The organism is Paenibacillus sp. J22P165 (assembly GCF_059692015.1).
Map to the genome: position 1 here is coordinate 115,343 of NZ_JCAUAP010000011.1, position 57,007 is coordinate 172,349.

The window sequence follows — 57,007 nt, forward strand, 5'->3', positions numbered from 1 at the left end:
TTGTCCCCACGTAAAGTCAGCCGCTTGATGTACCTCACGAAAGCCTACCTCGATCAGCATCTGTTCCAGCCATTCTAAGGGATACGCTCTTTGTTCATGTGTTTCATCAATACGCCGGAAGTTATCATTTGAACCACTGTCTCTGACGAAAATAGTTAAATCATGTTCAATCTGAACACGATCCTCATCTAACTCGCTTGTCCAAATGTAAGCAACATCGTCCTCATTCAGAAAGAAAGGCTGAGACTCCGCATAGGCAAACAATTGCTGGGGTGTATGTACATCGAAGAGAAACAAACCGCCTGGCTTAAGTCCCGCCCATGTCTGACGGAAAGCATCCACGATGTCCTCTTCCTCTAATAAATAATTAACACTATCACAAAATGAAATGGCTACATCGACTTCCTCGCCAAGCTCCCATTCCCGTATATCCTGCTGAATCCAACGAATGCCACCGCCGCGAAGCTGACTGGGCTGTTCACTGTACTTCTGCTCGGCAACAGCTAACATATCCTCGGAAAGATCGATTCCCGTCACCAGCAATCCTTCAGCAGCTAACGGAATCGATATATTGCCTGTCCCGCAACCTAGATCAACAAGCGTTGTTGGTTTAACTTCAAAGCGTTCAAAGCTTTCCTTCACAAACCGCAGCCAGTCTTCATACGGCATGCTGTTCATCAAGCGATCGTACGTATAGGCAAATTTCTCGTAACTCATCTCAGACTTGCGTCTCCTCTTGTTTCAGATAAGTCCAATCCGCTTCCTGATAGATAAGCCCATCTTTCATAAGCTTGCCTAGAGCACGTTTAAATGCCGCTTTACTCAGGCCGAATTTATCTTTAATAATATCTGCCTGCGTTTTATCTGAAAATGGCATGGCATTCCCAGGACGTTCACGAAGCACTTCTAGAATGCGCTCCGCATCCTCATCGCGTCCTTTTTCCTTAGGAAGTCTCATCGATAGGTTAACTCGTCCATCTTCTTCGCGAACGAAAGCAATCCTAACATCGACTTGCTCACCAACGCGAAGTAAGCGGGTCCGTTCTTGCGGAATGATGAGCCCGATCACACCATAGCCTAAGACACCTGCTTCACAAATGACGAAAGTACCCATCTGCAAAGGCCGATAGACGCGTGCTTTCACCCATTGGTTCGTCCAACTCGACGGTGCTCTTACGCATAGCGGAGCTAAGTCTTCTTCAAGTGCTAGCTTCGCAATCAATCGCCCTTGACGATCGTGTGCAAGCGTTGCAAACACTTTGTCACCTACTTGGGGACGAAGTTCTTCAAGTTCCGGAACATGTCGATATGGAAGAAGTAGATGACGTCCTAATCCCATTTCTAAGAAATAGCCAAATCGCGGGTGGATATCTACGACTTCCAAGAGTCCAACCTCACCCATGATAAGCAAAGGACGTTTCATAGTCGCCATAATTCGATCCTGGGTATCGTGGAACAAGAATACTTCCACTTTATCTCCTGGGCTGATTCGATTGCCTACGATTTCTGCGTAAGGCAAAAGGAAATCCTGGTAGCCATCCGTGAGGAAAAAGCCATTAGGCGGAACTTCCCTTGCTACCTCGAGGGTAACAAGGGATCCTGCTTCCATTCTCATACGCGCTCCACAACTTTAGCATCGGACCAAAGTCTTTCGATATTATAGTATTCGCGGTCATCACGATGGAAAACGTGGAGTACAACGTCTCCTAAATCAAGCAGTACCCATCTTGCTGTATCTATCCCTTCAAAGCCTCTGATATGAACACCATGTTCGTGTGCTTTTTTACGAGCCTCACCTGCGATAGCTTGGACTTGTGTTTCCGAATTCCCGTGACAAATCACGAAATAATCAGCAATTAAGGAAACACCTTTCAAATTTAGACTAACGATATCTGCTGCTTTTTTGTCCTCCGCTGCCTCAACAACGAATGCTAATATCTCTTCTGGGTTTTTACTCATGCAATCATCCTCCATGTCATTAGGTGTGTGTTTGAATTTGTTCCAATAAATCGTTCCGAGTTAGAATTGTTAGTGGATAAATGCGTTTTCCTTTGGCTATCAAGAAGCTGATCGTGGAATCAAATCCAGCAATCAAAGCGCGTTCGAGACTTGTCTTCGCCAGCTCACGAATCGAATCCACACCAGGGAAATCACGACCTGGCTCCATATAATCCGCCAAGCAAACAATTTTATCGAGCTGTGTCATCTGTTCGCGGCCCGAGGTATGATACCTAATCGCATCCAAAATCTCCTCGTCAGCGATGCCAAATTGCGTCTTCGCGATAAAAGCACCTGCATGCGAATGCCACAACTCTTTATCGAAAGCTAATAAATCTTGTGGTACATCGTTCTCACGAATAATCTTAGCTTGCTCCCCGATCGGCCAATACTTGCAATAGTCATGCAAAATTGCTGCAGTATCCGCTTTGACCGCATCACCGCCAAAACGTTCTGCCAGCATGACACTCGTTTCCATCACACCAAGCGTGTGCTGCCAACGTCTCTCCGGCATCTGCTCTTTCACTGCTGCCATTAGGTCTTCACGTTTCATATAAGTGATTCACCTCCATGAATTGCCCAACCTTATCTGGCACAAGATACCTGACAGGATCCTGTTTCTGTCTCAACGCCCGAATAGCTGTCGATGAAATTTCAACGAGGGGCATCGGAACTAGCTTAACTCGGGGTCGAATATGCTCGGGCAGCTGTGACAAGTCCAGCTCATAACCAGGTCTAGCTAATCCAATAAAATGAATATGCCGCACGATGTCATCGATACGATGCCACTGCGGCAAATACTGAACCATATCCGCGCCAATAATATAAGTGAACGCGATGTCCGGATATTGCGATTTCAACAGCTCGATTGTATCGATACTATAAGATACGCCGCCTTTGTTAATTTCGATATCGATAGGACGAAAAAAAGGATTGCCTTCTGCAGCAAGGCAAACCATCTCCCAACGCTGCTGGCTTGTTCCCTTCGGGGCATTCGGTTTATGCGGCGGGACGTTGGCTGGCATCAGCCACACCTCGTCCAAGCCCCCTTCCACCCTCGCACGTTCAGCTGCGATTAAATGACCGGTATGAATGGGATCGAACGTGCCTCCCATAATTCCGACAAGCATACGTCCACCTCATTAGCGCGGCAGTTCAATCTTCTTATTGTCACGTGATTCTTTGTAAAGAACGACAATCTTCCCAATAACTTGAACTAGCTCTGCACCGGATTTTTCAGATAATTCTGCTCCGACTTCTTGACGATCTTCACCACTGTTGTTGAGTACCGTAATTTTGATCAACTCGCGAACTTCAATGGCTTCTTGGATGTGACGAATCAAATGCTCATTCACGCCACCTTTACCTACTTGAAAAATTGGATCTACATGGTGCGCTAAAGAACGCAAAAATCTTTTCTGTTTGCCTGATAACATGGATGTCCCTCTATTCATTCTTATTCAGTTAATGACTGTTCTACCACCTGTCTCATTGCCGCAACCGGCGCAGGGGTTCCCGTCCAATACTCGAAGGCGTATGCGCCTTGATAAATAAACATGCCTAACCCGCCATGAATGCGCGCGCCAATAGCTTCCGCTTCACGAAGAAATCTCGTGATACGTGGATTATAAATGAGATCACTTACAAGATGATGCGGTCGAAGCAGATGAAGCGGTAAAGGGAGATCATCTACATGAGGATGCATACCAGCCGACGTCGTATTCAACACGAATTCAACTTGGTCCACAACGTTCTCCAGCTCATCCAACCCTAATCCCACGGTTTCAGTAAATACACCAATCGTAGCTGCAAGTTCGACAGCTCGCTCTTTGGTCCGATTCGCAATATATATACAGCTCGCGCCTTCCTTAGCCAGAGCATAGGCAACACCTCTCGCCGCCCCGCCTGCACCAAGTAGAAGAACACGTTTACCTGTGAGCTCAATTCCTGTCTCTTCCTTCAAGGATCGAACATAGCCAATCCCATCCGTATTAAAACCTTTGAGTTTGCCATTCTCATTCACAATGGTATTAACAGCACCAACGATCATAGCACCCTCATCGATCTCATCGAGGTAATTCATCACATCCACTTTATGTGGAATGGTTACATTCACTCCACGATAGCCTAGAGCTTTAATTCCCCGAACTGCGTCTCCAAGACCATCTGGCTTAACGTGAAAAGCTGCATAAACGCCATTGATCCCCGCTTCCTGAAAAGCGCGATTCAACATGATCGGAGAACGGGAATGCCGAATCGGATCCCCGAATACCCCATATAATACCGTATGACTATCGATCCCCGTCACAAGTTTCTCCATGATCTCCCCTATGCCCCCTAAATCAACGACTCCCGCGTAATGACTTTAATCCCCTTCGGTGCATGAACCGCAAGCCCCGCACCTGCTAAGCTATTCACTTTAATCCAACCTAAACCAGAGATCAACACATCCATTTGTTTCCCCTTCGGAATGTGCAGCGGATGCTTAACCAACTTCGGAAGCTCTTCAAGATCAGCCTGCGCCGGAGGCGTTAGCATGACACCTTTATGTTCTTCATACAAGCTATCCGCTCGATCAAGCTTCGTGCGATGAATCTGAATCGCATTCGACGTGTAACAAGTGAAAGATTGATGCTCACCTTGAATAAAATCAAACCGAACTAACGCACCAAAAAATAAGGTCTGCGCCTCGTTTAGTTGAAATACCATCGGTTTAAGCGGTTTATCTGGCATTAGCGGCGTTAAATCACGCTTCTTCACAACCTCAGTCAATCGATGCTTGTACACAATTCCAGGTGTATCAATAATGAACTTGCCATCATCAAGTGGAATTTTGACCAAATCAAGCGTAGTTCCCGGATATTGCGACGTCGTCAATTCAGCTTCCAAATCACTATAATCACTGATCAAGCGATTGATTAACGTCGACTTCCCTACGTTTGTAGCACCAACCACGTATACGTCCATATTACCGCGGTATTCTTGCACAGCTGAGATAACGCGGTCGAAACCAATGTTTTTCTTCGCGCTGCAAAGCACGATATCAACAACCTTCAGGTTTTCTTCCTTTACTCTGCGCTGAACCCAGTTGATGATCTTGTTCGCATTCGTCACTTTAGGTAATAAATCGATCTTGTTAACAACGAGCAAAACCGGGTTATTCCCAATAAATCGTGCAAGCGAGCTAATCATGCTGCCTTCAAAATCAAAAATATCCACGATTTTCACGACTAACGCCTTCGTTTGACCAACATGTCCTAATAATTTCAAGAAGTCGTCCTGTTGAAGGGTAATACTTGAAGATTCATTATAATGCTTAATCCGGTAGCAACGCTGGCAAATCAAAGGCTCCTTCTCCAAGGCAGCCTCTGGAATATAGCCCAGTTTCGTTTTGTCTTCTGTTTGCAGCGCAATGCCGCAACCCGCGCAATGTTGTAATGTTTCTGTACTCATGAAACCTCCTAATTCTTCATCCTTGCTAGAGCCCACTTCTCAATCTGGCGGTTCACTTTCGTGAAGAAGCCTTCATCTTTTCTTGAGATGGGTTGAACGAGGATCGTATATAGCCCCATTCGGTTACCGCCAAGCACGTCTGTCAGCATTTGATCCCCGATAACAGTCGTCTGCCGCGCATTCGTCCCAAGCAGCTTCATCGCTTTATGGAAGGAAGCATTCGTCGGCTTTTTGGCACGGTGAATAAACGGAATGTCCAATGGCTTTGCAAAGGTCGACACCCGGTTATGATGATTATTCGACACAATGACGACTTTGAAGCCGATCTGCTGCAAATGATTCAGCCATTCTATTAACTCAGGCGTCGCATGTGGATCACGTGCACCAACAAGTGTATTATCAAGATCCGTTATAATTCCGCGAATCCCGAAATCCCACAGGTGTTTCGCATCAATATCGTAAATCGTATGAACAGACTGTCTGGGTACAAGCTTTTTCAGCAAACAAATTCCCTCCAACTGCTTCCTTGACATATACGTGAAACTATACCATAGTGCCTCGTTTGTTGCAAAAAGAAAAGAACATATTTTCCCTCCGCTCGATCATCCTCGAGAGACTTCACTCGAAAGACTTCAATAGAAGTTTTTCTCACTAGGACCTTGTTGGCAACGGCAACCAGTCTAAAACGCTTTGAATTTTGCGGTCCCAGTAGCCCCAGTCATGAGTGGCAGACTCTTCTTCGTAGGTGATTTGTAAGCCCTGAGCACGGCAATAATCTCTAAACCGAATATTATCCGCATACAGAAAGTCTTCTGTACCACAGCATTGGTAGAGTTGCGGTCTATCCTGTTTACTAGCAACGAGTTGGTCTGCTAGATAAAACAAATCATTGGGACTATTTTTAATCGTCGATAGCTCGCCAAAAATTAATTGAGAGTCGGCTGGAAATGCAGCCGCTCGCTCTACGATATCAACGGCACCCGACAAGCTTGCCGCTGCTGCATATCGATTCGGATGCGAGAGAGCCAGCTTCATAGCACCGTATCCGCCCATAGATAGACCTGCCACGTAGTTCAACTCTCGTTCTTCTGCTAATGGGAAGAATGATCTTGCAAGTACGGGTAATTCCTCACTAATAAACTCCCAATACTTTGGTCCTGATACCATATCCGCATAAAAGCTGCGATTCACAGCCGGCATAATGACGGCAATTCCGAGCTGAGACGCATACCGCTCAATGGAGGTTCTTCGCATCCAAATCGTATGGTCATCGGACAAGCCATGCAACAAAAGTAATGTCGGATGCTTCCCACCGTAAGCACGTGAGGTCAATCCGATTTGACTTTTGGCGACTTGAGGTAATATAACATGCATGGAAGCTGCAACACCAAGGGATTCTGAATGAAAATGACAATCGATAAAAGCCATTTGAATAAATCTCCTCTCATAGGAAGCCACCCTCCATGGATGGAGAGTGGCTTCATTTAACTATTTCATTTGTTCTTTTACACGTAAAATTAATTGATTTGCTTGTTGATACTCGCCTTCCGTTACAGCTAATTGACTGTATTTCGCACGTTCAAATAGTTCAATCAACGCGTCAAGCTCTTTCTTTAACCATTTACTCTGCGAGGACCACCTGGTTGTTGCTTCACGCACCGTTTCATACTCATATCGCATATAGCCTTTGCGACGAGAAGAACGAAGCATTCTTTCAAACTCAACAACAATTTTCTGATTGAAGTTTACGACTTGCAGTTGTTTCCTACGCGCGCGCCAGTTATGCCATGCTTCACTTCGAAGTAAGAAGAATACAGCAACAGCTAGAAGTCCTGCAACCACTACACTGCTTAGTGTTAACCAAAGCCATGTGAAGCTAGGTGTTGTCGTCGTTTCTTCTGGCGTTGTCGTCGTTTCTGTGTCCGTTGTTACGTCTTCCGGTACTGGTGTCGCTTCTGGAAATACATTCGGCAAAGCAAAGCCAGAGGTCGGCTCGAAAGATATCCAACCAAATCCTTCAAAGTACACTTCGACCCAGGAGTGCGCATCCGAGTTGCGAATCGTATAGGTGCCCGCACCATCTGTATCAATCGTTGTACCAAGTAGACTCAAGATTCCCTGCTCACGAATCTCATCCGTAATGGATGAAGCTCCGGAGGAATAACCTTTCACCCAACGCGTAGGCAAACCAATCGAACGTGTGAGTACGGCCATAGCCGTGGAGTAATAATCACAATACCCTTGCTTCACCTCGAAAAGGAAACGATCCACAAAGTCCTTGCTTTTCCCCTTCGTTTCGTCCGGTGTATTCGTATAAGGGAAATTCTCCGACAAATACTTCTCAATCGATTTCGCTTTATCGTAAGGATTCGTTGCATTTTTCGTAATATCAAGCGCTAACTGCTTCACTCGTTCAGGCAAATCAGCAGGAACTTGCAAGTACTCTGCCCATTCCGGCTTGTTAACGAAGTCTTGCTCTGTTTTGCGTAATAGATCTTCCTCTAGAATCGGCTCTTGGGTAACAATCGAATAATCTTTGGGATAATTGGTTCTTCCCGTGAAACGAAGCTCTGATTGACGAGGTGACCAAATAATTCGTTGGAATTGGTTCTCACCTTGGTTAATTCCTACAATTTTCTGAATGGCATAGCCACCGAATAAGACTGGAAATACCTCTTCTCGATCCATCACAACGCTTTGAGTCACTTCGGTTGTTTTCAATTGCGATACGTTAAAGCGTGCATCTAGGGGTAACGGATTTAAATTCACCCGAAACATGGGCAATCTCTTCTCAGTTGCTCCAAGCTCCCAACCTTTCCCGTTATACATCGAGCGTGTTTCACCACGGAAATAAGTTCTTTTGCTGGATTCAACGGTCATCACAGGTGTGTAATCAAACCGAAAGCCGCCACCGAGCCGGCTATCATCTCGGCTGTAGCCTGATGAAGCATCCGCCGTTGAGGATGCAATGCTAACCCCTTTGCCAAGCAATGGCACCGGTTCACCACGACTCACTTTCCAGGCTGTATAAGGATCCGTAAGAATTGGATTTACCGTTGGAGCAAATATGCCTGCTAAAGCAATGATAACAATCAAAACAAAGATAGGAACAGCGAATGATGACGGGTAGTCAGAAATGGTTTCCCACACATCTGGCGCTTTCTTCTTCAACTGTGAGAAATGTCTCACGATAAGAAGCAAAAAGCCACAAAGCAGAATCATAGCCACTTGAGGCCATAGGAAAATCATACTGAACGAATCACGAACGGCAAAAAACAAAATACTTACAAAAATAAGGACGACAATGCGAAATCTCGATTGCACAGACCACATCGCGAATAAATAAATAATCCAAGCACTTAAACTAAACCAAATGTACGGTTCAAGCTGCCCTGCGTTGAGCCCAATCCAACGCAGGGCTTCTTTCCAGGTCGTAATATGAACAGATACCCAATGATAACCCATGCCCAATCCATGGAACCAAATCATGAGCACGAATTGTAGAAATGCGCGCCAGCCATCCTTCATTTTGGGAATAAAGTAGGTTGCCGTGGTTAGGACTAGGGTCCATGTTACGAAAGAAACCGTCTCTGGAAGCCACAAGCCATCTTCTTTCATAATCCAAATCAGAAATTGATAAAGGAAGACACCGACGAAGATTGCCGAGACGCGCATCGCCCAATCCTTGAGAAGAATTCTGCTCCACCATGTGTTAGGCATACCGTTTCGCCCCTCCCAATAGGTTAGGCAAGTCCGTTAATTGACTTACCTCATACCCCATATAGCCTTGTGAGCGAATCGCCTTAATGTAATCCTCATGCGTGGAAATGTGCTCTACACCCAGAGGTCCGAAGCCATGGTCATCCTGCGCATGAATCCAAATATGACAAGGTTTCATTTGGAGAAGTGCCATTTGCTGAAACATGTGCAGCATCGCGCTACCTTTTTGTGGTGAAATAAGCACGATTAAACTGCCTGCTGGCCACTCCTGCGAGCGTTCCTTCAAAATCTGGCTCAACGATTGATAACCATCCGCATCGACACCAACGAGGTGTTTCACAATTTCTTTGTAATGATGCTGACTGTGCTTCGGTTCAAAATAAGTAAATTCTTTGCCAATTGACAGTAAGCCCAGTGACATTTCACGTCCAGTACCGTACCGGAATAAGGAAGCTGCAACCGACACAGCCAATTCAAATTCAGCGCTATCCCGGTACGCACGTGCAGTCCGATCTAGTAGAATAATGGTTTTCGGCAATGATTCCCGCTCGAACTCCTTCGACTTCCAAGTTCCTGTCTTCGCCGTCGCATTCCAATGAATGCGTGAAAGTCGATCGCCATAAATGTATTCACGAACACCATTGATTTGCGTCGTTTCCCGATGCGCGCTAGTCGCCGTGGAGTGGTGCTGCATACCTTTGAGCATCTGATGAAACTGCGCCCATTCACGAATGGCAACCGTTTGCGGATAAACAGTAATCGGCTGTTGCAGATCTAAGCGGCCTTTGTGCTGAAAAAAACCAAAAATATCTTCGGTTAAACACTCTGTCTCCCCGAAACGATAGTAGCCTCTCCGCAGTGGCGGCGTGCTATAGGTGAAGTCACCTCGACGTTTCCAGTCGGGAACGATCGACCCTTCAAATAGAGCTTCATCACCATTCTGGCGGATGAGCTGATCTTTAATCATCACATAGGGTACAGGCCAGTAACCTGGCAATTGCATGCCAATCTGAATCTGTAAGGATTGTCCTGCCTCTAGTTTGGCTTCTAAACCTGTGTTCGTGAGCTTACGAGTTCCTTGCACTCGCTTGATCCCACTCCAATTCCCAGAGAGTAAATATACGGTTAAAAATGACATCGTAATGAATAACATGGAGGCTAGCTTTCCACCTTGATACAACATGAATAACAAGCTAGCCGCCAAGCAAGTTATAAGTAGCCAAAAAGCTGCCGGAAGCCGGGGAAGATCCCCGAATCGTTTGAATACCGGTCGTTTCATAGGCTCACTTCTCCAATCTGACCGGGACCCGTACTTGCTCAAAAATCGTAGCAAGTACAGAGGCAATGCTAATACCATCCATACGTGCTTCCATTTGAAGGATCATACGGTGACCTAGTACAAACGGAGCTAAATATTTAATATCATCCGGGATGACATAATCACGACCATGTATGAAGGCGTAAGCTTTGGAAGCTAACACCAGTGAAAGTGTGGCCCTAGGACTCGCACCAAGGAAGACAGCGTGATGCTCACGTGTTTTTCTCGAAATCGTAACTAAGTAATCAGCTACAGCTTCATCCAAATGTACCAGACGAACCTGCTCTTGCATGTCGAGGACTTGCTTGGTATCCACAATGGCATGCAGTGCCTCCATCGGGTGGGCCTTGCTTTGGGAAGCAATCATCATTTTCTCTGCTGCTTCACTCGGGTAACCTAAGCTCAACTTAATCATAAAACGGTCTAATTGCGCTTCTGGCAATGTGTAAGTGCCCTCAAAGTCGATTGGATTCTGAGTAGCTAACATCAGGAACGGAGACGGCAGTTCATGTAAATCACCATCTACCGTAATATGCTGCTCTTCCATCGCTTCCAGCAGAGCTGATTGCGTCTTGGTCGTGGCACGGTTGATCTCATCCACGAGCAAAATATTGGTCATGATCGGCCCCGAACGGAAAAGGAATTTCTCTTCTTTGGGGTGATATATAGATACGCCAGTTATATCTGTTGGCAATAAGTCCGGGTTACATTGAATACGGCGGAATTGCCCGCTAATTGATTTCGCCAATGCTTTAATCAGCACTGTTTTACCTGTACCTGGGACATCTTCAAGCAGAACATGACCACCTGCCAACATCGCAGTAAGCAACAATTCAATTTCAGCGCTTTTGCCAAGAATACATGATTCTAAATTTGCTTTCAGATTAGCTAGTACTTCTACATGATGCTGGGTGGCAGTTTCCATGTGTTGATCCTCCTTAGAGTTTTGCTTGTCAAGTTAACTTCGTTTGCGAACTAGCTAATTACAGGGTATTCATCTAAAAAATTGTATGCGTAAACATGGTTTTTTTGTACGAACCTGCCTCATCTTCTGTATGGCTCAGAAAATAAACAAAATGTACGTAAATCTAGTTTACAGGAAAGTTTTTCTTCCGTATACTTGTAAATCCTCTAAACTTATTTGTTAAAATTACCCACGTATTTGATGGCAAGATGATTTGGAGCTGAAGGTAGTCACATAATGGATTTAAAGACTGCGTAAAAAGAAAAAAGACGCCTCCCGGCGCCATTTCTAAAACTATTTCCCGAAAGTCTTACCCTTTGGGTTTCACAAACAACGCCGCTAAAAAAGCGAAAATGATCGCAGCCGATATCCCTGCACTGGTCACCTTAAAAATCCCTGTAATGATGCCAATGTAACCTTCCTTATGAAGCTCCTCTAACGCCCCATGCACAAGGGCATTCCCGAAGCTCGTGATCGGCACCGTAGCACCTGCGCCAGCAAAGGCAATCAGCGGTTCATATAAGTTACAGCCATCTGCAATGGCACCAAGGACGACTAATGTGCTCATGGTATGCGCTGGCGTTAATTTGCCAACGTCCATCATGAGTTGACCGAGCACACAGATGGCACCTCCAACAACAAATGCCCAAAAAAAGCTCATACGTATAGACCTCCAGACTCTATGGAAACAGCATGTGCAATGCACGGAATGCTCTCACCTTGTTGAAATGAAAGCGGTGAAAGTAAGGCTCCTGTCGCGACAACGAGGATTCTTTTCAATTCCCCCTTCGCTATCCGCTTCAACAAGTGCCCATAAGTAACCGTAGCCGAGCAACCGCAGCCGCTGCCTCCCGCCTGAACCGTTTGCGTTTCGCGATCGAAGATCATTAAGCCGCAATCATCATAGGTTGTTTGCTCGATTGGAAACTGATGCTTGCGAAAGAGCTCACGCGCAATGCTTATCCCTACCGCGGCTAGATCTCCCGTCACGATGAGATCGTAATAGGAAGGGTCGCGATTCAACTCGCGACAATGGGTTTGGATCGTATCCACAGCGGCTGGCGCCATCGCTGCGCCCATATTGAACGGATCCGTGATTCCCATATCCACGATCCTTCCAATCGTGGCAGAGGTGACGACAGGGCCGTCTCCGCTCTTCCCAAGCACGGCGACCCCTGCGCCGGTGACCGTGTACTGCGCCGTCGGCGGCTTCTGCGAACCGTATTCCGTTGGATAACGGAATTGCTTCTCCGCCGTGCAGTTATGGCTGCAGGTGCCAGCCATCACATAGTTGGCGGCGCCTGAATCCACCAGCTGCGCGGCTAGCGCCAGCCCTTCCATGGAGGTGGAGCAAGCGCCGAATATCCCTAGATAAGGGATATTCAACGTCCGCGCAGCAAAAGTGTTGGAGATGATTTGATTCATCAAATCGCCACCGACATAGAATTGAATCTGGCCGTCGGTTAAGCCGGCTTTGGCCAGCGCACGATGCGCGGCTTCCTCCAGCAACGCTTTTTCTGCTTTTTCCCATGTTTTTTGACCAAGTGTCAAATCACCATGCACAACATCGAAATCCTCATTGAGCGGACCTTTTCCTTCATCCGGACCTACAACCGTACCTGTTGAAAGTATCACGGGTCGATTTTCAAAAACCCAGCTTTGGTGTCCCTTCAACATATCGTCAGCCCCCCGTGAAGATCATATGTGCAATTCCAACAAAGAAGGCCGCAACAGTTCCAAAAACGATAACGGAACCCGCTAATTTGAACATATTACCACCAACGCCCAGCACTAAACCTTCAGCCCGATGCTCAATCGCAGCGGAACAAAGTGAGTTCGCAAAGCCTGTGACAGGGACTGAACTCCCCCCACCAGCCCACTGGGCTATTTTGTCATAAATACCGAAGCTCGTTAGAATAACCGAGATGATAATCATGACGGCAACCGTCGGATTGCCCGCTGTTTTCTCTGTGAAACCAAAATAATTAATGAACATATGCATAAAGCATTCACCAATTAGACAGATTGTCCCACCAACTAGAAAGGCTCTGCCGCAGTTTTTGAGAACAGGTCGTTTTGGCTCTTGCTGCTTGGCTAATTTTTGGTACTCCTGCTGTGTCATGGTTAAGTTTTTCTTCTTGTTGTTAGGCATGACTTCCTCCTATTCTCTCAAAACCTAAGCTCTGAGAATCGTATGTACCTGCTGTATAACTTGGGTTAACTGAATAGAACAAGCTTCATACATGTGTTTGGCTTCCTTATTGTTCGTTGTTAAGGAGTATAGCTCCAAGTCTGCTTCACATTTTTTTAAGCATGCAAGCAAAGCAGGTCGTTCTGTCGGCGCAGGGACTTGTAATTTGTCATCAAAAAGATCAACCGTTAATTCCCCATCTGTGTTGACCTGTCCGAGAAAAACATTTTCCTTCGCAATCCCCAGCTTATCCAGCTCAGTTTGCAGCCATCCTCTACTTTTACCTGCCGCGGCCAAAGGCTCATCTTGAATGACACCATCCATCATGACAGCTTGAGTTGGCTTTTCTATAGCCAGCTTCATACCTATATGTTTAGGCGTTAGAGGTTGACTCTCGCTCTTCAAGAGGATACTTAAATCGCCGCTGGACTCCAGCATCGCGAATTCCACATCCGCAACTCGAAATACTCCTTTGGTGCGTAACTGCTCAAGTAACTCATCACCTGTATAGCGTTCTTTTCGCAAATTATCTTCTAAAATTTTGCCGTCCTTGATAAGGACTCGACCATTTCCCTCAAACCAGCCACGCAAGGTTTTGCTTTTCAACGTCAATAATTCTAATACTAAGGGCACAAGCACCCATACTAATATCGCTATTACACCATGAAAATAATTCGCCTCAACATCTGTGGAAATATTTCCCGCCAGATCTCCAAGCGTTATTCCGATGACATATTCAAAAAAAGTAAGCTGAGAAATTTGCTTCTTACCCAGAATCCGTGTTAATACAAACAAAAACATCAAGGTACCTAATGCTCTAATAGCAATAAGTATCCACTCAGGCACATCATTCCTCCCCCTTCTCGAGCTTTCAATACCTACATTATGTGCCAATCAGGCACTAACTATTATTGCTCTAAATTGGATTTATTTGTTAACATGAGCCGATCGCTCCGCGGGCATATTAACAATCGCACATGGAGTTCCTTTGTTTACCCATGATTACAATTGAGGAGTGTTTACGACAATGACAGTTGCAGCACAAGTTAAAACGACCTTAGCATCCTTAAAAAGCGCCCAAGCCAGTCTTGAAACCTTCGCCCTTAGCACACAAAACCAAGAGGCCAAGCAATTATATGAGACAGCAGCCCAATCAACCCAGCAGATCGTGGATCAGGTCTCCTCTCGGGTTCAACAATTAGAGAATGAAGAGCCGCAATACAAAGGGTTCTGAACATCAAACAGCCGCTGCGACGAACCGCAGCGGCTTCTCCATTTCCTTTTCAAAAGAATAAACTAAGAAACAAGATGAGCAATACAAATAAAATGAGAATGAGCAAAATCAACTGGTCTTTTGGCATGAATGCCGCCCCTCGTTTCGTTGAGATTCCTTCTCGTATACTCATTGTAACGGCTGACCTGAAGCCTTCCTCACTTCATTCGCTAAGCGATTGAATTCCTTCCTTGCTTCCGCATCTGTGGTTGCAAAATAGGCTGCTGATAAGAAGGCAATAATCTTATTCGCATCTTCTACACTTATCATCGCTCTAGGCCTCCTTTATTTTTCTATTTATTTACCAGTCCAGTAATCAAAGGTTAACTTTTTATTTTTGAAAAAAGAGTACGGCAGGTAGCAATATCCTCCGTCCCCCCATGCGGTTCCCCATGAATTACGAGCAATAATGACACCCTGTCCCGCTTTCTTATCATCCTTATAGCCCACCGCTAGCAATGCATGACCACCTAGAAGTTGTTCCTTTTTCCGATCTGGATAAGGAATTTTACCAGTCAGGGATGCCTTTTTACTCTCGAATGATGCATACAGCCATATCCCAAATACAACTGGAGAACCGTCAGCCAAAGCAGCCTTCAAGCTGGCTAGATCATGGAGACGATGATAGCCGTCAATTCGATAATACCTAGCCAGGGATTCCGCTTCATGATTAGGCGTATTGCGAAAATTCGCAATTTTGTAAGGCCACGCTGCCTCTGGACATACGCCAGTTTTATGCAGGACTTTAAACCCATCACGGATCGTAGCCCCTGCATCTTGATTAATCGTATTTTCTAACTCGCGTTCATGCCAATAGTGAAAAAGCCGAGATAACCGCGTCGAATTATCTTCTTCGTTTCGCAGCCAAAACTCACGAAGTCCACTTACGATTGCATTAGATGTACACGAACCTAGTGAACCTTGGTTGACTATAGGAGAGAGTTTGCTGCGTAAATCGATTTGGCGCGGTAATTGAGATTCCCGGATATAATTGACACTCCTGTATGTGAAATCACGGAAATCTCGCGGATCTCTTTTGACTGTATATTTCCGCATGTGTGCCTCCCTAAGAAAACCTAATCGATGAGTAATCCAGTGTATTCACCCATAGGCAGGAGCGTGCAAAAAAAAGAGCTCGACTTCTGAATGAAGTCCGAGCTCTTACGGTCATGTATTATTTACTCTGTTATTGTAACTGTGACTGGGGACCATTCGCCAATAATTGTTTGTCCGTGAAGTGAGACACTTCCTTGCGGCGTCAAATCCTTCTCCGTCATCATACCAAGTGCGACTGTAAAGCGATTGAATTTGATAGGTACGTTTTTCTCACGACGCACTTCTTCACCATTTACATAGAAAATGACTTCATCGTTACCGCGGTGATACGTAATTTTGTACGTATTGAATTCTCGGGCTTGGAAATTCGTTTCTTCTTTGAAGATACAGAAGAAGCGCGTTTTATCAGTTTCAGGCACTTGCACACCAGGGAAAGGAAGTACCGCATACACACTTGCATATTTATCGTTACCCGCAAAGAAATCCAGAGCTGCACCTGTAGTGAAATCAAGCAAATTCAATGAAACAAAACCATCATATAGGTCGTTAGGTTCTGTGTTTTGGGTGCGCGCACGAATTTGCAGCTCGAACGAAATCTCGCCTTCTTCAGGGACTTCAACGTCTTGAGCCGAATAGTACATATGCTTGGCATTATCTAAAAATTGTACATAATCATTCTTGCGACTAAGCGGCGCTCGCGCATAGAGAATACCATTTCGAACGATAATCGTCGCATTCGGTTCTCTAAATTCCCAGAAAGAACCGTCTGGCATCGGGAAACCGCCTATTTTCCAAACTTCGCCTTCGGACAAAATCGTGTGAAAATCACCAATCGTAAATTGTTTGCTCATCATTATGACCTCGCTTTGTTGTGAAGTTTCGTTCGTTATCGTTCGTTATTGCAAGATAGCTTGTACGAGTAAGGCTAACATCATAATCATTCCGCCTCTTATCGTCGCTTTTAACGAAGCACCCATGAGTGGCAAATAGGCAGGAGAAGGATTCTCTGACTTCAAATTCTTATAAACGCGATAGAAAGGTAAGGCTGTTAGTAAGGCAAGTAGGGCATAGTATGGGAATACGCCACTAATGACACAAGCAATTAAGGAAACGTAAGATAATACGAATAAGTATTTGGAGAATACCAATGCACGCTTCTCTCCCCATACAACAACTAAAGTACGCTTACCGGCGCTTTGATCGGCTTGCCAGTGAAGAAAATGATGGTTAAATAAAATTAAAGTCGTCAATAAACCGATGGGTAATGACAACAGGATCGGTCGATAATCGACTTGCATCGTTTGAACATAGTAGCTGCCTAACGTAGGCAACACACCAAAGGAGAGCAATATAGCAATCTCGCTGTACCCTTTGCCGCGGTAACCAAATTTAATAGGCGGAGCCACATAGAAGTACGCAATTAAGGCACCTAAGCCTCCGAATACAAGAACAAGCCAACCGCTGCTAATACTTAGTATAAGTCCACAGATAAGGGCAACTGCAAATAAAGACCAAGTGATTAAGCTAAATGTCCGTTCTGCTATGATACCATTTGCTAGGAAACCTGAATTCGTTGAAATCGTAGAAGCCGTTTCTTTGGCTGCCGTATCAATACCATTTCGGAAATCCCATAAGTCATTAATCATATTTGAGAATAAATGTGCTGCAATGGACCCAATGAAGGTTAGCACAAATAGCAATGGATGAAAGGTATCGTTCCAAACAATTGCGCCCAATCCACCTAATAGGACTGGAATGATCATAACTGGAATAACCCTAAATCGCGAAGCTTTCATCAATAGAGTTAAGTTTAGGTTATTCATACTCACGTTCCTTTCAAAAAATACTCTGAAACTCATACTATCCCAAACCTACTAGTAGTTCAAGTAGGTTTCTATTCCCCTAGACCCACGCCCTGCCTGCTCTGGTAAATCGTTGAAAAAATAAAAAAGGATGCTAGATTTACTCTAGTCATCCTTATAATCTATCATTTTTTACTTCAAATAAAAAACTTCGCGCATTGGCGTGATTGGGACAGCTTCACGGAAGTCGAAGGAACCTACTACCATTTTGGAGGTAATGGCATTCCAACGGTTACATGCGTCGCTCTCCGCAAGGTAAGCGAAAGCTGCATCTAAATCATCGCATAAAAAGACATAGAAAAATTGTGTACCATTTTGAAAAATGGAATAATCTCTGATTCCTGCTTTACTGTGTTCTTCCATAATCTCTGGCCAAGGAGCCAAGTGCATTTGAACATACTCCTCAAGATCTTCCTCACGTATCGTCCATGTCCAAGCAAATTTACCGCTATTTTGCATAAGGCTCTACCTTCCTTTTTCACAAATGTTAGATTCATAACTTCACTTTACTTTGCCGCTTATTGCCAGTCAATCCTAATCCTTATCTTCTTGCCTGAGCGTTTGTTAACCAACGCACACTATTCAGAACTAGTCTTCGGTATGCCAAGGATTGAAAAGATGGCGCGTGATGGCCAGGTTGTAAATAAACAATTCTGCCTAGACCATAGGGATGCTCCCATGCCGCTGGATACTGTGCTCCTTCAAACTCGTACACTAAGAACACATTTTTAGGCGTAAATGAGTCAAATTCAAACATATAGGGCTCTTCATCCATCTGAAAGTTTTCAACCCCTTGTAGAAGAGGGTGATCCTCGATCGTCCGAACATAATGGAGCGGTTGATAAGGGGGATGATTTGTAAATTTAGCCCCCATCATTTGCTTGAGTTCATAGCTGCACTGCAGAGAGATACCATTATGGATGACTAATAAGCTTCCACCGCCTGATACAAATCTTAGCAAACCTGCTGTTTGCTCAGGGGTTACACTTCGGTTCCAGCAATCCGTATAAGAAATGCAAAGCGGATAACCTTCTTGCTCCAACGTTGCAAACGCATCGTAATTCTCGGTCGCCTCAAGTTGAAACTCTCCGTGAAGGATTGCCTCCAGCTCTTGTCTCGCAGGTTCTAAGGGATGCCACGGGGCATCTGTAAGATCGCCAATTAATCGTACCTTTGTTATCTCATTCATACGTTTATTTCCTCCTTTATCGGATTACCACGGCAATCGTGTGCCAGTATCCGCTTCCATATAAATCGGTAAATCTTCGGATTCATCCTTCCACTGCTCCATCCGTTGCATGATATGAACAGCCGCTTCTTCCGATGTATACCTACCCGCGTCGTTCCAGGTACCGCTCATCCATGTTTTAACCCAACCCGGATGAAGAATGAGCACCCGACCGCCCTCAGGACGGATCTTGGTATGAATGATTGAGGAGCCCATGTTCAACGCGGCTTTGGCCATGCAGTATCCAAACCATGCTTCGCGGTGGCTATTCCCAATGCTTCCCGCTTCTGATGAAATCATGACGATTAGCTTCCCTCCACGCATAATTGGCTCGATGAGCTTATTCGACATGCGAATTGCACCAAGCGCAGATACATTATATACACGTTGGATCTCGTCAAAATCGAGCGCATCTTCGATGGTTTTTCCGGTGTCGCCAAGGATCGCCGCATTATTAATCAACAGATCCAACTTATCGGTTTTGCTCAGGATGAAGGCCGTTCCTTGCTGCACACTTTCATCGGAGCCAACATCCAAATGGAATGGAAATAACTGATCTGGGAATTGTCCTTCAAGGCGGGATATCTCCACATTATCTTGTTGGATGCCTCCTGCAAAAACGATATAGCCTTCGCGTAACAAGGCATGTGTCAATGCCAGACCAATTCCTCGATCTGTCCCTGTCACACAAGCTGTTTTCTTTGACTGATTAGAATCACTTTGCGTCATGTCGTCCACCCTCTCCGAAATTAGCAATTCTAAAAAAACTACAAAAAAAACTAAAAACTATGGCGTACCTGCCAATCAAATCGACCGCTATACTAAAGACATCGCAAATTGAAAGCACTTACAAATAGAGAAAGGAGGTCCGTTTCATTATGCGATTGTTACGAAAAATAGCACTTGGTATCGATACATTCATCGAGTCGGCGTCTCTAATTGGTTTACTGAGTATGATCCTCATTGTCACCACACAAGTCATGACGCGTAAGCTATTCAATTTCGTTTTCTTCTGGTCGGAAGAAGTCACCATGCTGTTGCTCATTTGGTTCTCATTCATGGGTATCGCGATCGGTTTTCGAGAAAAGCTTCATCTTGGCATTGATTCTTTCACTCATAAACTTCCAGCCCCAATTAACAAAGTGCTTGATAAGGTTATAGAACTCACTATTCTCGCATTTGGTCTCTATCTCCTGCTATATGGATGGGATTTCACCGTCCTCATGCATGAATCCGAACTACCAGCAACGGGTCTGCCTAACAGTACTTTGTATGTCATTATGCCAATTACTGGCATCATGACTATCGCTTATGCCCTTTTACAATTATTCGGCATTGAAACAAAACGGCATGACAATATGCAGGAAGGAGGCATTCACTAATGGACACGACCATTGCCATTCTCATCTTATGTGTCACCTTCGTTGGTCTGATCGTCCTACGATTCCCGATTTCATTAGCGTTGGCAGGCTCATCACTACTTACCCTTGTTTATTTAAAGGTCCCACTTGCCACTGTCGGCCAAACCATGATTCAAGGCATGAACTCCTACTCACTGCTCACGATCCCCTTCTTCATTCTCGCCGGTCAGATTATGAGTGAAGGCCAAATGGCCCTTCGGCTCATCAATCTCGCACAGGTTCTCGTCGGGGGCATCCGCGGAGGCCTTGCGATGGTAAACTGCGTCGCATGTATGTTCTTTGGTAATATTTCTGGCTCTGCGATAGCCGATGTTTCTTCCATAGGTTCCGTCATGATCCCCATGATGAAAAAGAAAGGATATGATACGGACTATGCTGTAGGTGTGACCGTATCGGCTGCTATTCAAGGTGTTGTTGTACCACCGAGTCATAACCTTGTCCTGTACTCCTTAGCCGCAGGCGGCGGTATCTCCATCGCTTCACTGTTTCTCGCAGGAATCGTCCCTGGCCTCATTCTCTGTGTGTCACTTATGGTAACAAGCTATATCATCGCAATCAAACGCGGCTATACCAAAAGTGAATCCGTACCGTTACGCGATATTCCAAAAATCGTCCGTGATGGTCTACTATCGCTTTTGACTGCAGTCATCATCTTAGGCGGTATATTTACAGGATGGTTTACAGCAACTGAAAGCGGCGCACTTGCTTGCTTGTATGCTTTCATCCTTACCTTCCTGGTCTATCGTGACATTCCAATTAGCCGTATGTGGATTATTCTAAAGCGTACCTTTCGAACGGTTTCCATGGTACTTTTTTTGATTGCTGCTTCGGCTACATTCAGTTGGGTACTTGCTTTTCTGAAGGTTCCTGGCATGTTAACGGATTTACTGCTTGGCATCACCGATAATCCCATCATCATCTTGTTAATTATCAATATTCTTTTGTTAGTACTAGGTGCTCCGATGGATATGGCACCGCTGATCTTAATTATGACGCCAATTTTACTTCCAGTCGTTACGGCACTTGGCATGGATCCGGTTCACTTCGGCATCATTATGATGTTAAACTTAGGCATTGGACTACTGACCCCGCCTGTCGGCACCGTCCTATTTGTTGGATCGGCCATAGGCAACATTTCGATTTCTGAAGGTACGAAGGCCATGATGCCTTTCTTCTACGTCATGTGCGTCGTACTTATGATCCTGACCTATATCCCTGGGCTCGTCATGTGGCTGCCTAATCTTCTCAAATAGCTTGAATGGACTAACCAAACTTTCCGACAAAGGGTGATTATCGACATGCATATGAAAAGAAAAGTTCTTACTATCCTCAGTACAGTAATTGGTACAAGTCTACTTCTAACCGCTTGCGGCAGCACACCTACCAGTAGTACAACTTCAGCACCGAACAAAAGCGATGGACCTAAATTAAATTTCCGTTTAGCTGAAACGCATCCAGCCGATTACCCCACAACCATAGGCGATAAGAAATTCGCCGAGCTAGTTAATCAAGCATCAAATGGCCGCATCAAAATCGATGTATTCCCAGCTTCCCAACTCGGTGAAGAGAAGGCGGTTATCGAGCAAGTCCAACTGGGAGCCATCGAGTTTACACGCGTCAGCACAGGAGCGCTAGGCGGTTTTAACAAGCAATATGAAGTGTTCAGCTTACCCTATATTTTCGACAATGACGCTCATCAATGGAAATTCCTAGAGAGCGAGCAAGGAACGAAGCTGTTGGATAGCTTGGAGACATCCCGGATGAAAGGGCTCGCTTACTATAGCTCTGGGGCGCGTCACTTCTACTCCAAGAAGCCGATTAAGACATTGGCAGATCTCAAAGGACTCAAAATACGTGTTATTCAAAATAAAGTAAATATCGATTTGATGGCTGCTCTTGGCGCTAATGCAACTCCAATGCCATATGGAGATGTATTCAACGCTCTGCAGACAGGAGTTATTGATGCCGCTGAGAACAATTATCCAAGTTATTTCTCTTCCAATCACTTTCAACAAGCGAAAAATCTCATTCTGGATCAGCATCAACGTGTGCCTGAAGTATTGCTCATTTCCAAAGTAGCTTGGGATAAGCTCTCGAATGGAGACAAAGATTTGATTAAGAAAGCCGCACAGGAATCCGTCAAAACGCAAAAAGCAGAATGGGATAAATTCGAGAAAGATTCGGAAGCCAAAGTTAAAGCCGCCGGCGTTACCATTACGGATGTTTCCGATCTTAAACCTTGGCAGGATGCCGTTAAACCAGTAATTGAGAAGTATCGCAGCGAATATAAAGAAACGCTGGAAGCGATCGAGAAAGCGAAAAAATAAGCCCTATATTAACAAAAGGATACATGAAGGTGAAATCCCTCACATGTGTCCTTTTTCTTTTGATATTCCGCTGCTTTTGCGATATTCTAAGGGCGAGCATGCGGTTAGCTTCTTAAACGTGGTACTGAAGTATGAAATATCGGAGTACCCTAGTCTTTCGGCAATTTCAGAAACACGCAAGGATGTTTTGATTAACAGCCGTTTTGCCTCCTCCATCCTCATTTCAATGACATAATCAACGAATTTCCCACCTGTTTGCTGTTTGAAAAGTTGACTTAAATAACTTGGGTTGAGATGAACCAATGTTGCCGCATCCGTCAAAGAAATCTCTTTGTGCACATTCGCAGCGACGAATTGCTGTACACGTGCTATGGCAGATAGTTCTTCTGGATCTAAAATGGGGTTATCCGCCAGTAAGGCTTCTTCTCTCGTCTCACGCACTTGAATCCATCTTCGCAAGCACTCCTCCATGGCCTCCGTCTCCACAGGCTTCAACAAGAAATCTTTTACCCCATACCGAATTGCTTTCTGAGCTAGCTGAAAATCATCATACCCACTCACTAATATTAAGTTCACAGATTTCTGCGCTAATTGCTCTGCCAAACCAATCCCGTCCATAATGGGCATTTTAATATCAGAAATCACGAGATCTGCTTGATGGAGCTGAAGCGCGTCAAGCGCCTCCAACCCATTCCCACATTCCTGCATAATAGCTACGGGCAACTTGGTCTGTTCAACAGCTTTGCGCAACACAACACGGACCCATTTCTCATCATCAACTAGAATGACTTTGTACATCACTTGCCACTCCCTCTTCCTGTAGCTTCAATGGCAGCTTAATCCTAACTATAGTTCCAGCACCAACGCTACTTTCCAATTCAAGGCCAGCATCCTCGCCAAATAAGTACGAAATACGACGATGAACATTCACTATGCCGATCTGTGAGACTGCTGTGACCATATCTTTTTGAGGCAAATCGAGCTGTAGGGACCTCAGCCTATCGCTAGGAATGCCGGTTCCCGTATCTTTTATTTCTATTATGAAATGCTTCTCATCATAACGTTTAGCAGAAATCTCAATATGCACAGGACTTGCGCTTGTCTCTAAGCCATGAATAACACAATTCTCCACCAGCGGCTGAAGTGCGAACTTAGCAATCATCTGTGTTTCCGCCCATCCAGGAATCTGAAACGCATATGTGAGTCTCTCTTGAAAGCGATACTGCTGGATCCGCAAGTACATATCGCAAATATGTATTTCTTGCTGCACTGAAATCGCTGCGCCAGCATGATTCAAATTGTAGCGAAGAAGTCGCGCCAAAGAGGCAACCAACACGGAAATATCCGTCATATCCCGCTCCAAGGCCATCCCTCTAACCGTTTCTAACGCATTCATCAAAAAGTGGGGGTTCACCTGGGATTGCAGTACTTTCAGCTCTGTCTCTTTCTGACGAAGCTGAAGATCTTTTTCCCGAATCTCCGAATAGTAAATTTCATCCATGAGCACTTGCAACTTTTCGACCATTTTATTAAAATCATTCGTTAACTGACCAATTTCGTCCTTGGACTCAATATCTACACGGGACTGGAAATCCCCTTCTTTCACTCTTTTCATGAAAAATTGAAGTGACCTGATTGGTCGAACAATACTTGTCGCAAATCCAATGCCGATGATATAGGCAATGAGCAGCGTAAAAACAACCGTCCACCAAATGGTTTGCCTGATATACTGCGTACCATGAGTTAATTCAGACTCTGGAATCATCGTCACAAGGCGCCAATTCAAATAAGACGACTTGCTCCACGTATAGAACGGTTTATCGCCTGTCGACGCTTGGTAGGAGCCACTTTCTTGTGTGAGAATGATTGGCAATTGTTCAAGCTGCGCCAAATGACCGATTTCCTCATTCTCTGGCGAATACATGTAATGACCCGATGGATCGATAATCGAAAGATAACCTGTACGACCAATCGTCACACGATCAGCAATTTCTTGAATGCGTTTGAAATTCACTTCCATGATCAAAGTTGCGACAGGTTCCAACGTATTTGGACTCACGAGCCTCTTCACGATGGAGAGCACAGGCACGTATTCGAGCTCATAGCGAGGTGAAGGCGGACGAATGATAAGTCGAATATCACTATTAGATGGAACGCTAGAAAACCATGGTTCTTGGATTAACTCCACTGCAGGTGTGACGTTTTTGTTGGAACTTGTATCCAGGACGGCCTTATCTTCCATGACGAGCATAATACGAGAGATATCTGAGCGAGAGTACGCGGTATCGTGAAATAGTTGCATTAATGGTTCACGGATACCCGATTCCTTCACTTCTTGTTCACTCGTCATCCGCAGAAACTGCTGCATCGCGGGATGGTTCTGCATGCGAATGGAGTCAATTTCAAAATCACGAATGTAATACTCGATATGAAGCTTTACTTGTTCGATAATTTGTTCATTACTCAAATTCGCTTCTTCCCGCAGCACCTCAGACGATTTCTGATACGAGATGAATCCAACTACGCAGAGCGGAATCACAACTAACATGGCTGAATATACGAGTAATTTTACTGTCAGTGGACGATCACGTAAAAATAAGCTGCGATGAAACCAGATCCACGCTCTTCGGCCCCTTTTTTGCATAATCAGCCCCCATCCACCATCCACTACATGTAAACACATTCAAATCGTATGGGAAGAGCGATCCCTCTCGCTCCATTTAGTAGAAGTATCGATTAACTGTAAAAACTCCATCTAATTCCCTCAATTAACTCACTATTTGGAAATTAGATAAAAAAAATACATCAATTTCTTACGTATAAGTAAAGTAAAACCAGTTGCAGGAGCAACTGGTTATCTTTTCACCAAGTCTTCACGAATCGGTGTAAATACATCTAATAGTGCAGAGTCTTCCAATGCAGTAACCCCATGTTTAGCTCCACTAGGTATATAAACCGTTTGGCCCTGTTCAATAACGGTAACAACGCCATCGATTGTAAATTCGATTTTACCTTTCAAGCAATAGGACATTTGCTCATGCACATGACTGTGCTGATACCCGATAGCTCCAGGTTCAAAATGGACCTCCATCATCATTAACCCAACTTCAGCTTTCAAAATACAACGAGTCACACCTGGTTCTGCTGCTTCCCAAACGCCAATATTAGACATCGGACTTTCCCCTTTCGTTATAAAACGCTTTCAGTCTGAATAAAAAAAGAAGGACCGCAAGCGGCCCTTCACTTACTCACTAATTATACTCGAAAAGAACCCAAATGAACATACTTGAAAATAAACGAACCTTATGCCGTTGTTGCTGCACGATCTTTCCCTTTATCGGCTTCTCCTGCATTCTTGTTCGCTGCGTCCCGATCCTGCTGCATATCAGCAACCGTCTTCACTTTCAGACGAGCAGCCCCTTCATACTCCTTTGTTGGAATGAGGTTACCAGCCGCAAGTCGTTGTTTGGCCTCGGCAATCGCGGCACCATACTGTGGTAACCACGCCTCCTGGGCAACCAACATCTCATCAACCATTTGCCAAATTTCCTTCGGATTGCAGACAGCTCCAACAAGTGGGTCCATCATGAAGGCTTGACGCAGCAGCTTATCATCGCCGCGAACAGCTGCTTCTACTGCCAAGCGCTGAACTGAGATACTGACATTGCATACCGCCGCTGGCCCCAACGGCAGCTCACCGACAAGCGGCATCGAGATACCATTGCGATCCACATAACCCGGCGCTTCGATAATCGCATCATCGGGTAAATTAGAAATAACCCCTCTATTGACCAGGTTAAAATGTCCCCGATACACGCGGCCTGTCTCTAGGCCTTCGATAATGTAGGAGCCATGCTCTTCACTGCGCTTCTCACTCGCATAAACGATTGCCGGATCCTTCATCCAATTCGGGAAATCCGTTTCAAACCAACGACGTCCCTCCGTACAGACACGTAAGTATCCACCCGTTTCACCATTGATCCAGGATCCCATGTCAATCCAATCTTGAATTTCACTAGCTCGTTTACGATACCAAGGAACGTATTCACTCAAGTGTCCATTTGACTCCGTGCTATAGTAGCCAAACCGGCGCAGCATATCGATCCGTACCTTCTCCGTGCGGGCATACTCGGGATGGTTCTCAAAAGCTTCTAATAACCCTGCAGTCAAATCCTTGCCCTCATGGGTCGCTTGAATATACCAAGTTTGATGATTAATGCCTGCACAAATAATATCCACGTCTTTCTTCTTCAACCCGTAAACATCGGCAATTTGATGATGACCATGTTGTACACCATGACAGAGGCCGATCGTGCGAACACCGCCGTACTTATTGCAAGCCCACGTTAGCATCGCCATCGGATTCGCATAATTCAATAGCGTGACATCTGGTGCTGCCACCTCACGAATATCTTGGCAAATACGAAGCATTTCTGAAATACCTCGTTGTCCGTACATGATTCCACCTGCACACAAGGTATCTCCTACACATTGATCCACCCCATATTTCAAAGGAATATCGACATCCGTGGCAAAAGCCTCCAGCCCTCCCACACGAATCGTGCATAGTACATATTTCGCACCTTCTAATGCTTCCTTACGATCCGTTGTCGCTTGAATCTGAATGGATAAGCCATTCTCATGGATGTCTCGTTGACAGAGCTCTGTCACCATCTCCAAATTGTGCGGATTTATGTCTGTAAAAGCTACTTGAATATCATGAAATTCAGGTACGGATAGTAAATCCCTTAGAAGTCCACGTGTGAATCCAATACTGCCTGCGCCTATGAATGCTACCTTAAATGCCATATTAATCGCCCTCTCTATCATTTCGTCTATGCTTCACATTGTACCAAGCAGATGAGAGAAAACGTTATCAAATTTCTAACTTCCTCGCTTCCCATTTGTCAAAAATTCTAACTTCCTTCAGGATAGGCGATTTGATGTTTATTCATCGATTTTCGAAATTCCGTCGGTGTCATCTTCGTATGTGCTTTAAATAACAAATGAAAATACTGCCTGCTGCCCACTCCGATATAGTCCGAGATATCTGCAATTGGGATGTCGGTTTCAAGCAGCAGCATTTGTGCTTTTTCCATACGAATCTCCGTTAAATAGGCCATTAGCGTTTGGTCAGTCACTGCTTTGAATATTCGCTGTAAATAGCCTGGGTGCAGATTCACAGCACCTGCAATATCTTTCACTTGAATCTCGCGATCGTAATTCTGGTGCATATAATCCATGCTTTGCTTTACATACCACTCGCTTTGAACCAAAGAGCTATTCACCGTTTCGCGGCTTAACCGAGCAATGCGGATCAGGAGCTGCGCTATTAATAATTGAATCATCGTCTCACTTTTGCCAGCTGGCTTATCTAACTCTAGTACCAAACTCTTCATCACATGATAGACTTCATCCGGATCACGAAGCACTAAATAAGCCGTCTGAACCTCCAATAAAGAGGATAATTGCTTTTCTTCGGCGGCAAGCTGTTGAAGTGAAGGCATCACACCTTGATGTCTGGTAAAACGAAACTCCACATTCAGCATGCGACACGGCTCTTCATCCTCCACGATAAGTCGGTGAGCGACATTGGCGTCCAGTAAAATGAATTCACCCTTTTTCAATCTCACCCTGTCAGTCCGCGTAGCTGAGAGCTGAATCTCGACATCACAAAAGCCATGTATCGTATACATAATCTCCGTCGCATCATGTCGATGAAAGGGCATATGAAAGCCTTGCCATTGTTTAAAATAGTAGGCTAGCACCTGCGGATGGCAGGGAAAATCCGTCAATAAAGCTGGAAACAGACGGGTCGATTGCATCATCAGAGCTCCTTTCCAACCTTTCTTAAGGTCATTCTACTCCCCTCTCAACAAAAAGAAAATCCCTTCATCCAGAAGGGATTCCACTACTGCTATTCCTATAGTCGTTGATCATGTTTGACTTAGTCTCGATCCGTGTACTCATCATTTGAAAATGGGTGACTTATATTATCCATTATTTCTTCTACTGCTTCACTTAACATGTCTGTCGGAGTTGTATCTTCTTCCTCAGGTAGGGTTGGAATTGTATCATTACATACACGATCAAAATAATGACTTTTGTCCATACACATGCGCCTCCTTATTTCCTATTCTCATAATTAACATCGCTCGTTTGCTTGTTTTGTACACATTCCGCTTACTTTATTCACATCTTTCCAAATTTCCGAAAATGCGCAGAAGATCTCCTTGCCTAAATCGTCGATATGAAGTAAATTAAACCTATATGAACGTATATCAACACAAATAAACCAACTCTAAGGAGAGATTAAACCATGGATATTCGCTATGCCTCCCACCCGAATGAAGTTAAACAATTTGATACTGAACGCCTGCAAGCTGAGTTTCAAATTCAATCCCTATTTAAAGAAAACCAAGTAACGTTAGTTTACTCACACGTTGACCGTTTCATTATTGGCGGCGTTCTGCCAACGACAGAAACACTTCAATTAGAAGCTGATCGCAAAGAAATGGCTGCTGATTACTTCCTAGAGCGCCGCGAAATCGGTATCATCAACGTAGGAGCTAGAGGCACAATCACTGTCGATGGTACAGCGTACACAATGGATTCCAAAGATTGTATCTACATCGGTCTTGGTTCCAAAGAAATTTCCTTCGCAAGCGATGATGCTGCGAACCCAGCGAAATTCTACTTCAATTCCACACCAGCTCACACAACGTACCCAACTGTGAAAGTAGCGATTAGCGAAGCAACGCCTGCTCACCTAGGCAGCATCAATACTTCCAATGAGCGTACGATTTATAAATACATCCACTTGGATGGCATTCAAAGCTGTCAACTTGTTATGGGTATGACATTATTGAAACCAGGCAACATGTGGAATACGATGCCAACGCATACGCACAACCGTCGTTCCGAGGTTTATTTCTATTTTGACATGCCAGAAGATGCAGTTGTCTTCCACATGATGGGTGAACCGCAACAAACACGTCACGTTGTAATGCGTAATGAGCAAGCTGTCATCTCACCAAGCTGGTCCATTCACAGCGGTGTTGGCACGAACAACTACACATTCATTTGGGGTATGGCTGGCGAGAATCAAATGTTCAACGATATGGACGCAGTTGCTATGCAAGATCTAAAATAATCGGTAATCCCATTATAAGAACGGATGAAACCCGATGAATCCTTTACGCAGATATGAAACGATTATGGAAGTTTTACTCGCTCAGAAAGAAGTCACTGTGAATGAGTTGAGTGAACGTCTAGAAGTAACAGGAAAGACCATTCGTGAAGATCTAGCCAAACTGGAAGAAAAAGGGCTGCTAATCCGCATTCATGGCGGTGCCATGCTAGCTCAAAGCGATCAGTTAGGCATTCTCTCTGCGAAAGAACCGAATATCAAGCATGCAGATAAAAAATCGGAGATTGCGTCCCTCGCTCTCCGATACATCCAGCCACGCGATATCATCGCACTGGATGGCGGATCTACAACGCTTGAAATCGCTAGGCGGCTGGATAATCAGCCGCTTACGGTTGTAACTAACGATTTATATATCATCTCCGAACTTGTCCATAAGGATGAAATTCGGCTAGTCGTTCCAGGCGGCTATCGTCTGCGCAATATGCTTGCTGGCCCAGAAGCTGTAGAGTATGTGCGTGGTCTTAACATTCAGAAATCGTTCATTTCTGCGACTGGTGTGCATTTACAGCACGGCTTTACCATTTACACGAATGATCTTGTTGAATATAAGCGTGCTCTCATCAGCTCCAGTGCGACTGTTTATGGGGTGATTGATCACTTCAAATTCGGACAATGTGCTTTGCGAACCTTCGCATCTCTATCTGAAGTGGCTATGATCTTGACCGATAGCGGCTTATCGGAGGAAACGGCGTCGCAGTTCCGCGAAACAGGCATACAGATCGAAACACTGTAAGCGCAAGTTGCAAAGTTGAAACCTATACTTTCTATTATGGAAAAGGAGTACGTCATGACACTTTTTAATCTATCAGGCAAAACAGCATTCGTTACAGGTGCTTCAGGCGGCCTAGGCCAAGCTATGGCGATCGGACTTGCTGAGGCTGGCGCGAACGTAATCGCGGTATCTTCTTCTGAAAGCGTTCAAACTGTTGAAACGATTCGCGCATTAGGCGGTAAAGCAGAGCTTATCGCGGCTGATTTAAGCAATGAAGATATTCTTGAAGATGTCGTCGCTAGAGCGATTGGTATTTATGGCGGTGTCGATATTCTCGTTAATAATGCCGGTATTATCCGTCGTACTCCAGCGGTTGATCACGCGCGTCAAGATTGGCACGATGTAATTGACCTGAACTTGAACTCGGCTTTCTTCCTTTGCCAGCTAATTGGTCGTCATATGATCGAGCGCGGCAGCGGTAAAATCGTGAATATTGCTTCCATGTTGACGTATCAAGGTGGCATTAACGTGCCAGGATACACGGCAAGTAAGCACGCGATTGCTGGTGTCACGAAAGCATTAGCGAACGAGTGGGCTGGAAAAGGCATCCAAATCAATGCCATCGCCCCAGGCTATATGACGACGAATAACACAGCACCAATTCTCAAAGATGAGAAACGTACAGCTTCCATTACTGAGCGTATCCCAGCAGGACGTTGGGGTTCACCTGAAGATTTGAAAGGACCGGTTGTCTTCTTGTCCTCAAGCGCTTCTGATTACATGAACGGACACGTTCTTTGCGTGGACGGCGGATGGATGGCTAGATAGATGGGCATCGGGACACTCGCTCATACCGTCGGCCATCTGCCCTTGAAGGAATTGACCGCGAAGTTAAGCGGACGAGGCATCGACTTTGTTCAATTAGCGCTCAGTAAAGCGATTAGCGACTATGATTTAAGCCTCGGCAAATTAAGCCCGGCACTTGCCAATCATATTGGCGAGCAATTTCATCGCGCAGGCGTGCGAATTGGCGTGCTCGGATGCTACATTAATCCGATTCATCCTGATCCGCAGCAGCGTCGTTATGAAATCGATCGATTCAAGGAGCATTTGCGGTACGCCCGTGATTTCGGAACGTCCATCGTGGCAACGGAAACAGGTGATCTAACAACGTATCTTGCGGAAGATGCTAACGGCTATGAGGCCAAAGGATGGGGTATCCTTAGACAGACCGTCGAGGAATTAGCTGAAGAAGCTGAGCGATGGGGCGTTCATATCGGATTAGAGCCGGTTTTCACTCATACATTGTCTAGCACTGAGAAAATGGCCCGCATCCTGGAAGAAGTGCCTTCCAGCACGTTAGGTGTCGTATTCGATCCAGTTAATCTCATTCCACCGACGGTGGTTGAGCCACGAGATCAAGAAGCTTTCTTGGATCATGCCTTCGCAACGTTTGGAAACCGAATTGTGCTGACTCATTTGAAAGATTATGTCGTGAACAATGGCCAAAAGAATGAAATTGAGTCCGGAAAAGGCATTTTCGAGACAGCCTCCTTCTTGGCAAAGCTTCACTCACATAAGCCTGGTGTCGATATTTCGTTAGAGCGACTCCAAGATCATACGATTGAAGAAGCATTCTCGTACGTTAGAAGCTTGCTTTGATAAAGAACCCCGATTCCTCTATGGAGAGGTGTCGGGGTTTTCTTATTTGCGATTTACAACACGGCCGCTCATCCTCGAAGAACCACGATAGAAAAGCTTTTTCTCATTTCTTAATATCTGGATTGGTTAGAACTTTGAATTGCTCACCTAAGTGCTGCTGCAGCGCCTTCAAGGTCGCCACACCAACGGCAATATCCTCCTCACCAGCCCCTCCACTTACACCAACCCCGCCAATGACTTGACCGTTAACCACGATGGGGAATCCACCTACAAAAATGGCAAACTTCCCCGGCATCATGGCGTGAATCCCAAATGCTTCCCCATGGATCGTCGCTGGGCCGCCAGGCTGATTAAACAGATGCGTCGAACGTCTATGTCCGCTTGCCGTAAAAGCTTTTGCCATCGCCAGCTCAGGACTCGTGTTGCGTGCCCCATTCATTCGCTCTAAGGCTAACAAATAACCGCCGTCGTCGACGATGCAGATCGTTTCTGCCGCCTGAGCCTCCTCTGCAGCTTGAATACCAGCAGCAATCATCACCTTCGCTTCCTCGATTTCTAGCTTCAAGACGGATCTCATGATGCATGGCCTCCTTCGTCGAACCTTATCCGCTTGGTACATAACCCTCACCTTCGGCACTTTTTCCATTTATATGGCGTTTAAGGCGAAAAAAGTCGCATGAGTGACTAGCTAACGAGAATTTTGGCGTAAAAAAAAAGCCTAGACAATCCCCTGGAAAGAGATTTGTTAGGCTTGGTGGTCATTGTTACTTATTCGGCTGTTGCGCTCGAGCTGGTCGAGTTGGACGTTCTACCCAGTTCTCGCGGCTCATGCGCTTCACTTGATTAATTGGATTTGAAAGATCAACGACTTCCGCTTGAAAAGGTTGCTCTGCTGCAAGCTTCTCTTTATACCCTGTGCCTGGCGCAGGTCCGCCTCCACCATTCCGTTTTCCCTTGTTCCATACGCGATTCTTGCTCATGCCACCACTCCACCGTTTTTTGTTTAAGTGTAATGGCAGTTACCAAAAAACGCAAATGCTGGTTTTCAGAATAGCGTAAATAAGCTACCTTTCTCCATTCTCCAAGAAATAATTCCAATACATCCTACCTTCTATGACTCCTAGCAAAATAACTGGAAAATACGCTGTTAATTTCGCGCAAATCCTCGAGTTTAAGCAAATAAATGTAAATTATACAGTTAATTCCCACGTTCTAGCTACAATCCAACTAAATCGTTAAAATTAGCTACATGAAATCCAGTTATTCCGCATTTCCAAGTAAATCGAGCGAAATTAGCTGTACTTTATACAGTTAATGATGTTGCGAGTGAGTATAAGGTTGTCAGTACGACTCGTGGTTACCTCTACAGATCAAAAGCCTTCGCAAGCAAACGATACGAATGTAATCGCGCTTCGATGTTATGAATCGGCGACACGACCATGATTTCATCCGCTTGGTAAGCCTCGTTCAGCTTCAAAATCTGTTCTTTTACCTGGCTCGGTGTACCTACAATTCGTTTATGGCGACCATTGCGAATCATAGCATAGTCATTCTCCGTATACGGGTAATTGAGCGCCGTATTCACTGACGGGAACGATGGCAGCAACATCCCACGTCCTAAGGACAAGAAGAATAAGTCCGTGCTAAGCGCCAGTTGATTCGCTTCTTCCTCTGTATCCGCGCAGATGACTAGCACCGCTGCTAAGGAGTGAGGCTTCTCATTCAAGATCGATGGCGTGAAATGCTCGCGATAAATACGCAGCGCCTGCTCACAATCCGCATTCCCGAAAAATTGTGCGAAGCCAAAAGCAGCCCCCTGATCAGCAGCAATTCTTGCGCTGTCATAGGAGGAGCCAAGCAGCCAAATTTCCGGCGCTGTTGGAATTATCGGGGACGCATGCAGCGCCGCGAACCTATGCCCCGCTGGTAGTGAATCATATAAATAACCCGTCAAATCAGCGATTTGCTGGGGGTATTGGTCAACACCTGTATATTTGCCTTCTTGCAAAGCACGCGTGGATATGGGCATGCCCCCTGGTGCACGGCCTAGCCCAACATCGATACGTCCAGGATGAAGCGCCTCTAGCAATCGGAAATTTTCAGCAACTTTATATGCGCTATAATGTGGCATCATAATACCGCCTGAGCCTAGTCGAATTCGCTCTGTTTTGGCAGCCAAATGCGCGATCAACACCTCAGGACTTGAGTGCGCTAGCGCTTGTGATGCGTGATGTTCAGATACCCAGAAACGGCTGTAACCTATACGATCCGCTTCCTGGGCAAGTTCGGTCGTTTCAGCTAACGTTTGTGCTGCATTGCGACCTTCACCAATTTGTGACTGATCCAAAATACTTAATTTCAACACAAGTAATCACCTCTCCTTAACTGTAACACAAAAAAGAACAGAATGCCAAAAACAGCCGTGACCTTTCACGACTGCAATCAACGACTACCTTTTAACCCTTCAAAGATCCTGCCATAACACCTGCTACGAAATAACGCTGTAAGAATAAGAACATCATAACCATCGGCACGGCCGTAATGACAACTCCTGTAAGCAGCATAGGATAGTCGGTCACATATTCCCCTCGGAACTGAAGCATTGCTAGAGGGAGCGTTAATTTGGACTTGCTATTAATAAGCAGCATGGGGATCAACAAATCATTCCATACCATCACGAAGAGAAACGTTGCCGTTGCTGCTAAGGAAGGTGCAGATAAGGGCAAAGCGATACGTGAATATAGTTTCCACTCACTAGCCCCATCTATACTCCCTGCTTCCAAAATTTCTTTGTTCAGCACCTGCATAAAGCCCTTCAGCATGAAAACGGTCAATGGCATGAGCAAGGCAACGGATACAAGTACTAACCCGTATAAATGATCGGACCAGCCCAGCTTATGCGTCAGGGAGTATATCGGCAGCATATTAACTTGAGATGGAACGATGAGCCCCGCAATAAACAAGCCAAAGATGATTTTAGCAAGCTTCCCCCCAAAGCGAAGAAGAGCGTACGCAATCAAACTTCCAAGTGCGAGTTCGAGAACAACCGTACTAAGGGTCACCTCTACACTATTTAAGAAATATTTCCACATCGTTTGCCCTTTGAAAATGCCGCTAAAGTTTCCGAACGTGAAGGGCTTCGGCCAGCCGAGGGGCGAGGCAAAGAAGCGCTGTGTCGTTTTGAAAGAAGAGACGACTACAAAATATAAAGGTGCTGTGATCAACACTGCATATAGCAGTAAGATTACGCGACCGAACCATTTCATCCCCATAGTTGCTAGTACCTCATTGGATTTAGTAGGAAACACGATCCGCTCGCAGCGCCTTAAACTGCAGAATCGTTAACACAGATAACAAGATTAGAAATAAAACAGAACCCGCAGAAGCCATTCCGAACGAATAGTTTGCAAAAGCGGTGTGATAAATATAAGTGGTCAAAATTTCAGTTGCATAATTAGGTCCACCGTCTGTCATTGTAAAGATGAGATCAAATGCTTTGAACGATTGAATCGTTGTATATGCAATAACTATGGTTGCTGAAGGCGCTAGAAGCGGCCATGTCACCTTGCGAAACACCTGGAATTTGTTGCCTCCATCTATTTTCGCAGCTTCGTACAATTCTTCTGGGATGGCATGGAGTCCCGCTACAAACACAATCATCATTTGCCCAGCATGGGCCCAAACTTGCACCCCAGCTATGGAAAATAGCGCAATTTTCACCCCGCCTATCCAATTCTGACCGTAAGCGCCCAGACCCAATTCCTTCAATAAGGAATTGATAAGTCCAAGTGATGGATCATACATAAACGACCAGATCAATCCTACTGCAACAGAGGACAGGATCGTCGGGAAAAAGTAAAGCGCGCGCAGGAATACGTGAATCTTCGTATTTTTTACTAATAGCAATGCAAGCCCAAGTGAAAGCACAGTCTGTGCAATCACAACCGCAAGCATGAACTTCGTGTTATTCCATAACGCTTTTTGGAACACGATATTATGCAAAGTTTTGGCGTAATTGTTCAGACCAACAAGCTGATAGGACGGCGAGATGCCGTCCCAGTCAGTGAAGGAATAAAACAATCCGTATAGTGTCGGTGCCATGAACAGGGCTAGATAAAGCAGCGTACCTGGCAGAAGGAACAACCATAAGACGGATCGATTATGACTCATCTTATTTCACGAGATGCTGATCGATAATCGCTTGCGCTTCTTTCGCTGCATCTTGTGGCGATTTACCGCTCAGCACGGCTTGAATGGAGTTTGTGACCGCTTTTTGATTATCCGCATTGGTGATGCTGAAGCGCGGTTGGAACAATGTTTTCTTGGTTGACCATTCTGTTGCAACTTGTAATTCAGGAGTCGTATATTGCACGTCTTTCACCGTTACGTTCTGCCCTGTTTCGTTAGCGTAGGTTGCTGCAATCTCTTTTTTGCTCAAAAACTCAATGAATTTCTTCGCCTCTGCAGGGTGCTTCGATTTGCTGTTCACCGCTAACATAAATGTACTCGTGTGTACGCCTTCGAATTTCGCTTGATCCGCTGCGACGGTAATCGGAGCTAATAGCTTTTGCTCAAGGTTTGGATTTTGCTTTTTATTTTGAGCCAATTGATAGGAGCCGCTGGCAAGAATCGCAGCTTTTTCTTGAATGAACAACGCACCGGCAGCTGCATCCTTTGTACCAAGCGCATCTTGTTGCAAGTAGCCTTTGTCATTCAACTCTTTGAATTGTGTCAAGGTTTTTACCCAGAATTCATCGGTTAATTTCGCTTGGCCCGCTTCCACTTTCGTGAAAATATCAGCACTCGGTTGATTATTCATCACCATCGTGTTCATGAATTGCCCTGGACCAATATCAGCTCCAGCAAACGCAATTGGGATGATACCATTCTTTTTCAACGTTTCGCATAGAGCCAAGAAGCCCGCCCAATCCTTCGGTGGCGTTAGATTGAACTTTTGAAACAGTTTCACGTTATAAATCGGATCGTTGTACACAAGCTGGTAAGGAACAGCTACCTGTTTGCCGTCTTTTTTGCCAACTTGAATGAGTGTGTCATTGAAATTGCTCAGAAACTTTTCACCGGATAGATCAGAGAATATACCAGCTTTAGCCAATGCCTCAAACTGTGCTCCAGGGAATGAAGTGAATACATCACCTACAGAGCCATCCCCTAGTTTCGCTTGTGCAGTCGATTGATATTGCTCGGATGGCATAGTTTGCATCTCTACTTTGATATTCGGATTCTCCGCTTGGAATTTCGCAATAATGCCGTTAAGCGAGTTGACGTCCTCCCCACGCCAGTGTAGAAAGGAGATCGTAACTGGCTTGGAGGAAGCCGTTGCTGCAGCTGTTGAGGCCGCCGAAGCCGCTGGACTCGCCCCCGTGCTTGACGATGATCCGCAAGCTGTTAAAAATGACAGAATAGAGAGTGAAGCAACGAGGAAACTGTATCTTAATTTAGATTTACGCATCAATAAAGACCTCCTGAAAATTTAGAAATTAGTGGTAGTTTGCACTTTTTGTAAGTCAAGCTTTTGCTGCCATTTCGCTCTGAAAAGAGGTAGTGCCGCTTGGCCGAAGTTCTCTGCTTCTTCCAGATGGGGGTAACCCGACAAAATAAAAGATGAAATGCCTAACTCGGCATATTCGATCAAACGATCTGAAACTTGATCAGCTGTACCGACAATTAGAATAGCTCCACCTGAGCGAACAAGGGATAATCCTGTCCACAAATTCGGACCTACAACAAATTGTTGATTCTTGGACTGCTCGCGAAGATCATTCTGCCGCTGCTGATTGGTAGCATCCGTTTTGGCAAACGCCCGCTGCGCTTGCTCAATCGCTTCTGGGGAAACTTTCGAAATGCTCTCCCATGCCGCTGCCCAAGCTTCTTCTTCGGTATCTCGAATTAGCACTTGAGCCCGTAAACCGTAACGCAGCGGCCGGTCAATCCCTGTTTCTTCGCGGTATTCACGGCGAATTGTTTCGATTTCGACCATTTGCTCACGAATCCAATCATGAGGTTCGCCCCACATGAGATACGTGTCCGCACATTCAACAGCTAAACGTTTCGCAACAGGTGAACTTCCGCCAAGATAAAAGGGTGGATGTGGTTTCTGAACTGTCAGTGGCGAGCTTACTGGTCGATTGAATTGGTAGTACTTCCCTTGATAGAGCTTCTGCTCTTTAGCTGACTCAGCAACTTGCGCCTTGTCAGTAAATTCGGACGCCGATAACACATCTGTCTCTGTCCATGCCTGCTGCATAACTTCGACATACTCTCTTGCTCGCTCATATCGCGCATCGTGTGCATGTGCCAGCGGATCGCCTAGCTCTTCTAAATCCTGTATAGAGCTGCCGGTTACGACGTTAATCATCGCGCGGCCTCCGGATAACACATCCAATGCAGCCCCCATTCGGGCTGCTAATACGGGAGCTACGAGGCCTGGTCGAACCGCAACTAGCGGACGTAAGGTTGTCGTATGACTCATGATGGCAGATCCTACAACCCAGGCATCCAAGCAGGCACCTCCCGTAGGAATGAGAACAAATTCAAACCCTGCACGCTCCGCTGTTTGTGCCACTTGAACCAGATACGGTAATGTCGCCTCTCTCTCTGGCGCAACCCCTACATACTTGCCATCTCCAGAGGTTGGTAGAAACCAACCAAATTCTATTTCATTATGTTGTGTCATCTCAGGCTCTCCTGTCGACTTGATGTGTTTGTGCCATTGCTTTGCTTGTTTACATGTACGCTTATTTATGTGCAATGAGCGCTCATTGCTTTCTCCAGTTATCCGGTAGATAGGATCTATATCCAACAAAATAGGTAGGAATAGAATGTATTAGTATCATATCAGCGGTTACTGCCTAGGGTCAATGTCATTTCGTGTTATTTTTCATTTGTCATTTTGTGGGTGATACATGGAATAAATGATTGTTATTATCCCTATTCCGCATTATGATGAAGAAAAAAGGATGTGAAAATGAGTTGTTTCGTTTGATGAAAGATATGCGTGAAGACCATCACGAATTCTTGGAAATTCATTATTTCACTCCGTCCGACTTCGAGAAATCAGGAAATGTGTGGCCTATTCGACTTGGTGCAAATATGGCTAAGACGAATTATCACATCGGTCCACGAACAACTCCCTATTATTATTTGATATTTGTGCTTGAGGGCACGGGGACGTTCACGCAAAATAATGTCACCTATCGTTTAGGCAAAAATGATGTGTTTTGTCTTTTACCAGGCATAACTCATGAATATTTCACCGAAGAAGATCATCTGCTTCAAAAGATATTCGTTGCATTTGACGGTAAACAAGCACTTCAACTCTTAGAGCGTATAGGGCTTGGCCCACAAACACCTTATCGAAACAATGTACTTACGGAAGAAACGAAAAAGCTAATGTGGGATTTCATGAATCTTGTTCGTGAAGGAGATCGTCACGTCAGTGATTTGCTACGTTTAATGCACTTATTTCGCATATTCGATGCGGTTTGCGCAACATTTAAGCCCGCTTCAGTTTATGATCAGAGAATGCTCTCCTGGCTTCAGCAAGGTCTAGATTACATTCAAATTCATTATGCGGAAGGCATTACTGTAGAGAGCGTCTCGACCTATGTCGGTGTGGAACGAACTCATTTTACGAAGCAGTTCAGCAAAGCTTTTGGCGTTCCTCCCATGCAGTACATTCAGGATTTGAAAATGAAGGAAGCCAAGCATCTTTTGACGCAAACCGGATACACACTGACGGAAATTGCTAATTCGGTAGGTTATCCTGATTTATTTAGCTTTTCGAAAGCATTCAAAAAGCAGCTCGGCCTTGCACCAACCCTTTATCGCATCAATCACAAGGGTACGACATAAAAATTTATTATTAATAGTCACAAAATGACAGAATCTCTTATTTTACACCTCTACCAAACTTATCCATTTGATGTTATTTTATTATATACATCCTAGTGAGGGAGAGATTGCTATGAAAACCATTTACGAGAATTATAGAGGATTCAAAATTAACAAAGATGACAGCACCTATAACGCTATTCACGCGGATCGCATTATTTTTGCTCAGTCGCCGCTTAGTCAAATTCTAGATTCGATCGATCATTATATCGATGTGCAGGAAACGACTGATTCATCCGAAGATCTGACCTCCATTCCGCAAAATTAACTTTTGACGCGTTTCCACGCATGTGGATATACGAACAAATTGGACTTATTTACGGCAACAATAACGCTAGCACTCCACTAGTTTGACAAGGCATGCTGGTTACCGCTGTGGCGATAAGAACGCGGATGCAAAAAACGCAACTGTCCTATAAGGACGGTTGCGTTTTTTGTTTGGTGTGGGAGTTAGTCGGTTTTCTCGACTAACTTCACTCGCTAGGCCACTGTTGGGTGCGAGTTAGTCGGTTTTGTCGACTAACTCCACTCGCTTGGCTTCTGTCGGGTGGGAGTTAGTTGGTTTCGCTGACTAACTCCAATCTCTTTGCTCTGTTGGGTGGGAGTAAGTCGGTTTTGTCGACTAACTTCACTCTCTTTGCTCTGTTGGGTGGGAGTTAGTCGGTTTCGTCGACTAACTCCACTCTCTTTGCCTCTGTTGGGTGGGAGCTACAGAATCACATGCTTTAGCTTCATCAGCTCTGCGACCTTTTGAAATTGGGATGCATTGTGTCCAATTGACAAAGCACAGTGATGCGTCGGCGCTTCCGCAAACCAACGTGACATGTACTGATCGGGGTGCTCACGGAACTTCACCGGGGTCTGTGTGTTACCGATTTTCATAATTGGCCCGTTCGTGGATTCGCCTTCGCTGGATATCAGCTTCAGCTTGCCATCGCCGGTCTGCGTCACGTTCAGCGTCGTGATCGCACCCGTCTTCACTTTCGCTTCGACGGACACGCCAGTGCCCTGCTTGCCGTGATACAGCCCCATGCCGCGCAAAATCGGCTTTCCTTCGGAAATCGCGATGTGGAACGGCCCGTCATGGCCGAGCAAAATCGTCTCGTCGATATAATCCACGACGACGATTTCCGAGAAGGAGCCGCCGACGCCGAGAATATCGCTGATTTTCATCGCGACAGCCGTCTTCAGGTCTCCTTCGCCGGAGCAAGGAATGCCACGCGCTGTTAGCAGCGAGTGCCCCACAATGAAGCCGCCTTGCAGCTTCTCGTATTCACCACCAGGCGCGCCGTGGTAATAGTACGACAAGGCGTCTAAATCATAAGCGCGCACCAGTTTCTCTTGCGCCGCAGCTACCCGACAGGACCATTCCAGCTGCTCTTCGGTCGGTTTTTTTGCAATCGGATCCGAAGGTGAGTCGCCGCTAATCTGGAACATCTCATGCAGTTCATCCAGCTTCTGCTTCACATCCTGAGCGGTCACTTCACGCAGCATACGGTCAAGATCACACATTTCAAGCACTTCCACATGAAGTCCTGTTTGTGCGGAAAGCATCGTAAAATCACTATACATATCAAGCATTCCGCTATAGGTATTACCTAAAAAACCAAACCGGCTATGCTGTAATGCCCTCGGTACACCCGCTGCCCGGACCCATCCTTCGATTTCTTTCCACGCGCGCAGCGCTTCACGACGCTCATGAGTCACCTCATCGGTTAGCGAGATCGCTGGCGTATAATCCAGTCCCAACATGCCATTCACTACCCGGAACGGGATGCCCGCTCGGTTGAACACATTGGCAAACTCAGGTACTGGGCAAGCGCCACAATGCGCTAACCATTCCCCAGTTGTCGATTGTTCATAATTCAGTCTCGCTGTTGGCTGCAAGTTAAGAAACACGACAGGCGCTTGACAAATTTGGTGGACTGGCAGCACGGTTGAGCTCGTAGAATAGGTTGCCGCGTGGCAAAAAACAAGATCCACCTGACGCTCATTCAGCCATTCCCCTGCCTTCCGTCCTTCCCCTTCGGTATCGACAAGACCATAGTAATACACTTCTGCCCAAGCAGACATTCGGTTCTCTATGAATCGCCCGTACTCTTCTAATCGCTCTTTCAAGCCCGGGAACTGCTCCCAATACGCACGAAGTCCAACGGAGTACAAGCCAATTCGCGGCTTGGGGCTTGCTTTTATCACAGGATAAATTGACATATATGCATCTCCATTCAATTATTAATAATAACTTTATATAACTATTGTAATGGCTTACAATATAGATAACATCCAAGGATCTTGTTTTAAAATAATAGAATCTTGCTATTCAAGAAAGGTACGCCTTGATGAAAGAAAATTACACAACCGCATGGTCGGACGACTCGATTCGATTCATTGCCAGCCCCTCCTCATTTGCGAAGGCGAACCTATTTTACATACAAGAAATCGGCCATTTTCATACCCTTCCTGGCTATTTCACAGAACGAGAAGGACTTAATTCCTATTTGATTGTCTACATATTAAAAGGCAGTGGGCAGTTAACTTTTCTAAATAAAAGCTATCCTTTAAATGCCCATCAGTTATTTTTCATCCATTGTGATTACTATCATCACTACGCCGCCAATCCGCAGGAGCCACTCGAGCTGCTTTGGGTCCATCTGCACGGCAGCTCTACAGCCGCCTATTATGAGCAGTATACAGCCACACACGAGCCCGTTCTTCAATTACCTAACGATTCAAACATATCAAGCTTGATACGTCAGTCGCTGCAGGTCCAACAACAAAGAAGCGCCGCAACGGAACTCCTTATTTCCAAGCTGCTCGTTGAGCTGCTAACTGAGATCGTCCTTTCCGCACAACAAATAAGCTTGTCCAAGTCGGACAAGCCTGATTACATCGATGCGATATGCCAAACACTTGAGCTCAGATTCATAGAGTCCATTTCCCTAGATGAGCTTGCACACGAACACGCCATCAGCAAATATCATATGGCCAAACGTTTTAAACAGTATACCGGCTTCTCCCCACATGAATACCTGATCGGCATCCGAATGACGCATGCGAAAGAGCGTTTGAAATATTCCGACATGCCAGTCTCAGAGATTGCAGCCGCAGTGGGCATCGACAACGTCAGTCACTTCATTAATCTGTTCAAAGACCGCACTGGCGACACGCCGTTGGTCTATCGCAAGAAATGGCAACGCCCCCGTTAAGGGGGTATCCCTTACTTCCAATCCGTCTCATCACTTACAGCCGGTATCTCAATCCAAGCTCGCACGCCCTGTTCCTCCCGCAACGCATACTGCAGGCCAAAGCCTTCCCCAAAATGCAGCTGGATCCGCTTTTGAACATTAATAATGCCAAATCCTTTATTGTTTTCTTTCCCTTTCAAAATCGCATTCAGCATGGCAATATCCGCTGCGCGATAGCCATTATCCTCTACACTAATGATGATTTTACCATCCGTATGCTTCACCTTGATCCATAGTTCCCCGTCATGGCTCATATTCTTGATCCCATGAAGGATGGCATTTTCGATAATCGGCTGCAAAATCACCTTTGGCATAAGGAAGCGCTTGGCTTCCTCATCAATGTCCCAATGCGCCTTGAACGCATACTCATAGCGGAATAGCTGGAGTCTTATATAGGCCTCTGCATGATTAATTTCTTCCATCACGGGAATGAGCAGTTTGCCTTTACTCAAGCCAATTCGCATAATGAGCGATAAATCCTTAATCATTTCAGCCGATTCAGCCGCTCCTTCCATTAGCGTATGCCAATAAACCGACTCCAACGTGTTATACAGGAGATGTGGGTTGATTTGTGTATGCAATATCGACAATTCGACTTCCTTATGCTTTAATTCCAGTTCATATTGATCATAAATCGTCTGATTCAAACGATTCGTCATACGGATGAAATGATTGCTAAGCAGCACGATCTCATTTTTACTTTCCGCATGCATGGTAATGGCCAAAGGTTTGCCGGGGTGATACGAATTCGTGATGCGCGCAAGTCGAGAGATCGGCTTTAATATCGATTGTATAAAGTACATACTCGCTAAAATCAATATCAAGAAATAAATCAACATAATCCAATCTACAAGTCGCTGGACCGAAATATGATCGATAATAATCGACTCTACTGGCACTCGCATGAGCAGCTTGGTAGCCGTAATCTCGCTCGTGTGAATGACCGACATAATCTCCTCACCATTTTCTAATTGCTTATAAACCCCTTCTTCTTTCCCCTCGGGTATGCCAATCTTCGAGCCGATGCCAAAAGCTTCCGTATTCGTCGCCAATACAGTATTATCCGGGTCTAGCAATAAAATTTGCGCATCTTTATATTTATCAAAAGGAACAAAATCCATCTGTAGCGGCGTCTCAATACCCGATACAACTAAATAGCCAATCACGGTTTCACCATTATAAATACTGTTTAATTGCCTCAGGTAGGCAACGGTTTGCATATTGTTCGGGTTGTGCCCAAATTTATCAATTACGCGAATAATTCCCTTTCCTTTCGCTTGGCTAACCGCTTTATACCATGAAAGATCCGTCATATCCGTCGAGTAAAACACCCCATTATTCAACAAGTCTGAATTTGGGACAAACGAATACAATTTATCCTTGTCTGAGAAAAACAATGAGTACCGCACAGCATTCGTAGAGTAATTGTTCAAATATTTATCTAACGCTTTGAAGATTTCAAAACGCTCATATTCCGAAGATGAGGGAACACTGACTAATTGTTGAATTTCTTGGGATATCATGATTTTTTCTGTTTTTTCTTCAAAATCGCTGCTTTCCCGATCCAATGTCAAATGACTTCCTCGCACTAATTGAAGAAGGGCAGTCCCAACTTGCTCCTCTGTAATGGATTCTAACTTCTTCGCGACAACCAGATCCAAGACGAGCGTCGGAATCACAACGAAGACGATCAACAGTAAAATTAGTTTTTTCATCAACTTCATATTTTGCAGCATTTTGCGCATAACGTGCGTCTCATCCTTTCCAAAAGCTTTCCGCCAGGCTGCCATTACCAGCCCTCTACATGTAGGCTATCAGTACGTTCGCTAAGCTTGAAGGATTCTCCTTTAAGCAACAAGAAAACGCCTTCAGAATTCGCATTCTGACGGGCGTTTTCCCCTCAACCTTTTACACTGGACACCGATAAACCCCGAATCATAAATTTCTGGAAAATCAGGAAGAAGAGCACTGGCGGCAGCATAGCCATAGTCAACACCGCGAAGCGCACACTCCATGGGATAACCGAATTCGAGTACACTACATAACGATATATACCTGTGGCCAGTGGGTACATGCTTTTATCCGTCATCACAATGCTCGGCCAGTAGAAATCATTCCACGTCGTCGAGAACGACAGAATAAGCAACGTACCAATGATAGGCATAGACAGCGGAATTGCAATTCGAGTGAAGGATTTGAATTCACTTGCTCCATCGATACGCGCAGCCTCCAGCACCTCTTTGTGAATACCATCGAAGAAATTTTTGAGCAGCAGCATGAAGTATGCATTAGCCGCCGCTGGCAACCAGAATGCCCAATAGGTATTGATCATGCCTAAGCTTTTCAAATTCAAAAAGTTAGGTACGATGTACGTTGCTGGCGGAATCAACAATGTGGAGAAAAAGAAAAGGGTTACCCATCGCTTGAACGGGACTTTCAAATGGGATAAAGCGTAGGCAGCTAACCCGATAAATAACAAGGAACACACGACATTTCCTATATAAATAAAAATCGTATTTTTCAAAAACGTCAATAAAGGAAGGTCGAAGCTATTGAAAGCATCGTCGTAATTTTTCCAGATCCAATGCTTGGGGAAAAAGGTTGGTGGAAAGGTGAAAAACTCTTCCCGCGTTTTCAGTGAGCCGAAAAACGTATTCAAAAACGGATAAATGGTCGTAACCGCAATCCCGAGGATAAGCAGAACCATAAGTGTGTAGCCGAATTTGACGGAACCTTTTTTAAAATCATGCTGGGAAATTAATCCTCTTTCGCCCTGCTTCATGCTTTCTCACTCCTACGCTGCATGACGTTGTAAAGGATAGTCATTCCAATGAGTACAAAGAACATTAAGCTACCCATGGCACTCGCTTTACCGAATTCGAGGTCGCGGAACGCCGTGTGGTTAAGCCATAGTAAGTACGTAAGCGTTGCGTTATTGGGGCCACCGTCGGTCATCGATAATTGCGCTTGGAAGCCTTGAGAGGTCGTGATCAGTTGGAGCACGAGCAGGAGTCCCATTAATGTTCGGATACTAGGCAAAATAATATAGCGAACCCGCTGCCACACACTAGCGCCATCGATCTCAGCGGCTTCATACAAATCCTTCGGAATCCCGACGATTGCGGCAATATAGATTAAGGTAGCTGCCCCAAAGCTTTGCCAGGTTTCTAGAATAACAATGGACGCCATCGCTAATTTCGGACTGAAAAAGGAGACCTGGTCAATCCCTATTTTTGCTAATAGACTGTTAATCGGACCTACGGCATCAAAGAACCACATCCACATGCCATACAAAACAATGGCGGGTACCGCACTTGGTAAATAGCTGATAATGCGAGCTGCCCCTTGAAACCGACGAAGTTCAGAAACCGCAATGGCCACTAGAGGTGGGATCCAGAAGCCAAGAATGATGCCTAAAACCATATAGATCAAGGTATTCTTAATTGAAATCCAAAGCAGATCGTCCTTCAGAATACTCACATAATTTGCTAACCCAGTAAATTGATTACCATCAACAAAATCGATGTTGTAGAAGCTATAGAAAATCCCTTTAAAAATAGGCACCCAGAGAAAGATGATGAATAACACGACTTCCGGTAAAATAAACAATGTACCCCATAAATACCAGTTCATTTTCTTCTTCGATACCCGATTTGTTGCTACGATAGGCTGTGAATTTAGCTCTGCATCCATCCTAAACACTCCTTCTAGTGAGAAAACTCCTACCCGCAGCCACTCCAGATTAAGCGGCCGCAGGTAGAAGTAAGTTAGGCTTACCTATTCGACCTTCACTTTGTCAAACGTTTCCGTTTGCACTTTGGTCGCGGCTTCAGACAGCGCTTTTTTCAAATCCACATCTTTCGTTGTAAATACTTTTTGAATGACATTCGCCATTTCTGTGTAGTATTTTTGAGCTTCGTATTGAGCTTCTGGTTTGCCGTCCCATAGAGCAAGCAGTTGCGGATCGTATTTGAACACGTTATCATACTTCGTCAAGAGATCCGTGTACTTTTTGCCGAAATCAGAGGAATCTTTCCAGTAGTTGATCGGTTGTGGAATATATACTCGGTTTTTGCCTTTACGATCTTCGATTTCTTTCTTCGTGGAGTTCAAGAAATCGTCTGTGAAGTACTCATCTGTAATCCATTTGAATGCCATTTCTTGTTGATCTTTATCGCTCTTCGGATTGATAACACGGTAGTTTCCGCCAAGTACGCCCGTATGCTTACCACCTTTTGTAAAGGAAGGCATTGGATACACAACGAGATCATCCTTGCTAATTCCGCCTTCATTAATCGCTGTATCTGCTGCGTTACCGCTGCCACACATAACCATCGCGCCACGGCCTTGTGCAAATGCATTTAGAGCATCGCCATAGCCAAGCGCCCAGTTCTGCGGGATCAGGTTCTCATCCTTCAGCTTTTTGTAAAATTCAAGCGCTTGCAAACCAGCTTCTGAATTGAATACGCCAACGACTTTGCCGTTTTCTAGCTTCTGAACATCGCCACCGGCAGCATAAAGGAAATTCGTCCAGTTCCATCCTGCTTCCGGTCCTTTGCCCATAGGAATAAAGCCTGCAATCCCTTTCGCGGGATCATTGATTTTACGAGCGGCAACCAGCAGATCCTCCCACGTCCAATCCATTGGAGGAAGGTCTACACCTTTCTCTTTGAACAACTTCTTATTCAATGTGATCGTCATGACGTATCCATCAATCGGTACGCCGTAGGTTTTGCCATTCACAACAAACGGCTTGGAAAGCAGATCATTCATATCCTTGGCATGCGCCCAAGTGCTCATGGAATCGGTAATATCTGCAACCCATTTCTTATCTACAAGCACTTTGCCTTCCGTAGCATACGTTGTATACTCGGTTGGCGCACTGTTCGAAGCCATTTTGATCCCAATCTCGAGCGGATTGTACTGCCAGTCATCTTTTTTGAAATCAGCGTTAGGGAATTTCGTTTTAAATCGCGCAATACGTTGATCTAATTGATCATTTTTTTCCTTTTGGTCGGCTTTAAAGCTTTGAGCTGTGATTGTCACTTTCTTAGGAGCAGGCGTGGCTGTAGCAGCTGCTGGTGTGGATTCTTTCGCCGCTGGAGCAGGTGTCGCTGTGCTCGTTGTTCCATTGCTTGAACTACACCCCGCTATCAAAACCGTTAACGCAATCGCACTCATTGTAGACGCTTTCTTAACTTTCATGTTTGGTTCCCCTTTCGAATCGCTTCTCACTTGGTTGCTACATTTTTGATTATAAAGGGAGATTCTACCATGAGCGATGTGTCGTATTACGCTTAGTATGTCGTATGTTACGTACCTGATTGCTTCACTTCAGAGATATTAATCCCGAAATGCTTTTTGAATATTTTGCTAAAATGCTCCGGTGATTCATAACCGATTTCTTCCGAAATCTCATAGCGTCGTTTATCCGTCGTGAGAATAAGACGCTTCCCTTCTTCCATCCGCAGCTTCGTAACATAGTCCCAGATGTTCGTTCCCATCACCTTTTTGAACAAATAACTCAAATAATTTGGGCTCAAATGTACCGCATCTGCGATATCCTGCAGCTTCAACCCTTTATCACAAAAATGACCTTCTATATACACTTTCGTCTCATACACGATCCGGTTATTCGCCTCATCTACCCCTGCTATGGTTAAGTCGGGATTGGGATTGACGCTGTCTTTATCCTCAATATAGAACATGTAGTGCCCCTTATTGGTTTCACAACAAGTTAAGCTCTCAAGCGCTTCCTTGTACATCACCGGCCACTGCGTAATGCCTTCGCGGATACGACTGATGCCTATCTGACTCTTTACATTCAAATATTTCAGCAGATTCGTATGAATCATCTGGGCCACCATCAACAGCTGGTTCACACGCATCGAGCCCCTGCTCTCCTCTTCTGTAATTTGCAGCAGCAAGGTGAAGATGGAATTATGATTATTGAAAACAAGATGGCTCCACTGACTCGCGGTTTCCTCCATAATGTTCAAAGCTGCGTATTTTAACAAATTGCGATCCTTCAACGTGGAAATTTCCTGATCATGAATACCACCGCGTTCTAAGGATAATTTGACGGTCAGCATGCTAAAATACGTCCCATCCATTCGATGATCTAGTGTCTCTCTTATAGCAGGGACCTCTGACTCATGGATCGTTCCTGTCATCAATTCATTTAAAAAGTAATTTGTCTCATGCGTCATGTGGCCAGGCAGGGTACGTGAGCCTTCCCAGTTCGCGAAGCGTTGACCCTTCTCTTCCTTTTCCTTCAACAGCTTGGTCACAACCGAAATGAGATGCGGCGGCGTTATCGGCTTAACTAGATACTCCTTCGCTCCAAAACGGATCGCTTTCTGAGCATACTCAAACTCACCATGCGCCGACAAAATGACGATCGGAATCGATGGATCCTCCAAGAAGATGTTTTCAATCAATTCAATGCCATTCATCTTCTCCATCTGTATGTCTGTAAACACCAGGTCAATTTTCTCCAAATGTATAAAATCAAGCGCCTCAAACCCGTTATACGCGATGAAGACCTCGTTAATGTCCAATTTAGACTGCTTCAAAATCGTCGCAACACCTTTGCAAATCATCGGTTCATCGTCAACAACTAAAATATTAACCATACTGCCACCTCATTCGTTTACTTGCCACAATTCCATTCTATTGTACAACAATCGATGTGAATAGGTGTTATATTACGCTTATCGTGTGGGATGTGTGGATGATGCTGTAGCATGGGGTTAAGTCGATTTTTTCGAGTTAGGGGGCTGCTTTGGACGGGATTGATACGTAACTCGATTTTTTCGAGTTACGGAGATGATTCGGCTTCGCTCGACGCGCGTAACTCGATTTTTTCGAGTTACGGAGCTACTTTGGCCTCGCTCTACGCGTGTAACTCGATTTTCTCGAGTTACGGAGCTACTTTGGCCTGCACAGACTCACGTAACTCGATTTTTTCGACTTACGGAGCTGCTTTGGCCTCACTCGACACACGTAACTCATTTCTCAACTCCCACTACTTGACACGATGCAACAAAGCAATCGCTTTTTCAGATATCATAAATTTATGACTTCTAATCGATCCTCTACCGATTGGAATAACCAAACCTTTTGCTTCCATATCTCGCAATACTTTTCGGCAAGTCTCACTTTTAAGCTACAACCATATGCATACGTCCGTCAAACGAAAAGGTTTATTACCTAGCAACGCGAACCTCAAAACTTCCCGCTCATAAACAGGCAGTTGGAGCAACCCGACACCTTCCACGTTTCCCATTCGGCCGATTAATTCATACAGATTTCTTTGGCAAAAAGTCGGCTTCTTCTCTAGCTCATCCCGGCTATACGGAAAATAAGTGTAACCAAGTATCGCAACTGAACGTGCACGCGCACGCTCGAATGAGAAACGGTCCCGCGAGATTTTCTCAGCATGAGTGACAAAGCTGTCCTCTTCGAATACAGTCCGTATTTGAGGGTGAAATACATCGCCATAAATCTTCGCTCCCGACAAGCTCATCCATTTCAAATTCAAGCACCAAACCATCTAAAGTCCCCAACACAGGCAGTAGCACTTCTTCCAATAGTTTCTTCGTTCCTGTCAGGTCCCTTTGCAGCATCTCTAACCTCTGACCGCTTGCATGCCTAACTTGCTCTTCCCAAAAGAATGCGTACTCCTTTTCGAACGATCTGACCATCACATCATCTCCTTAAAAAATAAAAACGCCGCCAGCTCCAATAAAGAGCTAACGGCGTGTGCTTCACGCGTAAAATCAATGTTATTTTCACGATACCAAAATACTAGGGACTTAGCAAAAGAAATCTTATCTCTTATCTCTTATCTCTTATCTCTTATCTCTTATCTCTTATCTCTTAATTAATTTGAAATCATCATAATGAAAACCTGGTGCAACTACACAAGAAACAAGAACAGGTTCATCACCTAATGGTCGCGCCATTTGCCATACATGAGCTGGAACAAGCGCTTGTGGATGCTGACCGTTCAGCACATCAGGACCTAGAATAATTTTCTGTGTCGCTTTTGGCTGCTCACTCGTTCCTCCTAATGTAAGCTCGATTGGGCTGCCAGAGTGCCATAACCATAACTCGTCGGACAATACGGTGTGCCATTCAGAAAATTCATCGGGATGAAGCAAGAAATAAATCGAAGTTGCCGCGTATCGCGAGCCAGAGTAAGCTTCATGTAGCACCTCTTTTGGAATTTCAAAGGAAGCCTTCCATAGCTCTTTGTACCATCCGCCTTCAGGGTGCGGTTTTAAATCCAATGTTTGAACAAGTGGTGAAAGTTGTTGGGTAAGCATATGATTTCTCCTATTTCTCTCTAAACTAACAAAGTATGAATTATACCATAGAGAAGTCACATTTTGTATGAAAAAAAATTCCCGAAACCCCCTGGCTTAAACCACGTATTGAAAAAGTATTGAATCTAACAAATGCTGGGAAACGAGGGATGAAGATGTCAACCAACACGAACCTTCAATTGCGTGAAGCGAAAGATCGGATGTTTCAACTGCACAAAGCAGAACGCAAAAGAACTGATCTTCTGAAAAGAGTATATGAGCAAGAACGTCTCATTCTACGATTAGAATTACAGCTTGCGTCTGAGCAAAAGGATGTCGAACAATTAACGCGATTAACACTTACGAATCTATTCCACACCATTCTTCGCAGTAAATCCGAACAACTCGAATTGGAACGACAACAAGCTCTAACGGCAGCACTCCAATTGGAAGCAGCGAAGCAGGAGCTTCAGGAAGTACAAAAATCATTAATCCAAGTAGGCGATGACCTCGCCAATTATCAACGAGCAGAAGACGATTACAAGCGACTAATGACCGCAAAAGAATCCGCCCTTTTAAATACACCTTCATTATCAAGAGAGTTAGAAATAATGGACGATGAAATCGATGATCAAAAGCTGTTAGTAAAGGAGCTTCAAGAAGCGTTGACAGCTGGAAAACTTGTACTCGCTTCCTTAACAGATGCTTCCAACAGCTTGGAGAAAGCAGAAAATTGGGGAAAATGGGACCTATGGGGCGGCGGCGGCATGATAAGTACGCATGCCAAACATAGCCATGTGGATGATGCCAAACGGTTCATTCATCAAGCGAATCACCAACTTCTGAATTTTCGCGATGAGCTAACTGACTTGAACCGTAGCTTCCACATTTCAATTGATATCAGTGACACGCTAAAAATGGCTGACTATTGGTTTGATGGACTCATTGCTGACTGGATTGTACAAGGTCGTATCCAAAATTCGCAAAGCCAAACGCTTTCAAGCATAAATAAAATTCGACCTGTCGTTGCGCAGCTGCAAAAAGAGCATTCTTCCGCAGAGGCGACGCTTTCCGGTCTGATATCGAGACGGATCCAGTGGATCGAAGAGTCTAACTTGGACAATTGACTAAAAGAGCCATTCCCAACCAAAGTTGAGAGTGGCTCTTTCCATGCTGCAGTCTATTATTTCTCCATTTGTGCTACTTGTATAAAGGACCAAAGCTGCTACACGCTCTGAAATCTGCGCCCTCAGGATCGGAAGTCCCAAAGTTGCTCCAAACGCGAGGACGGAAAATCTGCTCTTTGGCAACATTATGCATCGAAACAGGGATGCGAAGAATAGCAGCAAGCGTGATTAAATCTGCCCCAATGTGGCCGTAAGAGATTGAGCCGTGGTTGGATCCCCAGTTATCCATTACGGAGTACACATCAGTGAATGATCCTTCTCCAGTCAAAATAGGTGCAAACCACGTTGTCGGCCAGGTCGAATCTGTACGGTCGTCTAGTGTCTGATGCACATCTTCAGGAAGGTCGACGGAGTAGCCTTCTGCCAACTGCAGCACAGGCCCTAACCCTTTGACTAAATTAATACGTGACATAGTAACTGGCATTCCGCCTTTAGTTAAGAAATCGGTGGAATAGCCGCCCCCACGGAAATATTCAACAGATGCTGGGCGCCATGAAGTCGCTGCTAAGCAATCCGTTACTTCTTGATCAGAAATTTCCCAGAACGGCTTCATCGCTGGTTTACCATCGCGCGATTGTTGACCTGTGCCGTCCAATGCAGCAGGTCCTGAGTTAATTAAATGCAGAATCCCGTCTTTCGCAGCACCAGTAAGGGTATGTCCTGTTACTCGTTTCACCGAGTCTGGACTCCAATATGTTCGTACATCAGCGAAAATTTGAGCTGTATTCGTCAACAAGTTCCCGAACAACATCACGACGCCATTCAAACTATCGTTTTCAGTCGCAACCAGGTAAGGAGCACGCTTGCCATTCCAGTCAAAAGATGTGTTTAACATGGCTTCCATAAAGTCGCCATTCGGGAAGTGATCCGTCCAATGACGCTGGCCTTGAAAACCGGAAAGAATGGCATTATGCCCAAGTGCCTCTTCACCGAACTCGATATCTTCCAAGCGCGGATTGCCGACCATCAGGTCGCGTACGATCATCGTCATTTTGACAACTGTTTCCCAATCCTGATCTTTCTTCTCACGGGTCGTTTGAATCGCAATTGGATTCTTATCAGGGCCTTCAACGCAGTTCTCTTTCACCCAATTCAAAGCTAATTGATATTCTTCGGGATCAAAAATTTCTTCATCCATTCGGCGCACCAATTCTGACATATCGACATACTCATTGCGCATGCCCAAATAGTTTTGGAACAACTCCTCGTTCACGATCGAGCCGGCAATCCCCATGGAAACGGAACCGATAGAGAGGTAAGATTTCCCCTTCATATACGCCGCAGCAAGCCCTGCCTTCGCAAATCGGATCAATTTCTCATGAACATCTTGTGGAATCGTTGTCGTGCCGGCATCCTGCACATCTTTCCCATAAATTCCGAAGGCTGGTATGCCTTTTTGTGCATGACCAGATAAAACAGCTGCCAAATAAACCGCGCCTGGGCGCTCAGTTCCATTGAAGCCCCAAATGGCTTTCGGTGTAGAAGGATCCATATCCATTGTTTCTGTTCCATAGCACCAGCAAGGTGTGACTGTGATAGAAACGCCTACGCCAGCTTTCGTGAACTTATCTGCACAAGCCGCAGCTTCAGCTACTCCGCCGATACATGTATCAGCAATGACACATTCGACAGGTTGACCATTTGGGTATTTCAAGGTTTCGCTTAATAAAGCCGCAACTCCCTTAGCCATATTCATCGTTAGCTCTTCAAGCGACTCACGAATACCTTTTCTTCTGCCGTCAATCGTTGGGCGAATACCAATTTTCGGAAACTCTTGTTTCCATCTGAAATCACTATTTGTCATAACCAATCATCCTCCTCGATATGTAAAAGCTACTACTCGCTAATCTCACGCTTCGTAAATTAGAGTTATCGGTAATTCTTTTATTGGCTAATTACGCCTTTTCTTAAAATAATATTGGCATACAGCGCCTTTTCACTTGTCGCCACAATCGCATAAGCTTTCTTTGCGCGCTCATAAAAAGCAAACCTTTCCACGTACTCAATGGCGGGAGTCGCATGTTCTCGAATGATCCCCTCGTATTCACTCCAAATCGGTGTTTCGACAGGATCACCAGGTACGACAGCCATGAGCGCAACAGGTTGTTCGCCGTATGTATCTAGTGGATACAGCGATAACACCGCTTTCAATAGTTCCGGTACTCCATGACCATCACAACGCAAAAGCCGGTTTGTATGACTAGCAGCCGGGAAATTCCCATCTGCCAAGATGATTTCATCCCCGTGTCCCATCTCCATTAGCACTTTGAGCAGCTCCGGCGAAAGTATGGAAGGTATCCCTTTTAACATCATCAACATCTCCTAATTAAATGTGTGTTATCGATAACTCAAAATTAACAACTTTATAGCTTGCTGTCAATCCTTTATTTCTATACAATATGAAATAAACATAAACGGCCTAGCAAAGGAGAGTACCCAGTGATAACAATCTATGACATCGCCGAAAAGGCCGGAGTTTCCGCGATGACGGTTTCACGAGTGATCAATAACACAGGCCGCATCAGCGAAGAGACGCGCAAGCGCGTAAGGAAAGTCATGGATGAACTCCACTATATTCCGAATGCCTTAGCTCGCAGTCTCGTATCCCAGAAGACACACCTCATATCCTTACTCATTACGGATATTACGAATCCGTTCTATACAACCTTAGCCCGAGGCGCCGAAGATGCAGCGAAAAAGGCGGGATATCGTTTGCTTTTTGCCAATAGTGATGAGGATTATGTGAAAGAGAAGGATTACGTAGATATGATTCTCTCTACTCGTGTCGATGGCGTGTTATTCGCACCAGCTGGCGATCACTCCCACGACAACTTACTGCAGCTGAAGAAGCATCAGATTCCATTCGTTGTATTAGATCGTGAAATTCCTGGAATTGATGCAGATGTCGTGCTTGGGGATAGCAAAGAAGGTGCCCGCAATCTTGTGGCGCATTTGATCGCGCTTGGTCATCACCGTATTGCGTTAGTAAATGGTAAACAAGACGTGTCAACGGCTCGACTGCGATATACGGGATATAACGAGGCACATCTCCTTAATGGTCTTGCTCTTGATGAGTCGCTTGTTGTACATCTGGGTTTTCGAGATTTTCAAGATGATTCCGCCCTCGATGAGCTGTTCCAGCTTAATGACCCGCCTACCGCTATTTTTGCAGCTAATAATATGTTGGCCGTCGGTGTTATTCAATCGCTGCGCCAGCGTGGTTTACAGGTACCAGGAGACATTTCTGTCGTTTGCTTTGATGACTTCGGACCTACCGGCGCGATCAACCCGTTTCTTACGGTAGCCGCCCAACCAGCTTATCAATTTGGCCAACTAGGCATGCAGCTCCTAATAGAACGTATCGAAGGCGAAGCTAGCGTGGTATCTCGCAGAATCATGCTGCCATCCGAGTTAATCATTCGCTCATCGACGCAACAGCTATTACCGCTCACCACATAGAGAAATCGAGGCTATTGCTCTTCCCATTTATGAACAATAGCCGCAATGATCTCTTCTTTCGTCTCCTCCGTCAACCCATTCCTAAGCTCCGTTATAAACTCAATAAATAACAGCGATAAGAGCTCATTCATCTCCATATTCAATCGTTGGTGATGCTTCCAATTCATATCATCGAAGAAAACACGCATCCGATTAACCTCAGCGGGGTGTAATCTGACATTTAACGTTAGAAAGGCAGCCCTCTCTGCTTGGCTACCCTGAAAGGAGAGCCCCCACTGAAAACCGGGAACACTTCCGGGATTTGGTCGATCCGCCGCGTTTGTACTCGCAACAACACCGCCAAATTTACTCCTTAATTGCAAAATATATGTATATAGATCCTTGCCTTTTCGGACGTGATCCATAAAATTATCGAATAAAAGCTTAACGAGAAACGTTTTATTGATTCCGCTCAACTCATCTTGCGATGTGTATACTATATCCTCCAAGAAAGCATCTGCT

The 57,007-nt window shown here is 45.1% G+C and carries 61 protein-coding genes (2 of these 61 cut by a window edge); 13 read left to right on the top strand and 48 right to left on the bottom strand.

The genetic code is table 11. From position 1 onward, the window contains the following. From AC58QM_RS26640 to AC58QM_RS26720, 17 genes are all read right to left on the bottom strand, one after another. Positions 1 to 717 carry the 5' portion of a class I SAM-dependent DNA methyltransferase gene (locus AC58QM_RS26640; RefSeq protein WP_497287825.1) on the bottom strand. 45 nt of this gene lie to the left of the window's left edge, so 717 of the gene's 762 nt are visible here — the first part of the coding sequence; the start codon lies at positions 715 to 717; its stop codon lies beyond the left edge, outside the window. A gap of 1 nt (position 718) precedes the next feature. Then, on the bottom strand, positions 719 to 1,615 hold the full coding sequence (locus tag AC58QM_RS26645) for a CvfB family protein (protein WP_497287826.1): 897 nt from the start codon (positions 1,613 to 1,615) through the stop codon (positions 719 to 721). After that, positions 1,612 to 1,959: a ribosome silencing factor gene (rsfS, locus tag AC58QM_RS26650; RefSeq protein WP_497287827.1), complete on the bottom strand. Its 348-nt coding sequence runs from the start codon at positions 1,957 to 1,959 to the stop codon at positions 1,612 to 1,614. Before rsfS ends, AC58QM_RS26645 begins: the two co-directional genes overlap by 4 nt. A gap of 19 nt (positions 1,960 to 1,978) precedes the next feature. Beyond that, on the bottom strand, positions 1,979 to 2,551 hold the full coding sequence (yqeK, locus tag AC58QM_RS26655) for a bis(5'-nucleosyl)-tetraphosphatase (symmetrical) YqeK (RefSeq protein WP_497287828.1): 573 nt from the start codon (positions 2,549 to 2,551) through the stop codon (positions 1,979 to 1,981). Then, positions 2,541 to 3,128, bottom strand: a complete 588-nt coding sequence (gene nadD / locus AC58QM_RS26660) for a nicotinate-nucleotide adenylyltransferase (RefSeq protein WP_497287829.1) — start codon at positions 3,126 to 3,128, stop codon at positions 2,541 to 2,543. The genes yqeK and nadD overlap by 11 nt, the downstream gene beginning before the upstream one ends. A gap of 12 nt (positions 3,129 to 3,140) precedes the next feature. After that, positions 3,141 to 3,434: a ribosome assembly RNA-binding protein YhbY gene (gene yhbY, locus AC58QM_RS26665; protein WP_497287830.1), complete on the bottom strand. Its 294-nt coding sequence runs from the start codon at positions 3,432 to 3,434 to the stop codon at positions 3,141 to 3,143. 20 nt (positions 3,435 to 3,454) lie between these two features. After that, positions 3,455 to 4,318 carry a shikimate dehydrogenase gene (locus AC58QM_RS26670; RefSeq protein ID WP_497287831.1) on the bottom strand — a complete coding sequence of 288 codons (864 nt, stop codon included), beginning with the start codon at positions 4,316 to 4,318 and terminating at the stop codon, positions 3,455 to 3,457. A 17-nt stretch (positions 4,319 to 4,335) separates the two neighbouring features. Further along, on the bottom strand, positions 4,336 to 5,451 hold the full coding sequence (yqeH, locus tag AC58QM_RS26675; protein WP_497287832.1) for a ribosome biogenesis GTPase YqeH: 1,116 nt from the start codon (positions 5,449 to 5,451) through the stop codon (positions 4,336 to 4,338). A gap of 8 nt (positions 5,452 to 5,459) precedes the next feature. Continuing rightward, entirely contained in the window at positions 5,460 to 5,954 is a 495-nt protein-coding gene (locus AC58QM_RS26680; RefSeq protein ID WP_497287833.1) for a YqeG family HAD IIIA-type phosphatase, read from the bottom strand. A gap of 148 nt (positions 5,955 to 6,102) precedes the next feature. Further along, positions 6,103 to 6,879 (bottom strand): alpha/beta hydrolase, encoded by a 777-nt coding sequence (locus AC58QM_RS26685; protein WP_497287834.1) that lies wholly within the window; start codon positions 6,877 to 6,879, stop codon positions 6,103 to 6,105. A 60-nt stretch (positions 6,880 to 6,939) separates the two neighbouring features. After that, positions 6,940 to 9,171: a transglutaminase TgpA family protein gene (locus AC58QM_RS26690; protein WP_497287835.1), complete on the bottom strand. Its 2,232-nt coding sequence runs from the start codon at positions 9,169 to 9,171 to the stop codon at positions 6,940 to 6,942. Then, complete coding sequence (locus AC58QM_RS26695; RefSeq protein WP_497287836.1) at positions 9,164 to 10,450, bottom strand: DUF58 domain-containing protein; 1,287 nt, start codon at positions 10,448 to 10,450, stop codon at positions 9,164 to 9,166. The genes AC58QM_RS26690 and AC58QM_RS26695 overlap by 8 nt, the downstream gene beginning before the upstream one ends. Before the next feature lie 4 nt (positions 10,451 to 10,454). Beyond that, positions 10,455 to 11,414: an AAA family ATPase gene (locus AC58QM_RS26700; protein ID WP_497287837.1), complete on the bottom strand. Its 960-nt coding sequence runs from the start codon at positions 11,412 to 11,414 to the stop codon at positions 10,455 to 10,457. A gap of 349 nt (positions 11,415 to 11,763) precedes the next feature. Continuing rightward, entirely contained in the window at positions 11,764 to 12,114 is a 351-nt protein-coding gene (gene spoVAE, locus AC58QM_RS26705) for a stage V sporulation protein AE (protein WP_310226805.1), read from the bottom strand. Further along, the gene (gene spoVAD, locus AC58QM_RS26710) at positions 12,111 to 13,130 is read right to left on the bottom strand and encodes a stage V sporulation protein AD (protein WP_497287838.1); all 1,020 of its coding nucleotides are present in this window, start codon (positions 13,128 to 13,130) and stop codon (positions 12,111 to 12,113) included. The genes spoVAE and spoVAD overlap by 4 nt, the downstream gene beginning before the upstream one ends. A gap of 4 nt (positions 13,131 to 13,134) precedes the next feature. Further along, complete coding sequence (gene spoVAC, locus AC58QM_RS26715; RefSeq protein WP_497287839.1) at positions 13,135 to 13,605, bottom strand: stage V sporulation protein AC; 471 nt, start codon at positions 13,603 to 13,605, stop codon at positions 13,135 to 13,137. Positions 13,606 to 13,629: 24 nt separating this feature from the next. Then, positions 13,630 to 14,490 carry a DUF421 domain-containing protein gene (locus AC58QM_RS26720; RefSeq protein ID WP_497287840.1) on the bottom strand — a complete coding sequence of 287 codons (861 nt, stop codon included), beginning with the start codon at positions 14,488 to 14,490 and terminating at the stop codon, positions 13,630 to 13,632. A gap of 181 nt (positions 14,491 to 14,671) precedes the next feature. On the opposite strand from AC58QM_RS26720, the gene AC58QM_RS26725 reads away from it, so the two are divergent. Next, positions 14,672 to 14,878, top strand: coding sequence for a DUF1657 domain-containing protein (locus AC58QM_RS26725; RefSeq protein WP_310226800.1), 207 nt, complete (start codon positions 14,672 to 14,674; stop codon positions 14,876 to 14,878). A gap of 168 nt (positions 14,879 to 15,046) precedes the next feature. Here the strand turns inward: AC58QM_RS26725 and AC58QM_RS26730 are convergent, their stop codons facing one another. The 7 genes from AC58QM_RS26730 to AC58QM_RS26760 form a co-directional block, all read right to left on the bottom strand. Beyond that, positions 15,047 to 15,187: an N-acetylmuramoyl-L-alanine amidase gene (locus tag AC58QM_RS26730; RefSeq protein WP_497287841.1), complete on the bottom strand. Its 141-nt coding sequence runs from the start codon at positions 15,185 to 15,187 to the stop codon at positions 15,047 to 15,049. Positions 15,188 to 15,214: 27 nt separating this feature from the next. After that, complete coding sequence (locus AC58QM_RS26735; RefSeq protein ID WP_310226796.1) at positions 15,215 to 15,973, bottom strand: C1 family peptidase; 759 nt, start codon at positions 15,971 to 15,973, stop codon at positions 15,215 to 15,217. 122 nt (positions 15,974 to 16,095) lie between these two features. After that, a complete protein-coding gene (locus AC58QM_RS26740; RefSeq protein ID WP_497287965.1) occupies positions 16,096 to 16,824 on the bottom strand; it encodes a DUF6081 family protein in 729 nt (242 codons plus the stop codon). A gap of 45 nt (positions 16,825 to 16,869) precedes the next feature. Further along, positions 16,870 to 17,796, bottom strand: coding sequence for a prenyltransferase (locus AC58QM_RS26745; protein ID WP_497287842.1), 927 nt, complete (start codon positions 17,794 to 17,796; stop codon positions 16,870 to 16,872). Between the two features lie 171 nt (positions 17,797 to 17,967). After that, positions 17,968 to 18,294 (bottom strand): L-rhamnose mutarotase, encoded by a 327-nt coding sequence (locus AC58QM_RS26750; RefSeq protein WP_497287843.1) that lies wholly within the window; start codon positions 18,292 to 18,294, stop codon positions 17,968 to 17,970. An 82-nt stretch (positions 18,295 to 18,376) separates the two neighbouring features. Further along, a complete protein-coding gene (locus tag AC58QM_RS26755; protein WP_497287844.1) occupies positions 18,377 to 19,024 on the bottom strand; it encodes a ThuA domain-containing protein in 648 nt (215 codons plus the stop codon). 24 nt (positions 19,025 to 19,048) lie between these two features. Beyond that, entirely contained in the window at positions 19,049 to 19,792 is a 744-nt protein-coding gene (locus tag AC58QM_RS26760; RefSeq protein WP_497287845.1) for an SDR family NAD(P)-dependent oxidoreductase, read from the bottom strand. A 149-nt stretch (positions 19,793 to 19,941) separates the two neighbouring features. On the opposite strand from AC58QM_RS26760, the gene AC58QM_RS26765 reads away from it, so the two are divergent. Genes AC58QM_RS26765 through AC58QM_RS26775 form a run of 3 tightly spaced genes read left to right on the top strand, consistent with a single transcriptional unit; the run spans position 19,942 to position 22,811 of the window. Continuing rightward, positions 19,942 to 20,445, top strand: a complete 504-nt coding sequence (locus AC58QM_RS26765) for a TRAP transporter small permease (RefSeq protein WP_497287846.1) — start codon at positions 19,942 to 19,944, stop codon at positions 20,443 to 20,445. Then, positions 20,445 to 21,737: a TRAP transporter large permease gene (locus AC58QM_RS26770; protein ID WP_497287847.1), complete on the top strand. Its 1,293-nt coding sequence runs from the start codon at positions 20,445 to 20,447 to the stop codon at positions 21,735 to 21,737. The genes AC58QM_RS26765 and AC58QM_RS26770 overlap by 1 nt, the downstream gene beginning before the upstream one ends. Before the next feature lie 45 nt (positions 21,738 to 21,782). Beyond that, a complete protein-coding gene (locus AC58QM_RS26775) occupies positions 21,783 to 22,811 on the top strand; it encodes a TRAP transporter substrate-binding protein (protein WP_497287848.1) in 1,029 nt (342 codons plus the stop codon). Positions 22,812 to 22,850: 39 nt separating this feature from the next. On the opposite strand, the gene AC58QM_RS26780 is transcribed toward AC58QM_RS26775, so the two are convergent. The 6 genes from AC58QM_RS26780 to AC58QM_RS26805 form a co-directional block, all read right to left on the bottom strand. Then, positions 22,851 to 23,609 carry a response regulator transcription factor gene (locus AC58QM_RS26780; protein ID WP_497287849.1) on the bottom strand — a complete coding sequence of 253 codons (759 nt, stop codon included), beginning with the start codon at positions 23,607 to 23,609 and terminating at the stop codon, positions 22,851 to 22,853. Further along, positions 23,587 to 25,455, bottom strand: coding sequence for a sensor histidine kinase (locus tag AC58QM_RS26785; protein WP_497287850.1), 1,869 nt, complete (start codon positions 25,453 to 25,455; stop codon positions 23,587 to 23,589). The genes AC58QM_RS26780 and AC58QM_RS26785 overlap by 23 nt, the downstream gene beginning before the upstream one ends. 210 nt (positions 25,456 to 25,665) lie before the next feature. Beyond that, positions 25,666 to 25,983 carry a cupin domain-containing protein gene (locus AC58QM_RS26790; RefSeq protein WP_056609861.1) on the bottom strand — a complete coding sequence of 106 codons (318 nt, stop codon included), beginning with the start codon at positions 25,981 to 25,983 and terminating at the stop codon, positions 25,666 to 25,668. A gap of 131 nt (positions 25,984 to 26,114) precedes the next feature. Further along, complete coding sequence (locus AC58QM_RS26795; RefSeq protein ID WP_497287851.1) at positions 26,115 to 27,620, bottom strand: alpha-glucosidase/alpha-galactosidase; 1,506 nt, start codon at positions 27,618 to 27,620, stop codon at positions 26,115 to 26,117. A gap of 107 nt (positions 27,621 to 27,727) precedes the next feature. Further along, positions 27,728 to 28,636: a helix-turn-helix domain-containing protein gene (locus tag AC58QM_RS26800; protein ID WP_497287966.1), complete on the bottom strand. Its 909-nt coding sequence runs from the start codon at positions 28,634 to 28,636 to the stop codon at positions 27,728 to 27,730. A gap of 122 nt (positions 28,637 to 28,758) precedes the next feature. Continuing rightward, on the bottom strand, positions 28,759 to 28,923 hold the full coding sequence (locus tag AC58QM_RS26805) for a hypothetical protein (protein WP_497287852.1): 165 nt from the start codon (positions 28,921 to 28,923) through the stop codon (positions 28,759 to 28,761). A gap of 207 nt (positions 28,924 to 29,130) precedes the next feature. On the opposite strand from AC58QM_RS26805, the gene kduI reads away from it, so the two are divergent. Genes kduI through AC58QM_RS26825 form a run of 4 tightly spaced genes read left to right on the top strand, consistent with a single transcriptional unit; the run spans position 29,131 to position 32,395 of the window. Beyond that, positions 29,131 to 29,964 carry a 5-dehydro-4-deoxy-D-glucuronate isomerase gene (kduI, locus tag AC58QM_RS26810; RefSeq protein WP_497287853.1) on the top strand — a complete coding sequence of 278 codons (834 nt, stop codon included), beginning with the start codon at positions 29,131 to 29,133 and terminating at the stop codon, positions 29,962 to 29,964. Between the two features lie 34 nt (positions 29,965 to 29,998). Next, positions 29,999 to 30,754 (top strand): DeoR/GlpR family DNA-binding transcription regulator, encoded by a 756-nt coding sequence (locus tag AC58QM_RS26815; protein WP_310226784.1) that lies wholly within the window; start codon positions 29,999 to 30,001, stop codon positions 30,752 to 30,754. A gap of 54 nt (positions 30,755 to 30,808) precedes the next feature. After that, positions 30,809 to 31,561: a 2-dehydro-3-deoxy-D-gluconate 5-dehydrogenase KduD gene (gene kduD / locus AC58QM_RS26820; RefSeq protein ID WP_497287854.1), complete on the top strand. Its 753-nt coding sequence runs from the start codon at positions 30,809 to 30,811 to the stop codon at positions 31,559 to 31,561. Continuing rightward, positions 31,562 to 32,395, top strand: a complete 834-nt coding sequence (locus AC58QM_RS26825; protein WP_497287855.1) for a sugar phosphate isomerase/epimerase family protein — start codon at positions 31,562 to 31,564, stop codon at positions 32,393 to 32,395. 103 nt (positions 32,396 to 32,498) lie between these two features. On the opposite strand, the gene AC58QM_RS26830 is transcribed toward AC58QM_RS26825, so the two are convergent. From AC58QM_RS26830 to AC58QM_RS26860, 7 genes are all read right to left on the bottom strand, one after another. Further along, positions 32,499 to 32,972, bottom strand: coding sequence for a GlcG/HbpS family heme-binding protein (locus AC58QM_RS26830; protein WP_497287856.1), 474 nt, complete (start codon positions 32,970 to 32,972; stop codon positions 32,499 to 32,501). 187 nt (positions 32,973 to 33,159) lie between these two features. Beyond that, positions 33,160 to 33,375 carry a hypothetical protein gene (locus tag AC58QM_RS26835; RefSeq protein ID WP_497287857.1) on the bottom strand — a complete coding sequence of 72 codons (216 nt, stop codon included), beginning with the start codon at positions 33,373 to 33,375 and terminating at the stop codon, positions 33,160 to 33,162. A 383-nt stretch (positions 33,376 to 33,758) separates the two neighbouring features. Then, the gene (locus AC58QM_RS26840; RefSeq protein ID WP_497287858.1) at positions 33,759 to 34,760 is read right to left on the bottom strand and encodes an LLM class flavin-dependent oxidoreductase; all 1,002 of its coding nucleotides are present in this window, start codon (positions 34,758 to 34,760) and stop codon (positions 33,759 to 33,761) included. Positions 34,761 to 34,851: 91 nt separating this feature from the next. After that, positions 34,852 to 35,667, bottom strand: a complete 816-nt coding sequence (locus AC58QM_RS26845) for a carbohydrate ABC transporter permease (protein WP_497287859.1) — start codon at positions 35,665 to 35,667, stop codon at positions 34,852 to 34,854. A gap of 22 nt (positions 35,668 to 35,689) precedes the next feature. Further along, on the bottom strand, positions 35,690 to 36,565 hold the full coding sequence (locus AC58QM_RS26850) for a carbohydrate ABC transporter permease (protein ID WP_497287860.1): 876 nt from the start codon (positions 36,563 to 36,565) through the stop codon (positions 35,690 to 35,692). A gap of 1 nt (position 36,566) precedes the next feature. Beyond that, positions 36,567 to 37,865 carry an ABC transporter substrate-binding protein gene (locus AC58QM_RS26855; protein ID WP_497287861.1) on the bottom strand — a complete coding sequence of 433 codons (1,299 nt, stop codon included), beginning with the start codon at positions 37,863 to 37,865 and terminating at the stop codon, positions 36,567 to 36,569. A gap of 21 nt (positions 37,866 to 37,886) precedes the next feature. Continuing rightward, on the bottom strand, positions 37,887 to 39,089 hold the full coding sequence (locus AC58QM_RS26860; protein WP_497287862.1) for an LLM class flavin-dependent oxidoreductase: 1,203 nt from the start codon (positions 39,087 to 39,089) through the stop codon (positions 37,887 to 37,889). A gap of 308 nt (positions 39,090 to 39,397) precedes the next feature. On the opposite strand from AC58QM_RS26860, the gene AC58QM_RS26865 reads away from it, so the two are divergent. Both AC58QM_RS26865 and AC58QM_RS26870 read left to right on the top strand, forming a co-directional pair. After that, positions 39,398 to 40,267, top strand: coding sequence for a helix-turn-helix transcriptional regulator (locus AC58QM_RS26865; RefSeq protein WP_497287967.1), 870 nt, complete (start codon positions 39,398 to 39,400; stop codon positions 40,265 to 40,267). A gap of 112 nt (positions 40,268 to 40,379) precedes the next feature. Next, complete coding sequence (locus AC58QM_RS26870; protein ID WP_497287863.1) at positions 40,380 to 40,574, top strand: hypothetical protein; 195 nt, start codon at positions 40,380 to 40,382, stop codon at positions 40,572 to 40,574. A 440-nt stretch (positions 40,575 to 41,014) separates the two neighbouring features. On the opposite strand, the gene AC58QM_RS26875 is transcribed toward AC58QM_RS26870, so the two are convergent. Further along, positions 41,015 to 42,517, bottom strand: coding sequence for an L-fucose/L-arabinose isomerase family protein (locus tag AC58QM_RS26875; protein WP_497287864.1), 1,503 nt, complete (start codon positions 42,515 to 42,517; stop codon positions 41,015 to 41,017). Positions 42,518 to 42,645: 128 nt separating this feature from the next. On the opposite strand from AC58QM_RS26875, the gene AC58QM_RS26880 reads away from it, so the two are divergent. Then, a complete protein-coding gene (locus AC58QM_RS26880) occupies positions 42,646 to 43,512 on the top strand; it encodes an AraC family transcriptional regulator (protein WP_497287865.1) in 867 nt (288 codons plus the stop codon). Between the two features lie 11 nt (positions 43,513 to 43,523). On the opposite strand, the gene AC58QM_RS26885 is transcribed toward AC58QM_RS26880, so the two are convergent. From AC58QM_RS26885 to AC58QM_RS26915, 7 genes are all read right to left on the bottom strand, one after another. Next, the gene (locus AC58QM_RS26885) at positions 43,524 to 45,341 is read right to left on the bottom strand and encodes a cache domain-containing sensor histidine kinase (RefSeq protein WP_497287866.1); all 1,818 of its coding nucleotides are present in this window, start codon (positions 45,339 to 45,341) and stop codon (positions 43,524 to 43,526) included. A 110-nt stretch (positions 45,342 to 45,451) separates the two neighbouring features. Next, positions 45,452 to 46,333: a carbohydrate ABC transporter permease gene (locus AC58QM_RS26890; protein WP_497287867.1), complete on the bottom strand. Its 882-nt coding sequence runs from the start codon at positions 46,331 to 46,333 to the stop codon at positions 45,452 to 45,454. Continuing rightward, positions 46,330 to 47,244, bottom strand: coding sequence for a carbohydrate ABC transporter permease (locus AC58QM_RS26895; RefSeq protein WP_497287868.1), 915 nt, complete (start codon positions 47,242 to 47,244; stop codon positions 46,330 to 46,332). The genes AC58QM_RS26890 and AC58QM_RS26895 overlap by 4 nt, the downstream gene beginning before the upstream one ends. A gap of 84 nt (positions 47,245 to 47,328) precedes the next feature. Next, a complete protein-coding gene (locus AC58QM_RS26900; RefSeq protein WP_497287869.1) occupies positions 47,329 to 48,756 on the bottom strand; it encodes an ABC transporter substrate-binding protein in 1,428 nt (475 codons plus the stop codon). A gap of 107 nt (positions 48,757 to 48,863) precedes the next feature. Further along, on the bottom strand, positions 48,864 to 50,186 hold the full coding sequence (locus AC58QM_RS26905; protein ID WP_497287870.1) for a response regulator: 1,323 nt from the start codon (positions 50,184 to 50,186) through the stop codon (positions 48,864 to 48,866). 533 nt (positions 50,187 to 50,719) lie between these two features. Further along, positions 50,720 to 51,106: a hypothetical protein gene (locus tag AC58QM_RS26910; protein ID WP_497287871.1), complete on the bottom strand. Its 387-nt coding sequence runs from the start codon at positions 51,104 to 51,106 to the stop codon at positions 50,720 to 50,722. A gap of 319 nt (positions 51,107 to 51,425) precedes the next feature. Continuing rightward, positions 51,426 to 51,881, bottom strand: a complete 456-nt coding sequence (locus tag AC58QM_RS26915; protein WP_497287872.1) for a cupin domain-containing protein — start codon at positions 51,879 to 51,881, stop codon at positions 51,426 to 51,428. A gap of 155 nt (positions 51,882 to 52,036) precedes the next feature. Here AC58QM_RS26915 and AC58QM_RS26920 point away from each other — a divergent pair, with 155 nt between their 5' ends. Further along, a complete protein-coding gene (locus tag AC58QM_RS26920; RefSeq protein WP_497287873.1) occupies positions 52,037 to 52,987 on the top strand; it encodes a hypothetical protein in 951 nt (316 codons plus the stop codon). A 73-nt stretch (positions 52,988 to 53,060) separates the two neighbouring features. On the opposite strand, the gene AC58QM_RS26925 is transcribed toward AC58QM_RS26920, so the two are convergent. Together AC58QM_RS26925 and fucU are read right to left on the bottom strand one after the other, a co-directional pair. Next, on the bottom strand, positions 53,061 to 54,851 hold the full coding sequence (locus AC58QM_RS26925) for an L-fucose isomerase (RefSeq protein WP_497287874.1): 1,791 nt from the start codon (positions 54,849 to 54,851) through the stop codon (positions 53,061 to 53,063). Between the two features lie 80 nt (positions 54,852 to 54,931). Beyond that, complete coding sequence (gene fucU / locus AC58QM_RS26930) at positions 54,932 to 55,357, bottom strand: L-fucose mutarotase (protein WP_497287968.1); 426 nt, start codon at positions 55,355 to 55,357, stop codon at positions 54,932 to 54,934. Between the two features lie 129 nt (positions 55,358 to 55,486). On the opposite strand from fucU, the gene AC58QM_RS26935 reads away from it, so the two are divergent. Next, positions 55,487 to 56,506: a LacI family DNA-binding transcriptional regulator gene (locus AC58QM_RS26935; RefSeq protein WP_497287875.1), complete on the top strand. Its 1,020-nt coding sequence runs from the start codon at positions 55,487 to 55,489 to the stop codon at positions 56,504 to 56,506. A gap of 11 nt (positions 56,507 to 56,517) precedes the next feature. Here the strand turns inward: AC58QM_RS26935 and AC58QM_RS26940 are convergent, their stop codons facing one another. Then, positions 56,518 to 57,007: the 3' portion of a hypothetical protein gene (locus AC58QM_RS26940; RefSeq protein WP_497287876.1), read on the bottom strand. Its footprint extends 98 nt past the window's final position; only the last 490 of its 588 coding nucleotides appear in the window; the start codon falls outside the window, past its right edge; the stop codon is at positions 56,518 to 56,520.

Excerpts from the sequence above, each read along its gene's own strand:
- AC58QM_RS26645 (WP_497287826.1), bottom strand. The coding sequence starts at position 1,615 with ATGAGAATGGAAGCAGGATCCCTTGTTACCCTCGAGGTAGCAAGGGAA.
- rsfS (WP_497287827.1), bottom strand. The coding sequence starts at position 1,959 with ATGAGTAAAAACCCAGAAGAGATATTAGCATTCGTTGTTGAGGCAGCG.
- yqeK (WP_497287828.1), bottom strand. The coding sequence starts at position 2,551 with ATGAAACGTGAAGACCTAATGGCAGCAGTGAAAGAGCAGATGCCGGAG.
- nadD (WP_497287829.1), bottom strand. The coding sequence starts at position 3,128 with ATGCTTGTCGGAATTATGGGAGGCACGTTCGATCCCATTCATACCGGT.
- yhbY (WP_497287830.1), bottom strand. The coding sequence starts at position 3,434 with ATGTTATCAGGCAAACAGAAAAGATTTTTGCGTTCTTTAGCGCACCAT.
- AC58QM_RS26670 (WP_497287831.1), bottom strand. The coding sequence starts at position 4,318 with ATGGAGAAACTTGTGACGGGGATCGATAGTCATACGGTATTATATGGG.
- yqeH (WP_497287832.1), bottom strand. The coding sequence starts at position 5,451 with ATGAGTACAGAAACATTACAACATTGCGCGGGTTGCGGCATTGCGCTG.
- AC58QM_RS26685 (WP_497287834.1), bottom strand. The coding sequence starts at position 6,879 with ATGGCTTTTATCGATTGTCATTTTCATTCAGAATCCCTTGGTGTTGCA.
- AC58QM_RS26690 (WP_497287835.1), bottom strand. The coding sequence starts at position 9,171 with ATGCCTAACACATGGTGGAGCAGAATTCTTCTCAAGGATTGGGCGATG.
- AC58QM_RS26695 (WP_497287836.1), bottom strand. The coding sequence starts at position 10,450 with ATGAAACGACCGGTATTCAAACGATTCGGGGATCTTCCCCGGCTTCCG.
- AC58QM_RS26700 (WP_497287837.1), bottom strand. The coding sequence starts at position 11,414 with ATGGAAACTGCCACCCAGCATCATGTAGAAGTACTAGCTAATCTGAAA.
- spoVAE (WP_310226805.1), bottom strand. The coding sequence starts at position 12,114 with ATGAGCTTTTTTTGGGCATTTGTTGTTGGAGGTGCCATCTGTGTGCTC.
- spoVAD (WP_497287838.1), bottom strand. The coding sequence starts at position 13,130 with ATGTTGAAGGGACACCAAAGCTGGGTTTTTGAAAATCGACCCGTGATA.
- spoVAC (WP_497287839.1), bottom strand. The coding sequence starts at position 13,605 with ATGCCTAACAACAAGAAGAAAAACTTAACCATGACACAGCAGGAGTAC.
- AC58QM_RS26725 (WP_310226800.1), top strand. The coding sequence starts at position 14,672 with ATGACAGTTGCAGCACAAGTTAAAACGACCTTAGCATCCTTAAAAAGC.
- AC58QM_RS26730 (WP_497287841.1), bottom strand. The coding sequence starts at position 15,187 with ATGATAAGTGTAGAAGATGCGAATAAGATTATTGCCTTCTTATCAGCA.
- AC58QM_RS26735 (WP_310226796.1), bottom strand. The coding sequence starts at position 15,973 with ATGCGGAAATATACAGTCAAAAGAGATCCGCGAGATTTCCGTGATTTC.
- AC58QM_RS26740 (WP_497287965.1), bottom strand. The coding sequence starts at position 16,824 with ATGAGCAAACAATTTACGATTGGTGATTTTCACACGATTTTGTCCGAA.
- AC58QM_RS26745 (WP_497287842.1), bottom strand. The coding sequence starts at position 17,796 with ATGAATAACCTAAACTTAACTCTATTGATGAAAGCTTCGCGATTTAGG.
- AC58QM_RS26750 (WP_497287843.1), bottom strand. The coding sequence starts at position 18,294 with ATGCAAAATAGCGGTAAATTTGCTTGGACATGGACGATACGTGAGGAA.
- AC58QM_RS26755 (WP_497287844.1), bottom strand. The coding sequence starts at position 19,024 with ATGAATGAGATAACAAAGGTACGATTAATTGGCGATCTTACAGATGCC.
- AC58QM_RS26760 (WP_497287845.1), bottom strand. The coding sequence starts at position 19,792 with ATGACGCAAAGTGATTCTAATCAGTCAAAGAAAACAGCTTGTGTGACA.
- AC58QM_RS26765 (WP_497287846.1), top strand. The coding sequence starts at position 19,942 with ATGCGATTGTTACGAAAAATAGCACTTGGTATCGATACATTCATCGAG.
- AC58QM_RS26770 (WP_497287847.1), top strand. The coding sequence starts at position 20,445 with ATGGACACGACCATTGCCATTCTCATCTTATGTGTCACCTTCGTTGGT.
- AC58QM_RS26775 (WP_497287848.1), top strand. The coding sequence starts at position 21,783 with ATGCATATGAAAAGAAAAGTTCTTACTATCCTCAGTACAGTAATTGGT.
- AC58QM_RS26780 (WP_497287849.1), bottom strand. The coding sequence starts at position 23,609 with ATGTACAAAGTCATTCTAGTTGATGATGAGAAATGGGTCCGTGTTGTG.
- AC58QM_RS26785 (WP_497287850.1), bottom strand. The coding sequence starts at position 25,455 with ATGCAAAAAAGGGGCCGAAGAGCGTGGATCTGGTTTCATCGCAGCTTA.
- AC58QM_RS26790 (WP_056609861.1), bottom strand. The coding sequence starts at position 25,983 with ATGTCTAATATTGGCGTTTGGGAAGCAGCAGAACCAGGTGTGACTCGT.
- AC58QM_RS26795 (WP_497287851.1), bottom strand. The coding sequence starts at position 27,620 with ATGGCATTTAAGGTAGCATTCATAGGCGCAGGCAGTATTGGATTCACA.
- AC58QM_RS26800 (WP_497287966.1), bottom strand. The coding sequence starts at position 28,636 with ATGCAATCGACCCGTCTGTTTCCAGCTTTATTGACGGATTTTCCCTGC.
- AC58QM_RS26805 (WP_497287852.1), bottom strand. The coding sequence starts at position 28,923 with ATGGACAAAAGTCATTATTTTGATCGTGTATGTAATGATACAATTCCA.
- kduI (WP_497287853.1), top strand. The coding sequence starts at position 29,131 with ATGGATATTCGCTATGCCTCCCACCCGAATGAAGTTAAACAATTTGAT.
- AC58QM_RS26815 (WP_310226784.1), top strand. The coding sequence starts at position 29,999 with ATGAATCCTTTACGCAGATATGAAACGATTATGGAAGTTTTACTCGCT.
- kduD (WP_497287854.1), top strand. The coding sequence starts at position 30,809 with ATGACACTTTTTAATCTATCAGGCAAAACAGCATTCGTTACAGGTGCT.
- AC58QM_RS26825 (WP_497287855.1), top strand. The coding sequence starts at position 31,562 with ATGGGCATCGGGACACTCGCTCATACCGTCGGCCATCTGCCCTTGAAG.
- AC58QM_RS26830 (WP_497287856.1), bottom strand. The coding sequence starts at position 32,972 with ATGAGATCCGTCTTGAAGCTAGAAATCGAGGAAGCGAAGGTGATGATT.
- AC58QM_RS26835 (WP_497287857.1), bottom strand. The coding sequence starts at position 33,375 with ATGAGCAAGAATCGCGTATGGAACAAGGGAAAACGGAATGGTGGAGGC.
- AC58QM_RS26845 (WP_497287859.1), bottom strand. The coding sequence starts at position 35,667 with ATGGGGATGAAATGGTTCGGTCGCGTAATCTTACTGCTATATGCAGTG.
- AC58QM_RS26850 (WP_497287860.1), bottom strand. The coding sequence starts at position 36,565 with ATGAGTCATAATCGATCCGTCTTATGGTTGTTCCTTCTGCCAGGTACG.
- AC58QM_RS26855 (WP_497287861.1), bottom strand. The coding sequence starts at position 37,865 with ATGCGTAAATCTAAATTAAGATACAGTTTCCTCGTTGCTTCACTCTCT.
- AC58QM_RS26860 (WP_497287862.1), bottom strand. The coding sequence starts at position 39,089 with ATGACACAACATAATGAAATAGAATTTGGTTGGTTTCTACCAACCTCT.
- AC58QM_RS26865 (WP_497287967.1), top strand. The coding sequence starts at position 39,398 with ATGAAAGATATGCGTGAAGACCATCACGAATTCTTGGAAATTCATTAT.
- AC58QM_RS26870 (WP_497287863.1), top strand. The coding sequence starts at position 40,380 with ATGAAAACCATTTACGAGAATTATAGAGGATTCAAAATTAACAAAGAT.
- AC58QM_RS26875 (WP_497287864.1), bottom strand. The coding sequence starts at position 42,517 with ATGTCAATTTATCCTGTGATAAAAGCAAGCCCCAAGCCGCGAATTGGC.
- AC58QM_RS26880 (WP_497287865.1), top strand. The coding sequence starts at position 42,646 with ATGAAAGAAAATTACACAACCGCATGGTCGGACGACTCGATTCGATTC.
- AC58QM_RS26885 (WP_497287866.1), bottom strand. The coding sequence starts at position 45,341 with ATGGCAGCCTGGCGGAAAGCTTTTGGAAAGGATGAGACGCACGTTATG.
- AC58QM_RS26890 (WP_497287867.1), bottom strand. The coding sequence starts at position 46,333 with ATGAAGCAGGGCGAAAGAGGATTAATTTCCCAGCATGATTTTAAAAAA.
- AC58QM_RS26895 (WP_497287868.1), bottom strand. The coding sequence starts at position 47,244 with ATGGATGCAGAGCTAAATTCACAGCCTATCGTAGCAACAAATCGGGTA.
- AC58QM_RS26900 (WP_497287869.1), bottom strand. The coding sequence starts at position 48,756 with ATGAAAGTTAAGAAAGCGTCTACAATGAGTGCGATTGCGTTAACGGTT.
- AC58QM_RS26905 (WP_497287870.1), bottom strand. The coding sequence starts at position 50,186 with ATGGTTAATATTTTAGTTGTTGACGATGAACCGATGATTTGCAAAGGT.
- AC58QM_RS26910 (WP_497287871.1), bottom strand. The coding sequence starts at position 51,106 with ATGGTTTGGTGCTTGAATTTGAAATGGATGAGCTTGTCGGGAGCGAAG.
- AC58QM_RS26915 (WP_497287872.1), bottom strand. The coding sequence starts at position 51,881 with ATGCTTACCCAACAACTTTCACCACTTGTTCAAACATTGGATTTAAAA.
- AC58QM_RS26920 (WP_497287873.1), top strand. The coding sequence starts at position 52,037 with ATGTCAACCAACACGAACCTTCAATTGCGTGAAGCGAAAGATCGGATG.
- AC58QM_RS26925 (WP_497287874.1), bottom strand. The coding sequence starts at position 54,851 with ATGACAAATAGTGATTTCAGATGGAAACAAGAGTTTCCGAAAATTGGT.
- fucU (WP_497287968.1), bottom strand. The coding sequence starts at position 55,357 with ATGTTAAAAGGGATACCTTCCATACTTTCGCCGGAGCTGCTCAAAGTG.